The organism is Pseudomonas sp. Larv2_ips, assembly GCF_963879675.1.
In the GTDB taxonomy this organism is placed as follows: domain Bacteria; phylum Pseudomonadota; class Gammaproteobacteria; order Pseudomonadales; family Pseudomonadaceae; genus Aquipseudomonas.
Genome location: NZ_CAWOAW010000027.1, coordinates 356,077 through 412,522 on the forward strand (window position 1 = coordinate 356,077; position 56,446 = coordinate 412,522).

Genomic DNA, 56,446 nt, shown 5'->3' on the forward strand with positions numbered 1-56,446 from the left:
GATCTTCTCAGCACCGCCGACCGCCAGAGCACCCAGTTGGGCACGCAGCGCGTCTTTGACGCCGTTCAGTTCCTGTTCGATCTCGGCATGAGCCGAAGCCTTCACACGGTCAGCTTCGACGCGGGCTTTATCAACAGCCTCTTCGACGATCTGGTTACCGCGTTTCTTGGCTTGCTCAATGATTTCAGCTGCCTGTGCTTTAGCTTCGCGCAGTTGATGACCCGCTTTCTCTTGGGCCAACTCCAGGTCGCGAGCTGCACGGGTGGCAGCGTCCAAGCCGTCTGCGATCTTCTTCTGACGTTCGTGCAAAGCCGCGATGACCGGAGGCCACACGAACTTCATGCAAAACACTACAAAAATGAAGAACGCAACGGATTGGCCAATCAGGGTTGCATTAATGTTCACGCCAACACCTCGCTCATTCGTTGTCCATCACCCCAATCAACTCGAAAAATTCGAGTGATTAGCCAGCGAGTTGACCAACGAAAGGGTTCGCGAAGGTGAAGAACAGAGCGATACCAACGCCGATCATGGTCACGGCGTCGAGCAGGCCGGCGACGATGAACATTTTAACTTGCAGCATTGGAACCATTTCTGGCTGACGCGCTGCGCCTTCCAGGAATTTGCCGCCCAGCAGGCCGAAACCAATGGCAGTACCCAGGGCGCCCAGGCCGATCAACAGTGCAACAGCGATAGCGGTTAGACCAACTACAGTTTCCATCTTTCCTCCCGACTTTTACGTCGTATGGTTTAGGTTTTTTAGATTTTAAAGCGGTAAAACAAATCGTTTCATAGCCCGGTAGGGCCCACCTTCCCGTGTTACCGGGAAGGACATCAGACTAGTCGAGACTGGTCTTAATGGTTCTCTTCGTGCGCCATCGACAAGTAGACGATGGTCAGCATCATGAAGATGAAGGCCTGCAGGGTAATGATCAGGATGTGGAACACAGCCCACGCCCACTGCAGAACTACGCCCAGGCCGCTAAGCCAGAGCAGACCACTGCCGAACATCACAGCGATCAGAATGAACACCAGCTCGCCGGCATACATGTTGCCGAACAGTCGCAGGGCCAGGGAGATCGGCTTGGCGACCAGCGTTACGAACTCCAGCAGGAAGTTCACCGGGATCAGCAGGGCTTGAACAAAGATGTTCTTGCTGCCGAACGGGTGCAGGGTCAGTTCGCCGATGAAGCCGCCAATGCCCTTGACCTTGATGCTGTAGAAAATGATCAACGCAAACACCGACAGGGCCATGCCCAGGGTGGCGTTAGGGTCCGTGGTGGAAACCGCACGGAATGGAATGTGGTGATCGCCGGTGATCAGGATGGCCAGCTGAGGAATCCAGTCGACCGGAATCAGGTCGACGGCGTTCATAAGGAACACCCAGACGAAAATGGTCAGTGCCAGCGGTGCAATCACCGGGCTACGGCCATGGAAGCTGTCTTTCACGCTGCCATCGACGAATTCGACCAATACTTCAACGAAGTTCTGCAAAGCACCCGGCTGACCGGAAGTCGCCTTCTTTGCCGCCATGCGGAAAATCAGGACGAAGATCAGACCCAATGCGACAGACCAACCCAGAGTATCCAGGTGGAATGCCCAGAAGCCCATTTCTTTGGCTTCTGCTGCGGTGTGGGCGAAGCCCCAGCCGCCGTTGGGAAGCTGACCGAAGGTCAGGTTCTGCAAGTGGTGCTGGATATAGCCCGAAGCGGTTGTTTCTGCCATGGTTGCCTCAAACGCCCTAAGGTTTCGAAAGTCTTGTTTTCATTAGCAGGGGAGCGAACCAGCTGACCAGTTGGGTCAACACGAAGACGCCGAATACAGCCAGCGGCGCCAATGGCTTCACACCTGCAAAGGTCAGTGCAAACAGCACTGCCGTCAAAATCAGTTTCCCTGCTTCGCCGGCATAAAAAGACCGGACGATAGCCTGGGCTGCTCGGGCGCCGGAAAACCGAAAGGCCCTGTGAGCAAAATACATATTGGGCAGCAAGGCTATCAGGCCTCCGCAGAGTCCTGAATATCCGGCTACGACTCCATGCCAATACCAAAGCGCCAATGCGGCGATCAGCAAAATGACAAATTGAGCCAATAAAACCGGGAAAACGGCCAAGCGATGGAACGGCAACGTGTTTGGCGTGCGGGTTTCCATCACTCTTGCTCCTCAATGGTCGGCTGCCGAGAATCAATAACTTGGCATAATTTGTGCCGACAAAATGCGCGCAGAGTATAGGGGCGGTTCAGCCCCTATTCAACTGTCGGGTAGTGTTTTCCGATCGCGCGCTACATAAGCAAATGTTTCAGCGGATGTGGGCAAGGACGCCCTGAAGCTCATCGAGTGAGTTATACCCGATGACCAATTGCCCTTTGCCTTTCTTGCCATGCCGGATTTGCACCGCAGAGCCCAGCCGCTCGGCCAGGCGCTGCTCGAGGCGCGCAATATCCGGATCAGGTTTGGCCGTTTCGACCGGTGCAGGTTTACCGCTGAGCCACTGGCGAACCAACGCCTCAGTCTGACGAACGGTGAGGCCGCGTGCGACAACGTGTCGCGCCCCTTCAACCTGTTGATTTTCCGGCAAACCGAGCAAAGCACGGGCGTGACCCATTTCCAGGTCGCCGTGGGACAGCATGGTCTTGATGACTTCCGGCAGCGCAATCAGGCGCAACAAGTTGGACACGGTCACACGGGACTTGCCCACCGCATCCGCGACTTCCTGCTGCGTCAGTTTGAATTCCTGTTGCAAGCGCTGCAGGGCGATGGCTTCCTCGATGGGGTTGAGGTCTTCACGCTGGATGTTTTCGATCAACGCCATGGCGATCGCAGTTTCGTCCGGCACATCGCGCACCATCGCCGGGATGGTGTCCTTGCCCGCCTGTTGGCTGGCGCGCCAGCGGCGTTCACCCGCGATGATTTCAAAGCGACCGCCGCCAATCGGGCGCACCACGATCGGCTGCATCACGCCTTGGGCTTTGATCGAATTGGCCAGTTCCTCCAGCGCCTGTGGATCCATGTCCCGGCGCGGCTGGTATTTGCCGCGCTGGATCAGGTCCAGCGGCAGGTGCTGCAGCTCGCGCTCGTCGGCCTGCACCGCTTGTTCTTCAAGCGAAGTGACAGTCGGACCACTCAGCAGTGCATCCAGTCCACGTCCGAGACCTCGTTTCTTGACGGCCATGGGGATTCCTTAAGTTGGCTGGGCTGCAGCGGTGCGTGAGTTGCGGCGTTGACGGCGAACCATCTCGCCGGCCAGTGCCAGGTAGGCAATGGCGCCGCGGGATGACTTGTCGTACGCCAGCGCGGGCATGCCATAGCTTGGCGCTTCGGCCAAACGGATGTTACGTGGGATCACCGTGTCGTAAAGCTGATCGCCAAAGTGCTCTTTGAGCTGCGCCGACACATCATTCATCAGGCTCAGGCGCGGATCGTACATGGTCCGCAACAGGCCTTCGATTTGCAGGTTCGGGTTAAGCAACTCGGCAATACGCTTGATGTTATCCACAAGGTCGCTCAAGCCTTCGAGTGCGAAGTACTCGCACTGCATGGGGATAATCACCCCATCGGCTGCCACCAAGGCGTTCAACGTCAGCATCGACAGCGACGGTGGGCAGTCGATCAAAATGTAATCGTAGTTCTCGCGGATCGGCGCTAGAGCGCTGCGCAGACGGCTTTCTTTCATCTGCATTTCCAGCAGCACCACTTCGGCCGCGGTCAAATCGCGGTTGGCCGGCAGCAGTTGGTAACCACCGTGCTCGGAATAGTGCATGGCCTGGGCCAGGTCACACTCGCCAATCAGCAAGTCGTAGACCGAGTTTTCCAGGCCGTGTTTATCCACACCGCTACCCATGGTGGCGTTGCCCTGTGGATCGAGATCGATCAACAGCACCCGGCGCTTGGTAGCGACCAGGGATGCTGCGAGGTTGATGCAGGTGGTGGTTTTGCCCACGCCACCTTTCTGGTTCGCTATCGCGAATACCTTAGCCATTCTTGCTTGTGTTCCCAATCATGCCGTGCGGCGCAGTATCAGCAGATGGCGTTGGCCTTGGCAACCGGGTACGGCCAAGGCGTGTTCGCTATCGAGGTGGAAGTCTGCCGGCAATGCTAACAGCTCGTCGCTTGGATGAACGCCCTTCATTGCCAGCCAACGGGTGTCGCGGTCGCCTAAGTGGCGGGTCCAGTTGCTGAAGTTGTCCATGCTGCTGAATGCCCGGGAGACAATCCCGTTGAAAGGCTGTTCAGGCACGAAGGCTTCGACGCGACTGTGGATAACATTCAGGTTATCCAGCTTGAGTTCGAGTTTGACCTGGGTCAGGAAGCGGGTTTTCTTGCCGTTGCTGTCCAGGCACGTCACTTGTGACTCTGGAAACAGGATGGCCAGCGGAATGCCAGGCATGCCGCCGCCACTGCCAACGTCCAACCAACGGCCGTTTTCGATAAAAGGCATCACGCTCAGGCTGTCGAGCAGGTGACGCGAGACCATTTCGTCCGGGTCGCGCACCGCTGTGAGGTTGTAAGCCTTGTTCCATTTGATCAACAGGGCCAGATAGCCCAACAGCAAGTCGTGCTGTGCATCGGTCAGGTCCACGCCCAACTGGCGTGCACCTGTGGATAACTCTTCGGCGTGTTGCGAGGTGACCAACGAACTCAAGCGCTTTGCTCCAACTGACGGCCCGCGCCGCGTTTTTTCAAATGAATCATCAACAGCGAAATGGCTGCCGGCGTGACGCCAGGGATGCGTGAAGCCTGGCCGAGTGTTTCCGGACGAGTTATCCCCAGCTTGCTTTGGATTTCTTTCGACAGCCCGGAAATCCCGGTGTAGTCGATGTCCACAGGCAGCCTGGTGTCTTCACTGGCGCGCAAGCGAGCGATCTCGTCCTGTTGGCGGTCAATGTAACCGGCGTATTTGGTCTTGATTTCAACCTGCTCGGCGACCTGTGGGTCTTCGGCACCGTGACCGGTCACTTCGACCAGGCCAGCGTAGTCGATTTCCGGACGGGACAGCAGGTTCAGCAAGTTGTATTCGTGGGTCAGCGGCGTGCCGAATTTTTCGGCAATCGCGTCGCCTTGCTCGGTGCCGGGGCGAACCCAGGTACTTTTCAGGCGCTGCTCTTCCAGCGTGATGCTTTCGCGTTTTTTGCAGAAGGCGGCCCAGCGCGCGTCGTCGACCAAACCCAGTTCGCGACCTTTTTCGGTCAGGCGCAGGTCGGCGTTGTCTTCGCGCAGGATCAGGCGATATTCGGCCCGGGACGTAAACATCCGGTACGGTTCCTGAGTCCCGAGAGTAATCAGGTCGTCGACCAACACACCGATGTACGCCTCGTCGCGGCGCGGGCACCAGCTGTCTTTGCCTTGTGCACGCAGTGCCGCGTTGGTTCCGGCCAGCAAACCTTGGGCGCCGGCTTCTTCGTAACCGGTGGTGCCGTTGATTTGCCCGGCGAAGAACAGGCCGCCGATCACTTTGGTTTCGAGGCTGTATTTCAGGTCACGCGGGTCGAAGTAGTCGTACTCGATGGCGTAGCCCGGACGCACGATGTGTGCGTTTTCCATGCCGCGAATCGATTGCACGATCTGGATTTGCACGTCGAACGGCAACGACGTGGAAATCCCGTTCGGGTACAGCTCGTGAGTGGTCAAGCCTTCTGGCTCGATAAAGACCTGGTGGCTTTCCTTGTCGGCAAAGCGGTGAATCTTGTCTTCAATCGATGGGCAATAACGAGGGCCAATGCCTTCGATCACACCTGAATACATCGGCGAACGGTCGAGGTTTGCGGCAATGATTTCGTGGGTGCGGGCGTTGGTGTGGGTAATCCAGCAACTGACCTGTTTCGGGTGCTGTTCCTTGGAGCCCATGAACGACATCACCGGGATTGGTGTATCGCCGGCTTGTTCGGTCATCACCGAGAAATCCACAGAACGCCCGTCGATACGCGGCGGGGTCCCGGTTTTCAAGCGGCCGACACGCAACGGCAATTCACGCAGGCGTTTTGCCAGGGCAATCGACGGCGGATCACCGGCGCGACCGCCCGAATAATTCTGCATGCCAATGTGGATAAGTCCGCCGAGGAAAGTACCGGTGGTCAACACCACGGATTCTGCGAAGAAACGCAGACCCATTTGGGTGACAACACCGCGTACCTGGTCTTGTTCGACGATCAGGTCATCCGCTGCTTGCTGAAATATCCACAAGTTCGGCTGGTTTTCCAGGGTTTCACGTACCGCGGCCTTGTAGAGGATGCGGTCAGCTTGTGCCCGGGTAGCCCGAACGGCTGGGCCTTTGCGGCTGTTGAGCACGCGAAATTGAATGCCACCTTTGTCGGTAGCCATGGCCATCACACCGCCAAGGGCATCGATTTCCTTGACCAGATGGCTTTTGCCGATCCCACCAATGGCGGGGTTGCAACTCATGGCACCGAGGGTTTCCACGTTGTGCGTCAGCAACAGGGTTTTTACGCCCATGCGTGCTGAGGCCAGTGCTGCCTCGGTACCGGCATGACCGCCGCCGATGACGATCACTTCAAAACGGGAAGGGAAATCCACCACGCACCTCGTGCCTGCTTATGTAGGTAATCAGGAATTGATTGTTGAAAGAGTTTTAGAGCTTTGGCGGCAAGTATAGGGACTTAGCCCTTCCTAAAGAACCCTTTGCACAAAATTTAACCAGCTGTGGATGAATCACAGACAATAGAAATTAAAAGAGAGAAATTTATAAGATCTTTGTTTTTATGTTTATTTCTACTGAGCCTACTTTCTGTGGATAGATCTCTACAGGCCTTTATTTACTTTATGTACAGAGATTCAAAAGTCTGTGGTCATGTGCCAATGAGGCCATTGGATAAGTGCTTTAAGCCTGTGGATTAAACAGGTGGTTATCCACAAGGGGGTTTTTACTCAGGTTTCAAGCCCTGTTATCAACTGGGCACAGGGGCGGTTATTCACAGGGCTTAATCCACAGAAATCGCGTATTTCACCCACGGAGAAGCCACCGCTTTTTTTGAACCCAGTGAGGAATGCTGAAAAAAGAGAGCTATTGTGAGAAACAGACGGCGCAGTTAATAATAGCGATTATCATTAACCTGCCTTAACGCGCCCTATGCCACCTTCACACACGGCTGCAGTCCAGCACATCTATGAGCATCACCATTCGTGGCTGCAGGGATGGCTCAACGGTAAATTGCATAACGCTTGCGATGCGGCCGATGTGGCACACGATACTTTCGTGCGTATTTTGGGCGGGCGCAATGCGGCGCAGATCCTTGAACCCAGGCACTACCTGGCAACCATTGCCAGGGGCTTGGTTATTGATCGTTATCGCCGGCATGCAATTGAACGCGCTTATCAACAGTCGCTGGCCGATCACCCTGAAGCTGTCGCCATCAGTGAAGAAGACAAGGCCATCATCATTGAAACGCTGGTAGCTGTGGATAAAGCTCTGGCTGATCTGGGCGATCGGGCCCGGCGCATTTTCATGCTGTCGCAGATCGAAGGCCTGACTTATCAACAGATCGCCGACCAGTTGCAGGTGTCCCTGACCACTGTGAAGAAACACATGATCCGCGCGCTTACCGAGTGTTCACTGATCATGGCCAGCCTGTAATGGTTGCCCCGGATCGAAAGGTCTTCGAAGCCGCTGCCACTTGGTATGTGCAGTTTCAGTCACAGCCGCCAACGCCTGCTGAACACTGTGCCTGGCAACAATGGCTCAATGACGACCCGGCACACTTGGCAGCGTGGAAACAGATGGAACGGCTGCAACGCAGCCTGGGCACCCTGCCTCAGGATCTTACCCGTCGCGCCTTATCGGCCACGCAGCAACGACGGCAGGTACTCAAGTGGATGCTGGTGCTCGGCGGCACCGGCTACCTGGGCTGGAATGTTCAACACGCGCCTTCCCTGGGCAACGTGTGGGCGGACTACCGCACGCGCATCGGCGAACGGCGCCGGATCGAACTGGCCGATGGCACTCAAATAGACCTCAACACCGGCACCGCCATTGATGTGGAGTTTGACGGGCGCCAGCGTTTGATCCGCCTGCGCGAAGGCGAAGTGCTTATCCACACCGGAAAGCTGGGTGGGCAGACGCCCTTTTATGTTGAAACCCGCCAGGGCCGAGTTCAGGCATTGGGAACCTGGTTTACCGTGCGCCAACTGGCAGATTCGACGCGAGTTGGCGTACTGGAGGACCGGGTGAGCGTCTCGCCTGCCGACCAACCTGATCGCACTCGGCTGCTGGCGGCCGGCGAAAGCGTTGACTTCGACCGGGAAAATGTCGGCTCCAACCACGCCTATCCCCGAACTCAAGCGGCTTGGGTCGATGGCCAAGTGATCGTCCTGGATGCGCGACTTGGGGATCTGATCGACGACCTGGCACGCTATCGCTCAGGTGTTCTGCAGTGCGATCCCGCCTCGGCGCACCTGCGAGTTTCGGGCACGTTCCGCCTCGACGCTACCGATGCAGTACTGGCTAACCTGCAAGCTACGCTGCCGATCCAGGTGAAATATTTCACCCGCTATTGGGTTTCGGTGACGCGCGTTGCTTGAGCGCAAAAAATAATCCACAGGGGGGTTATCTTTTTTTTACCTGGCCCGGCCCTACAGGTAATCACGACGCTACCTTCAGGGCTTATCTACCTATGCGCCTTCCCACCAAACTCCGCCAGCAACTCTGTTACCACGGCATGAGCTACGGTTTATTGCTGTCTACGGCCGCCACCGCCGGTGCCTTTTTGTCCACAGGCGCCCTGGCAGCCAGTGCCACGCATTACACCATTGCCGCGGGGCCCCTCGATGCAGCGGTAAGCCAATTTGCCGCCAAGGCCAACGTGATCCTGTCCTTCTCACCCCAGCAGACTGCGCGCTTGAATACGCCGGGGCTGGAAGGTGACTATTCGGTGGATCAAGGCTTTGCGCTATTGCTGCAAAACTCGGGGTTACAAGCCGTAACGCAGGCGCCCGGAAGCTATGTACTTCAGGCCTCGCAAGATGGGCCATTGACGCTCGCCCCCACCACCGTCAGCACTTATCAACAGGCCGGTTTCAATCAGGACATTGCCGGTGATGTTGGCTATAAGGCGCAAAACAGCCGCGTCGGTACCAAAACCAGCACGGCACTGTCGGAAACCCCGCGCTCGGTATCGGTGGTCACAGGCCAACGCATCAAGGACCAGAAGTCGCAGACGCTGACGGAGGTGCTGGGGTATGTGCCGGGGATCTTCGCGCCACCGTTCGCCGCCGGCGATAGCCTCGCGGGCGACCTGTTTTTCATTCGTGGTTTCAACGCCACGGATTATGGCTACGGCCTGTTGCGCGATGGCCTTCGTGTGCAGGGCAATCGGTATGACACCACCAGTGAACCCTATGGCCTGGAGCGCGTAGAGATTTTCCGCGGCCCTTCTTCCCTGCTCTATGGGGAAAACGCGCCCGGCGGGTTGGTCAACCTGGTCAGCAAACACCCCACCGCCACGCCTCAAGGCGAAGTGCAATTGGGTTACGGCTCCAACAATCGGCGCCAGCTGGGTGTGGATATCTCGGGGCCACTCAATGACAGTGACAACGTCCTGGGCCGCGTGGTCATGTTGGGTCGAAAATCCGACACTCAGACCGACCACGTGCCCGATGATCGCCTGTACATCGCGCCATCGCTGACCTTGAACTTTGATGACTACAACACGCTGACGCTGCTGACCAACTATCAGAAGGACCACACCAATCTGGAACTGGGCCTGCCCGCGGCCGGCACTTTACTGACAAACCCTAACGGCAAGCTGTCCAAACACACCATGCTCGGCGACCCGGACTGGAACACGTTCGAACGCGAAGCCTGGAGCGCCGGTTACGAGTTCAGCCACAGTTTCAATGACGATTGGCAGTTCCGACAGAACTCGCGCTACATGCAGTCGCGCATCAACCGTCATGAAACCTGGCCCGGCGCGCTGAACAATCGCGGCTTTGGCACCCAGCTGAACATGACCGCCTACGACCGCTACAACAAGTCGATGGTGTATTCCCTGGATAACCAGCTCGAAGGCAAATTTCAGGTGGGTGACCTGGAAAATACCCTGCTGGTTGGCGCCAGCTACGACCGCACCTCGTTCAATCAGGACTGGGATGCGGGCTTCGCCGGCACCATCAATGTGTATAACCCGGTCTACCTGCGTGACCCGCTCACCCCAATCGCGGTACAGAACACCCTGCTCGAACAGCAGATGAAAGGCGTTTATGCACAGGTCCAAAGCAAATACGACCACTGGTTGTTCCTGCTCGGCGGTCGCCAGGATTGGGTCGACAGTGATTTTCGCGACAAGGTGAACAAAGCCAGCAACACAGGCTCCGACGACAAGAAGTTCACGTATCAGGGTGGAGTGATGTACCAGTTCGACAACGGCCTGACGCCGTATGTCAGCTATTCCACCGCCTTCGTCCCGGTGCAGCAGATTTCCAACGCGGGTTCACCGCTAAAGCCGATCACCAGCAGCCAGTACGAAGTGGGGGTGAAGTACGAGCCGATTGGCTGGGACACCGCCATGACGCTGTCGGTGTATGACCTGCGCAAGCAGGATGACACCTACCTCGATGCCACCACCAACAGCTATCGCCAAGTGGGCGAAAGCCGCGCCAAAGGTGCGGAGGTGGAAATCAACAGCAACCTTACGCCGAACTTGAACGTCACCGCGGCCTACACCTATACCGATGCAAGGATTACCAAGGATTCCGCGACTTCACTGGTCGAAGGGCGTCAGATGACCGGGGTGCCACGTAACCAGGCGTCCGTGTGGGGCAAGTACCGCTTTCTGGATGGCCAGCTCAAGGGCATGTCCCTGGGTGGCGGTGTGCGCTACTTCGATAGCACTTTTGCCTACACAGCGCCGACGCTGTACGGGAAATTGGATGCCGGAAGCGTGACGTTGGTGGATGCCGCGATTGGTTATCAGCTCGACAAACACTGGTCGGTGGATCTGAACGCGAAGAATCTGTTCGACAAGGAATATGTATCCGGTTGCAACGATGCAGGCCGCTGCTACTGGGGCGACAGTCGGACACTGCTTGGGACGGTTTCCTATAACTGGTAAAGGCGCACAGTAGCCCTGAAGAGCTCAGGCGTTCTTCAGGGCATTGTTGCCGGCAAGCCGGTTCCCATGGGATATGTGGATAACGGGGCTATTTGCCGATGCAGAAACTGGAAAAAATCCGTCCCAGCAGATCATCCGAACTGAATGCGCCAGTGATCTCGCCCAGCAGCTGCTGTGCCTGACGTAAATCCTCAGCCAGCAGCTCCCCTGCCCCCGCCAAGGTCAGCTGCGCCCGACCGTGCTCCAGCGCCGCGCTGGCATGGCGCAACGCCTCCAGATGCCTGCGACGTGCACTGAAGCTGCTTTCCGAGGTTTGCTCATAGCCCATGCAGGCTTTGAGGTGGTCGCGCAGCAGTTCCAGGCCATCGCCGGCCGACTTCGCACTCAAGCTGATGGTGACATGGCCATCCTCGCTGGTTTCCATGGCAATAGCTTCGCCGGTCAGGTCGGCCTTGTTGCGAATCAAGGTGACCTTGGCCGGGTCCGGCCGTTGCTCGAGAAATTCCGGCCACAAGGCAAAAGGATCCACAGCCTCTGGCGCGGTGGCATCCACCACCAGCAGCACTCGATCCGCTTCGCCGATGGCCTTGAGTGCGCGCTCTACGCCAATCTTTTCGACCTGGTCGTCGGTGTCGCGCAAACCTGCGGTGTCGACCACATGCAAGGGCATGCCATCAATGTGGATATGTTCGCGCAAGATATCCCGGGTGGTGCCGGCGATCTCGGTAACAATGGCCGCCTCGCGACCTGCCAGGGCATTGAGCAGGCTCGACTTGCCGGCATTCGGCCGTCCAGCGATCACCACGGTCATGCCATCGCGCAGTAGAGCCCCCTGCCCGGCTTCGCGCAGCACTGTGGATAACTCATCGCGGACCTTGTCGAGCATGGCCAGAACGTGCCCATCGGCGAGGAAGTCGATTTCTTCTTCCGGAAAATCAATTGCTGCCTCGACGTAGATGCGCAAGCTGATCAACTGCTCGGTCAGGTTATGCACACGCAGCGAAAAGGCGCCCTGCAACGAGCGCAATGCGTTGCGCGCGGCCTGTGCAGAACTCGCCTCGATCAAATCGGCAATGGCTTCAGCCTGGGCCAAATCAAGTTTGTCATTGAGGAAAGCCCGTTCGCTGAACTCCCCCGGACGCGCCAGGCGGCAACCCAATTGCAGGCAGCGCTGCAGCAGCATATCCAGCACGACTGGACCACCGTGCCCCTGCAATTCAAGCACGTCTTCGCCGGTGAACGAGTTGGGGCCGGGAAAATACAGCGCCAGGCCTTCATCCAGTACGGTTGCATCGGCGTCCAGAAAAGGGCCGTAGTGGGCGTAGCGCGGTTTCAACTCGCGGCCGCTGATGGCCTGGGCCGCATAACCGGCGAGCGGCCCGGAAATTCGAACGATACCGACGCCGCCGCGACCTTGAGCGGTAGCGACAGCAGCGATGGTTTCACGAGGAGCGCTCATCAGCAGGTTCCAGAACAAAAGTGACGGAAAGCAAAACGCCCCACTAGGGGGCGTCTTGAGTGGTTATCCACAGAGTAAATTACGCCGCAGCTTTTTTGGTAGCCGCTTCGATTTTACGTGTGATGTACCACTGTTGAGAGATCGACAGGCAGTTGTTGACGACCCAGTACAGCACCAGACCAGCAGGGAACCACAGGAAGAAGAAGGTGAAGATGATTGGCATCATTTTCATCACTTTGGCCTGCATCGGATCCGGCGGAGTCGGGTTCAAACGCTGCTGGATGAACATGGTCGCGCCCATGATGATCGGCAGGATAAAGAACGGGTCTTTGATCGACAGGTCAGTTATCCACAGCATGAACGGAGCCTGGCGCATTTCCACGCTTTCCAGGAGTACCCAGTAAAGCGACAGGAATACCGGCATCTGCACCAGAATCGGCAAGCAACCACCCAGCGGGTTGATCTTCTCTTTCTTGTACAGCTCCATCATTGCTTGCGACATTTTCTGCCGGTCATCGCCATGTTGCTCTTTCAGCGCGGCCAGTTTCGGGGCCACGGCACGCATACGTGCCATCGACTTGTAGCTGGCGGCCGACAGAGGGAAGAAGATCCCCTTGATCAGCATGGTCAGCAAGATGATCGAGAAACCCCAGTTACCGACGATGCTGTGGATATGTTGCAGCAGCCAGAAAATTGGCTGGGCAATGAACCACAAAATCCCGTAATCCACAGTCAGTTCCAGACCTGGGGACAACTCTTTCAGCACAGCCTGGCTTTTCGGGCCGGCGTACAGCGTGGCGCTGGTTTCAGCCTTGGCACCTGGTGCGACGGTCAACGCCGGGCCAGTAAAACCAATGATGTAGTTGCCTTGGCTGTCTTTGCGGGTTTGAACCAGGTTGGCTTCACCCTTGTTCGGGATCCATGCGGTCACGAAGTAGTGTTGCAACCAGGCAACCCAGCCGCCTTGTACAGTTTCTTTCAACGCGCCCTTGTCGATATCTTTCATCGACACTTTTTTGTACGGCTCGCTACTTGTCCACAGGGCAGCGCCCAGGTAAGTCGCGGTGCCGGTGGCAGTGCTGGAAGATGGATCGGCGCTGTTGTCACGCTTGAGCTGGGCAAACAGGTTGCCGCTCCATGGCTTGGCGCTTTCGTTGTCAATCAGATAAGTGACTTTCAGATCGTACAAACCGCGGGTAAAGCTGAAACGCTTGATGTAGTTGACGCCGTCCTGACTGAATTTCAGGTCAACGTTCAACTGGTTCTGGCCGTCAGCCAGTTGATAAGTCTTCTGTTCGGTCGAATAAACCGGACGACCGGTAGCACGAGCATCCGGACCGTCAGTGCCAGTCAGGCCGCTTTGTGCCAGATAAGTGCGTTCACCACCGTTGTCGAACAGTTGGAACGGCACATCTGGATGGTCTTGGCGACGTGGATACAGCGGCAGTTTCAACTGCGCGATATCACCACCTTGTGGGTCGATAGCCAGGTCGAGCACATCCGTTTTCACGTGGATGAGGTCTTTGTTGGTGACCACTGGTGTTTCTAGAGGGGCGCTTGTCTCGCCATTCGCGCTGGGAACATCGGCACTCGCGGACGCATTGTTACCCAACGGGGTGTCCGGAATAGCCGGCGCAGCCTGATTGGCAGCAACATTCTGAGTCGGCAGGGCAGCCTGGCCGTAGTCCTGGTTCCACTTAAGAACCATGACGTAGGACACGATTGCCAGGGCGACGATCAGGATCGTGCGTTTAATATCCATGATTACTCGGCCATCGAAGAAGAACGGGAGGTAGGGATAGGTGGAACCGGGTCAAAACCACCGGGATTCCACGGATGACAGCGGCCTAAACGACGAAAGGCCAGCCAGCCACCGCGCAGAAGACCATGATTTTCTATGGCCTCTAACGCGTAGCAGGAACAACTGGGGTAGAAACGACAGTGGTCGGCCATCAGAGGACTAATGGCATAACGGTAAAACTGGATCGGAACGAGGGCCAGTTTACGCATTGGTGCTGTCTACCCCTACAGTTTCGGTGCTGACTGCTGGTGCTGGCTTGTTGGTACGCGCCAAACGTTTCCAGAGCTTGCCGAAATGCTGAATCAATTCGGGGTTTTCTACGTCCCCCAAGCCTTTGCGCGCGACGATAACAATATCCCAACCAACCAGAGTTTCCTGGTGGAGGCGAAACGATTCGCGCATCAGACGCTTGAGGCGATTGCGCTCAACGGAGAGCTTTACGCTCTTCTTGCCGATCACCAACCCGAGGCGGGGGTGATCCAGATCGTTGTTACGCGCAAGGAGCAGGAGATTTTTCCCCGGAACCTTGCCGGTGGGGGAGTCAAAGACTGCCTTGAAATGCCGGGGGGTTAGCAGACGCTTTTCCCGACTGAAGTCCTGACTCACCACCAGTACCGGATTATCAAACTGCCAGACGCGCACGACCTTTGGCGCGGCGACGCGACAGGACAGCACGGCCGTTCTTGGTGGCCATGCGAGCACGGAAGCCGTGAGTACGGGCGCGTTTGATGGTGCTTGGTTGGAAAGTACGTTTCATGGCGTTGTTACCTGGTTCGTCCACAACGGGCCGGAATGGCCCCCGTTTTAAGAGACCGGCGATTCTAGAGAAAGCAAGCCTCTAGGTCAATTTCCAACCAGCTTTTCCTTTAATTAGATCTCTGCAGGCGATTGGGCCTTTTCGGCTCGCCCGGCTTTCATGAGCAATGCCATAGATATAAAAATAAAGAAGGAAGTTATTTAAAGCTTTTCTGTAAAGCTTATAAAAGCTAGGGAGGCGATCCTCTGTGGATAACTGCTCTGAGCCCATATTCCACCTGATGTACAGAGAATGACAACTAGGGGGAGAAACGGTGCTCTGCCTGTGCTGCGCTGTCGGATAACCTGTGCGTGGAATGGGTTGTTATCCACAGGCCAGTTACCCACAGACTTTCGACCCCACTTGTACAACGAGCTTAGGTGCGCTTATCCACAGAGCTTATGCACAGACCATTGGTCGGCTTTTTTGCGCTTAACGCATTGATTTTGGGTGCCCTGTGAGCAACCTACATGTGGATAAGTGGGCGGCTGGCCGCTACAATGGCGGCTGTTTTTGCCTCACCGGCTTTCAACTTAGGGGATATCCGTGTCAGTGGAACTTTGGCAGCAGTGCGTGGAGCTTTTGCGCGAAGAGCTGCCTGCCCAGCAATTCAACACCTGGATCCGTCCGCTACAGGTCGAAGCCGAAGGCGACGAGTTGCGCGTCTACGCGCCGAATCGTTTTGTTCTCGATTGGGTTAATGAGAAGTACCTGAGCCGCGTTCTCGAATTGCTCGACGAACACGGCAATGGCCTCGCGCCCGTACTCTCCCTGTTAATAGGCAGCAAACGTAGCTCTGCCCCGCGTGCCGCGCCGAATGCACCGTTGGCAGCGAGCGCCTCGCAGGCTCAGGCCGCGGCCGCGCCTGTTAATAACTCGCCAGCACCCGTCGCCCAGACGCCTTCCAAATCATCGGCGCAGAAAAACGCGCCTATAAATGAAGAACCGTCCCGCGACAGTTTCGACCCAATGGCCGGCGCCAGCTCGCAGCAAGCACCGGTACGCGCCGAACAGCGCACCGTGCAGGTCGAGGGTGCGCTCAAGCACACCAGCTACCTGAACCGTACGTTCACCTTTGAAAACTTCGTCGAAGGTAAATCCAACCAGTTGGCCCGCGCGGCCGCCTGGCAAGTCGCCGACAACCCCAAGCATGGTTACAACCCGCTCTTCCTTTATGGTGGCGTCGGCTTGGGTAAAACCCACTTGATGCACGCTGTGGGTAATCACCTATTAAAGAAGAACCCGAATGCCAAGGTTGTGTACCTGCACTCGGAGCGCTTCGTCGCTGATATGGTCAAGGCCTTGCAGCTCAACGCAATCAACGAGTTCAAGCGGTTCTACCGCTCGGTTGATGCGTTGCTGATCGATGACATTCAATTTTTCGCCCGTAAGGAACGTTCTCAGGAAGAGTTTTTCCACACCTTCAACGCCTTGCTCGAGGGCGGTCAGCAGGTCATCTTGACCAGCGACCGTTACCCGAAGGAAATCGAAGGCCTGGAAGAACGTTTGAAGTCACGCTTCGGCTGGGGCCTGACCGTTGCGGTAGAACCGCCGGAGCTGGAAACCCGCGTCGCGATCCTGATGAAAAAGGCAGACCAGGCGAAAGTTGATCTGCCACACGATGCAGCTTTCTTCATTGCTCAACGCATTCGTTCCAACGTGCGTGAGCTCGAAGGCGCGCTCAAGCGGGTCATTGCTCACTCGCACTTTATGGGCCGCGATATCACCATCGAGTTGATCCGCGAATCCCTCAAAGACTTGTTGGCCTTGCAAGATAAGCTGGTGAGTGTGGATAACATCCAGCGCACGGTGGCTGAGTACTACAAAATCAAGATTTCCGACCTGTTGTCCAAGCGCCGTTCGCGCTCGGTGGCACGTCCACGTCAGGTGGCGATGGCGCTCTCCAAAGAGCTGACCAACCACAGCCTGCCGGAAATCGGTGATGTGTTTGGCGGTCGCGACCACACCACGGTCTTGCACGCGTGCCGCAAGATCAACGAACTTAAGGAATCCGACGCGGATATTCGCGAGGACTACAAGAACCTGCTGCGAACACTGACTACGTGATGACACCAGCGCAGCTTATTAAGGCAAGGGACTAGACCATGCATTTCACCATTCAACGCGAAGCCCTGTTGAAACCCCTGCAACTGGTCGCAGGCGTCGTCGAGCGCCGACAGACCTTGCCGGTGCTTTCCAACGTATTGCTGGTTGTCGAAGGCCAGCAATTGTCTTTGACCGGTACCGACCTTGAGGTCGAGCTGGTTGGTCGCGTACAGCTGGAAGAGCCTGCAGAGCCGGGCGAGATCACCGTACCTGCGCGCAAGCTGATGGACATCTGCAAAAGCTTGCCAAACGAAGCGCTGATCGACATCAAGGTCGATGAGCAGAAGTTGGTGGTCAAGGCCGGCCGCAGTCGCTTTACGCTGTCCACCTTGCCAGCCAATGACTTCCCGACCGTCGAAGAAGGTCCGGGCTCGCTGACTTGCAGCCTGGAACAAAGCAAACTGCGCCGTTTGATCGAGCGCACCAGCTTCGCCATGGCCCAGCAGGACGTGCGCTACTACCTCAACGGTATGTTGCTGGAAGTCTCTGAAGGCATCATCCGCGCCGTGGCCACCGACGGTCACCGTCTGGCGATGTGCTCGATGCGCGCTGATATTGGTCAGCCAGATCGCCACCAAGTTATTGTCCCGCGTAAAGGTATCCTCGAATTGGCGCGTCTGCTCACCGAGCCGGACGGTAACGTCAGCATCGTCCTGGGCCAGCACCACATTCGCGCCACTACCAGCGAATTCACCTTCACCTCCAAGTTGGTCGACGGCAAGTTCCCGGATTACGAGCGCGTGCTGCCTAAAGGTGGCGACAAGCTGGTGATCGGCGATCGTCAGGCCTTGCGCGAAGCGTTCAGCCGTACCGCGATTCTGTCGAACGAAAAGTACCGCGGTATCCGTCTGCAACTGGCCAACGGTCAGCTGAAAATTCAGGCGAATAACCCCGAGCAGGAAGAAGCGGAAGAAGAAGTAGGCGTTGATTACAACGGCGGCTCGCTGGAGATCGGCTTCAACGTGAGCTATTTGTTGGACGTGCTGGGCGTGATGACCACCGAACAGGTTCGCCTGATTCTGTCCGACTCCAACAGCAGCGCCCTGGTGCAAGAATCTGATAACGACGACTCGGCTTACGTAGTTATGCCGATGCGCCTGTAATCATGCTCAGCAGAAGCTAGATGTCCCTTAGTCGCGTCTCGGTCACCGCGGTGCGCAATCTGCACCCGGTGACCTTCTCCCCCTCCCCCCGCATCAATATCCTCCACGGCGCCAACGGCAGTGGCAAAACCAGCGTGCTGGAAGCCATTCATTTGCTGGGGCTCGCCCGTTCTTTTCGCAGTGCACGCCTTTTGCCGGTAATTCAATACGAGCAGTTGGCATGCACGGTATTCGGCCAAGTTGAATTGGCTGAAGGCGGACACAGTAGCCTGGGCATATCCCGTGATCGCGGCGGGGAATTTCAAATTCGCATTGATGGGCAAAATGCGCGCAGCGCGGCGCAGTTGGCGGAAATCCTGCCTTTGCAGCTGATCAACCCCGACAGCTTCCGCCTGCTGGAAGGTGCACCGAAGATCCGCAGGCAGTTCCTCGATTGGGGAGTGTTCCACGTGGAACCGCGTTTCATGGCCACTTGGCAGCGCCTGCAGAAGGCCCTGCGGCAGCGGAACTCATGGCTGCGGCATGGTACACTTGACGCCGCTTCGCAAGCAGCCTGGGACCGGGAACTGTGCCTGGCCAGCGACGAAATAGATGAATACCGCCGCGCCTATATCAAAGCCTTGAAACCAGTCTTTGAGCAGACCTTGAGTGAGTTGTTGGATCTCGAAGGACTGACGCTGAGCTACTACCGTGGTTGGGATAAAGAACGTGAGCTGAGCGCAGTGCTCGCCACGTCCTTGCAACGGGATCAGCAAATTGGCCATACCCAGTCAGGCCCCCAACGGGCTGATCTGCGCCTTAGATTAGGCGCACATAATGCCGCGGATATCTTGTCCCGCGGTCAGCAGAAGTTGGTGGTGTGCGCACTGCGTATCGCCCAGGGGCATTTGGTAAGCCAAGCCCGACGCGGTCAGTGTATTTATCTGGTGGATGACTTGCCGTCCGAACTCGACGAGCAACACCGCCGCGCGTTATGCCGCTTGTTGGAAGACTTACGCTGCCAGGTATTTATTACCTGTGTAGACCACGAATTATTGAGGGAAGGCTGGCAGACGGAAACGCCAGTCGCTTTGTTCCACGTGGAACAAGGCCGTATCACCCAGACCCACGACCATCGGGAGTGAAGGCATGAGCGAAGAAAACACGTACGACTCGACCAGCATTAAAGTGCTGAAAGGTTTGGATGCCGTACGCAAACGTCCCGGTATGTACATTGGCGACACCGATGATGGTAGCGGTCTGCACCACATGGTCTTCGAGGTGGTCGACAACTCCATCGACGAAGCGTTGGCCGGTCACTGCGACGACATCAGCATCATCATCCATCCGGATGAGTCCATCACCGTGCGCGACAATGGTCGCGGCATTCCGGTAGACGTGCACAAAGAAGAAGGCGTTTCGGCGGCAGAGGTCATCATGACCGTGCTCCACGCCGGCGGTAAGTTCGACGACAACTCCTATAAAGTCTCCGGCGGTTTGCACGGTGTAGGTGTGTCGGTAGTGAACGCTTTGTCTGAAGAGCTGATTCTGACCGTTCGCCGTAGCGGCAAGATCTGGGAACAGACTTACGTGCACGGCGTGCCACAAGAGCCGATGAAAATCGTCGGTGACAGCGAATCCACCGGTACGCAGATCCACTTCAAACCATCGGCTGAAACCTTCAAGAATATCCACTTCAGCTGGGACATCCTGGCCAAGCGTATTCGTGAACTGTCCTTCCTCAATTCCGGTGTAGGCATCGTTCTCAAAGACGAGCGCAGCGGCAAGGAAGAGCTGTTCAAGTACGAAGGCGGCCTGCGCGCATTTGTTGAATACCTGAACACCAACAAGACTGCGGTCAACCAGGTGTTCCACTTCAATATCCAGCGTGAAGATGGCATCGGTGTAGAAATCGCCCTGCAGTGGAACGACAGCTTCAACGAGAACCTGTTGTGCTTCACCAACAACATTCCTCAGCGCGATGGCGGTACTCACTTGGTGGGTTTCCGTTCAGCGTTGACGCGTAACCTGAACACTTACATCGAAGCCGAAGGCTTGGCCAAGAAGCACAAGGTGGCCACCACCGGTGACGACGCACGTGAAGGCCTGACCGCGATTATCTCGGTAAAAGTGCCAGATCCTAAGTTCAGCTCCCAGACCAAAGACAAGCTGGTGTCTTCCGAAGTGAAGACCGCTGTGGAACAGGAGATGGGCAAATACTTCTCCGACTTCCTGCTGGAGAACCCGAACGAAGCCAAGCTGGTTGTCGGCAAAATGATCGACGCTGCACGTGCCCGTGAAGCCGCGCGTAAAGCCCGTGAGATGACCCGTCGTAAAGGCGCGCTGGATATCGCCGGCCTGCCGGGCAAACTGGCTGACTGCCAGGAGAAGGACCCTGCCCTCTCCGAGCTGTACCTGGTGGAAGGTGACTCTGCTGGCGGTTCCGCCAAGCAGGGTCGTAACCGTCGCACCCAGGCGATCCTGCCGTTGAAGGGTAAGATCCTCAACGTTGAGAAAGCCCGCTTCGACAAGATGATTTCCTCTCAGGAAGTCGGCACGTTGATCACAGCCCTGGGCTGCGGTATCGGTCGCGACGAGTACAACATCGACAAGTTGCGCTACCACAACATCATCATCATGACTGATGCTGACGTCGACGGTTCGCACATCCGTACCCTGCTGCTGACCTTCTTCTTCCGTCAGCTGCCTGAACTGATCGAGCGTGGCTATATCTACATCGCTCAGCCGCCGTTGTACAAAGTGAAAAAAGGCAAGCAAGAGCAATACATCAAAGACGACGACGCCATGGAAGAGTACATGACGCAGTCGGCCCTGGAAGATGCCAGCCTGCATTTGAACGACGAAGCCCCGGGTATCTCTGGTGAGGCGCTGGAGCGTCTGGTTAACGATTTCCGCATGGTCATGAAGACCCTCAAGCGTCTGTCGCGTCTGTACCCTCAGGAGCTGACCGAGCACTTCATCTACCTGCCGGCCGTCAGCCTGGAGCAGTTGGGCGATCACGCAGCGATGCAGGATTGGCTGGCCCAGTACGAAGTGCGCCTGCGTACCGTCGAGAAGTCTGGCTTGGTGTACAAAGCCAGCCTGCGTGAAGACCGTGAGCGTAATGTGTGGCTGCCAGAGGTCGAACTGATCTCCCACGGCCTGTCGAACTACGTCACCTTCAACCGCGACTTCTTCGGCAGTAACGACTACAAAACCGTCGTTACGCTGGGCGCGCAATTGAGCACCTTGCTGGACGATGGTGCTTACATTCAGCGTGGCGAACGCAAGAAGCAGGTCAAGGAATTCAAAGAAGCCCTTGATTGGCTGATGGCAGAAAGCACCAAGCGTCACACTATTCAGCGATACAAAGGTCTGGGCGAAATGAACCCTGATCAGCTGTGGGAAACCACCATGGACCCAGCTCAGCGTCGCATGTTGCGCGTGACCATCGAAGACGCCATTGGCGCAGACCAGATCTTCAACACCCTGATGGGTGATGCGGTCGAACCTCGCCGTGACTTCATCGAAAGCAATGCCCTGGCAGTGTCCAACCTGGACTTCTGATCAGATCAGCCTGCTAAAACAAAAAGGCCAACGCTCAGCGTTGGCCTTTTTTATTGGGTCGAAATAAGCCGTTTTCCCAATGCTCCACGTGGAACATCAAGCTTATTGGTTCGAGTTTACTGCCGCCACACTCTCCAACCGATAACCGTATCCATAGATGGTCAACAGTTGCCAGCCACGGTCGGCGGTTAGTCCCAGCTTGTTGCGCAGGCGATAGATATGAGTGTCCAGCGGCCGCGAAGAGACCATCTCCTCATGAGACCAGAACCGTTCATACAGGTATTCACGGGACAACGGACGCGCCAGATTGGCGAACAAGCAACTGGCCAAGCGGTATTCACGCTCAGTCAGGTTGATAGGTTTGCCCGCACGAGTGACGGTCAGTTCAGCATCGTCGAAGGTCAGATCGTTGAAGCTCTGCACTTCATGGGCGGTTGCTTTTTGCAGACCATGGCGACGCAGAACGGCTGTGATCCGGGCTTTCAGTTCATTGGGCCGGAAAGGTTTACTGACGTAATCATCCGCCCCACTGTTCAGCGCAGTGACGATATCGCTCTCGGCGTCCCGACTGGTGAGCATGATCACGGCGGGCGGTGATTCCATGTGCTCGCGGGTCCAGCGCAGCAACGCGATACCGGTGATGTCGGGCAGTTGCCAGTCGAGTATCAGCAAGTCAAAGGTCTCCCGGCGCAGCTGGCGCAGCAGGTCTTCACCACGCTCGAAGCAATGCACGGACCACGGCTGTTCCGCGGTGCTGGGAATCTGTCGCAGTGTCTGCTCAACCCGGCGCAACTCAGCGGGCTCGTCATCCAGTATTGCGACACGCATGGGTGGGTCCCTTCTACTAAAAAAACGGCGCAAATGCCGGCCATCGAATCTGAATAATTGTGGTCAGATTCAGCGGACCATGAATCTATCGATACGCTGATATCAAAGAGCCTTTAATCCGTTGGAAGACCTCGATACCTTGGAGGAAAGATACCCACTCCTGCCCGTAAGGAAAAGGTTCAGCATGAAGCGCTCAGGAAAGTCTAACAGTGAGACCGATATGAGCTTCACTGGGTTCAGTACACCGCTCATATCGAACAGGGAGAAGCCGGGGCATATGGCGCGTTCAACTATCCACTCTCGACACCTCTACACGCCTGCGACGGTGGCCCGGTGATGCTGTGGCGAAAATCCGAAAAACGCCAACCCACCCGAGCGCAACTGCTGTTCCACGGTTTGATACGTGAGTGGCTGTTGATTGGCCTGGTCCTGCTGCCCTTCACGGTTTACCTGTCTTTGAGCCCAGGTCTGGCCCTCAATAACCCGCTGTACGACAGCCTTCGTCGCCTGACGCCATTGCCGGTCGACCCGCGGATCCTGCTGGTGACTATTGATGACCAAAGCCTGAAAAAGCTAGGCCAGTGGCCCTGGCCACGCAGCGTGCATGCTGACCTGATTGACCGGCTCAGTGCTGCTCGACCGGCAGGCATATTGTTTGATGTGATCTTCAGCGAGCCCGGCGAAGCGGCGGATGACCAACGACTGGCCGACGCGGTGTGCAAGGCCGGCAATGTGTTGTTGCCCACGGCGAGTTCAGACGCGCCGGATGAGCAACTGTTGCCACTGCTCAAATGCGCCAAAGGCATGGGCCAGATCAATGTCGAAGCCGATAACGACGGTGTCGTACGCAGCCTGTATATGCGCGAGGGTCCGCCCGGTAACACGCTTGCGCAGCTGGCATGGCTCGCCTATACGTTGACTGGGCAAACATCACCCATGCCAGGGCTCGCCAGGGAACCTGACGGTCAGCATTGGCATCGTGAACACGCGGTTCGTGTCCCTTATACCGCGCAGGGCCACTTTCCCAGCGTGTCCTACGTCAGCGTATTACAGGGCGAGGTACCGCCTGACGTGTTGCGTGGCCGGTTGATATTGGTCGGTGCCACGGCCTATGGAATGGGTGATCGCTTTGTCACGCCCCTCTCTTCCACGGTGGGCTCTACGGCCGGAGTGGAGATCCAGGCCAACATCCTTAATGGATTGCTGCTGGGGCGCAGCATCGTCGATCTTCCAGGCTGGCTTGCCGCATTGATGGCCGCTTCGCTGGTGGCGTTGCTGCTGGGGCTGCTGTTGTATCGGCCGCGCTATGCGCTATGGATGACCCTGGCTTGCATGGTCACCGCACTGCTCGGCTCATGGGCCTTGCTGCGCCTGGGGCATTGGTGGTCACCCGCAGCGTGTCTGATCGGGCTGCTGCTCAGCTACCTGATCTGGAATTGGCGCCGCCTGAGCGTGATCCTTGCTTACTTCGGTTGGGAACTGGCACGCCTGGATAACGAACCCAAAGTGCTGCCCGAGCGCCGCCGTGCGCCCGCCAGCAAAGGTGACGTATTGCAGGGGCGGATCTTTGCGCTTGAGCAGGCGGTAAGCCGCACGCGCGACACGCGACGCTTTATGGCGGACGGGTTGGAGTGCCTGCCGGTGGCGACCCTGATTACCGATCCCCACGGCAGCATCCTGCTGGCCAACCGCGTCGCCCGTGAGGTGTTCGGCAACGATCTGGTGGCCACAAATCTATTGGAGCAACTCGCCGACCTCGGCTACCCGCCGCTGCACAATGGTGTTCGCCCTGCCCTGTCGGCGCTGCAGCTTATCGAGTTTCGTGATATCCACCAGCGCAGTCTGCGCATGGAGCTGGCACCTTTGCTGCCGGCCGAAGGTGATGTCGCCCTTGGCTGGCTGCTGAGCCTTACCGACTTGAGCAAGGAGCGTGAAGCCCAACAGCACCGCGAGACGATGTTGCGCTTCCTGTCCCATGACCTGCGTGCACCGCACTCGGCGATCCTGGCATTGCTGGATGTGCACAACGGCGATTCACCGATATTTGCCCAGATCGAACAACAGGTGAAACGCGCATTGAGCCTCACCGAATCCTTCGTGCAGTTGGCCAAAGCCGAAGCTGACGGCTACCACTTCCAGCCGACGCTATTTGCCATGCTGGTCATGGATGCCTTTGACCAGGTGGCAGTGATCGCGCAGCTCAAAGGCATTCACCTGGTGCACGATCTGGATGAGGCGGACGAGGGCATGGTCTCAGCCGATCAATCATTGCTGACACGGGCGCTGTTCAACGTGCTGGAAAACGCCATCAAGTACTCCCCGTCAGGCACCACCGTCACGCTGAGCCATGGCAGCACGCAAGGTTGGTTGGAATGCCGCATCAGCGATCAGGGGCCAGGCATCGCGCCCGGGGATTTGCCGGAGTTGTTCAGCCAGTACCGACGCTTCGATTCAGCCCAGGGCAGTGAAGGTTTGGGACTGGGGCTGACCATGGTCAAAGCCGTGATTGAGCGCCATGGCGGTCGTGTCCTGTGCGAGAGCGAGTTAGGCAAAGGATCGACCTTCAGCCTGAAACTGCCCCTGCTTGATACGTAAAAAACCTGGTTTTCTGCTGTGCATAAAAAACCGGCCAAAAGGACCGGTTTTTTAATGCGCAAAAAAACTTATGCACGTTTTTCGCGATTTTATTAGCTTCAGAAATATGTAAGTAAATCAGCTTCTTATGAACCAAAAACGTCGATTCGCCAACAAACCGTACACAGGTTATCCACAGACGCTCAAATCGCCGGCGTCTCTACCACCACAGGCTCGGGAGGCAATGAACCCATGGACCGTTGCTGCGCTTCATTCCACGCTGCGGCGCGGTCATTCAACGCTGCAATGGCACGTGGTCCTTCGCCTTCTGCGTACATCGGCTCGCCAATCACCACCGTGATGGTGCCTGCGCGTTTGGCCCAACCGGTCTTCGGCCAGAACTTGCCGGCGTTATGCGCAATCGGCAATACCGGCAGGTTGGCGTTGACCGCCAGGGCGGTGCCGCCCCGCGAGAATTTACCTACGGTGCCGTAAGGCACACGCGTGCCTTCCGGAAAGATCAGTACCCAGACGCCATCCTTGAGCAACTCATCGCCTTTTTTGGCGACGTGCTTGAGCGCGGCCTTGGGGTTGTCACGATCAATGGCGATCGGGCGCAACATGGCCATGGCCCAGCCGAAAAACGGCACATACAGCAGCTCGCGCTTGAGCACCTGGCTCAACGGCGAAAAGTACGCGGAGAGGAAGAACGTTTCCCAGGTGCTCTGGTGGTTCGACAGAATCACGCAGGGCTGCTCCGGGACATTTTCAGCGCCCTTCACTTCGAAACGGATGTTCAGGAACACCTTGGTCAGCCACAGCGCACAGCGGCACCAATAAACGTTGATAAAGCGATAGCGCGCCTTGAACGGCAGGAACGGCGCAATAAAAAAGCTCAGGGTGCACCAGAGAAACGAACTGGTGCCCAGCAGCAGGTAAAAGAAAAAGGTTCTGATGGCCTGCAAGATCGACATGGCGGCATTTACCGTTGCGGGACACGGCCCGCCTGTTAAAAGCGCACTCCCGAACAGTCCTTGGTCAGGAAGTCGAGGGCGGCTAGTTGTTGATAAGTTCTGCGGCAACTGCCGCCAGATCGTCAAAAATCAAAGTGCCTACCGGCAGGTCTTTCGCCTGGGTCTTTTCGCCTTTCCCGGTCTTAACCAAAACTGGCTGAGAGTCGACGGCTTTGGCCGCCTCCAGGTCACCGAGGCTGTCCCCGACGAACCATAGCCCAGCCAAGGGCACCTTGTAATGTTCTGCAATGGTTTTCAACATGCCAGGCTTGGGTTTGCGGCAATCGCAGCCCTCATCCGGCCCGTGGGGGCAGTACACCACCAGCCCCACCTCACCGCCCTGCTCGGCCACCAACGTGCGCAAGCGCGCGTGCATGGCGTCCAGGGTAGCGATGTCGTAATAACCACGGGCGATGCCGGACTGGTTGGTGGCGATGGCCACTGTCCAGCCGGCTTTGCTCAACTGCGCGATGGCCTCGATCGAGCCGGGCAGTGGAATCCACTCTGCCACCGACTTGATGTAAGCGTCGGAGTCGTAATTGATCACTCCGTCTCGATCGAGAATCAGCAGTTTCAACATGATCAGCCCAGTACGGAAATGTCAGCGATGTTGATGAACAAACCACGCAGACGCGCCAGCATGGCGTAGCGGTTTTTCCGCACGCCGGCATCGTCGGCATTGATCATCACGGCTTCGAAAAACGCATCCACCGGCTCACGCAAGGTGGCCAGGCGCGCCAGTGCTTCGGCGTAGTTGCGTTCAGCCAGCAGCGGCTTCACTGCGTTTTCGGCCTTGGCGATGGCCGAGTTCAACGAGAACTCCTTGGCATCGGCAAACAGGCCCGGGTCGACTTCGGTATTGCCGAGGTTGTCGGCCTTGCTCAGCAGGTTCGAGACGCGCTTGTTCACGGCAGCCAGTGCATCGGCTTCCGGCAGCTTGCGGAAGGCCTGTACGGCCTGCACTCGCTGATCGAAGTCCAGCGCCGAGCCGGGTTGCAGGGCACGGACCGACAGGTACACCGAAACATCCACGCCTTCGTCTTCGTAACGCGCACGCAGGCGGTCGAACACGAACTCCAGGACTTGCTCGGCCAAACCGGCTTGCTTGACCTTGCCACCGAACTGGCCGACCGCAAACACCACGGCCTGGGTCAGGTCGAGGTCGAGCTTTTTGTCGATCAGGATACGCAGCACGCCCAAGGCAGCACGGCGCAGGGCGTACGGGTCTTTGCTGCCGGTGGGCAACATGCCGATACCGAAGATACCGACGAGAGTGTCCAGCTTGTCGGCGATGGCCACGGCCGCACCGGTCAAGGTGGTTGGCAGCTCAGCACCGGCACCGCGCGGCATGTACTGCTCGTTCAGCGCCAGGGCTACATCGTCTGGCTCGCCGTCGTTGAGGGCGTAGTAGTAACCGGCAACGCCTTGCATCTCCGGGAACTCGCCGACCATTTCGGTGGCCAGGTCACATTTGGACAGCAGGCCAGCGCGGGCAGCCCAGGCAGCGTCACCGCCAATGCGCGGCGCAATGTAGGCTGCCAGCTTGGAAACGCGCACGGCTTTGTCGTAGACGCTGCCGAGTTTTTCCTGGAACACCACGTTCTGCAGGCGCAGGTTGAAGTCTTCGAGCTTCTGCTTCTTGTCTTGCTTGAAGAAGAACTCGGCGTCGGTCAGGCGCGGACGAACGACTTTCTCGTTACCGGCGATGATCTGCTGCGGGTCCTTGCTTTCGATGTTGGCCACGGTGATGAAGCGCGGCAGCAACTTGCCGTCCACGTCCAGCAGGCAGAAATACTTCTGGTTGTCCTGCATGGTGGTGATCAGCGCTTCTTGTGGCACGTCGAGGAAACGCTCTTCGAACGAGCACACCAGCGGCACTGGCCACTCAACCAAAGCGGTCACTTCATCGAGCAGGCTTGGCGGCACGATGGCGGTGCCTTCCTGCAGGCGGGCCAGCTCTTCGGTGCGCTTGCTGATCAGCTCGCGACGCTCGTTGGCATCAGCCAGCACGTAGGCGGCGCGCAGGTCGGCGGCATAGTTGGCGGGCGACGTGATGCGCACGGCTTCTGGGTGGTGGAAGCGATGACCACGCGAGTCACGGCCCGCCTGCTGAGCGAGGATCGTGCAGTCGATCACCTGATCACCTAGCAGCATCACCAGCCATTGGGTTGGGCGTACGAATTCTTCTTTGCGAGCACCCCAGCGCATGCGCTTGGGGATCGGCAGGTCGTTGAGGGAATCTTCAACGATGGTCGGCAACAGGCTCGCCGTCGGCTTGCCGGTGATGACCTGGCTGAAACGCAGTTTCGGGCCGCTCTGGTCGATCTCGCTCAGCTCGACGCCGCACTTCTTGGCAAAGCCCAGGGCTGCTTGAGTCGGGTTGCCTTCCGCATCGAAAGCGGCCTGGCGCGGCGGGCCGTCGAGGTTGATGCTGCGGTCCGGCTGCTGGGTTTCCAGCGCGGTCAGCAACACAGCCAGACGACGTGGCGCGGCGTAGACTTTTTTCGCCGCGAATTTCAGGCCAGCGCTGTGCAGGCCTTTCTCAATACCGGCCAGGAACGCGTCGGCCAGGGTGTTGAGTGCCTTGGGTGGCAGCTCTTCGGTGCCCAGTTCAACCAAAAAATCTTGAGCACTCATTGTGCAGCCTCCAGCTTAGCCAACACTTCATCACGCAGGTCCGGGGTTGCCATCGGGAAGCCCAGCTTGGCGCGCGCCAGCAGGTAGGCTTGGGCGACGGAACGCGCCAGGGTGCGCACACGCAGGATGTATTGCTGGCGCGCGGTGACCGAGATGGCACGGCGGGCATCCAGCAGGTTGAAGGTATGGGAGGCCTTCAACACCATTTCATAACTTGGCAACGGCAGCGGCTGGTCGAGTTCGATCAGGCGCTTGGCTTCGCTTTCATAGAAGTCGAACAGCTCGAACAGCTTGTCGACGTTGGCATGTTCGAAGTTGTAAGTGGACTGCTCCACTTCGTTCTGACGGAACACATCGCCATAGGTGACCTTGCCGAACGGGCCGTCAGCCCACACCAGGTCGTAGACCGAGTCCACGCCTTGCAGGTACATGGCCAGGCGCTCCAGGCCGTAGGTGATCTCGCCGGTCACCGGGTAGCACTCGATGCCGCCCGCTTGCTGGAAGTACGTGAACTGCGTCACTTCCATGCCGTTGAGCCAGACTTCCCAGCCCAGGCCCCAGGCACCCAGGGTTGGCGATTCCCAGTTGTCTTCGACGAAACGGATGTCGTGCACCAGTGGGTCCAGGCCGACATGTTTCAACGAGCCCAGGTACAGCTCCTGGAAGTTGTCCGGGTTGGGCTTGAGTACCACCTGGAACTGGTAGTAGTGCTGCAGGCGGTTCGGGTTTTCGCCGTAGCGGCCGTCAGTCGGGCGACGACTGGGCTGCACATAAGCGGCGTTCCAGGTTTCCGGGCCAATGGCCCGCAGGAATGTAGCGGTGTGGAAAGTGCCGGCGCCTACTTCCATATCGTAGGGCTGAAGTACCACACAACCTTGCTCGGCCCAGTATTGCTGGAGGGCGAGGATCAAGTCTTGGAAGGTACGCACGGCTGGCGTAGGCTGGCTCACGAAATTCACCTGTTACTTGGGCTGCGATTTAAAGAGCGGGAGTATACCCGATTCGGCCGCGCCACCATCCCCTGGAGCCTTATGCCACGCTGCTTTTGGTGTTCTGAAGATCCGCTGTACATGGCTTATCACGATCAGGAGTGGGGAACGCCGCTGCGCGATGCGCAGGGTCTGTTCGAGTTGCTTTTGCTCGAAGGGTTCCAGGCGGGCCTGTCCTGGATCACCGTTTTACGCAAACGCGAGCATTATCGAAAGGTCCTGTTCGGCTTTGATGCACAGCGTCTGGCGCGCCTCAGCGATGCCGAGATCGAGGCGCTGATGCTCGACCCTGGCATCGTGCGCAATCGCCTGAAGCTCAACGCCACCCGCCGCAATGCCGCGGCCTGGCTGGCGCTGGAAGACCCAGTGGGTTTGCTCTGGTCGTTCGTGGGCGGCGTGCCCAAGGTCAATCACTTCAAGGACCGCAGCGAGGTCCCGGCGATTACGCCCGAGGCTGAAGCCATGAGTCGCGCCTTGAAAAAAGCCGGCTTCACCTTCGTCGGCCCGACCATTTGCTACGCCTTCATGCAGGCCAGCGGGATGGTCATGGACCACACTCAAGACTGCGACCGTTACGCGGACTTGGCCAACGCCGGTTAGAATGCCGGCTTTGCGCACCACACACGATCAGGAGTGACCTGTGGAAAAGTTTAAAGGCGCCTTGCTGGTAGGCGCTCTTCGGTTGTTTGCCTTGTTGCCTTGGCGCGCTGTTCAGGCCGTGGGCACGGCAATTGGCTGGATCATGTGGAAAACCCCCAACCGCTCCCGCGAAACAGTGCGGATCAATCTCTCCAAATGCTTCCCGGACATGGACCCCGCCGCCCGCGAGCGCCTGGTCGGCCAAAGCTTGATGGACATCGGCAAGTCCCTGACGGAAAGCGCCTGCGCCTGGATCTGGCCGGCCCAGCGTTCCATCGACCTGGTGCGCGAAGTCGAAGGCCTCGAAGTGCTGCACGAAGCCCTGGCCTCGGGCAAAGGCGTGGTGGGCATCACCAGCCACCTGGGCAACTGGGAAGTGCTCAATCACTTTTATTGCAACCAGTGCAAACCGATCATTTTCTACCGCCCGCCCAAGCTCAAGGCGGTGGATGAACTGCTGCAAAAACAGCGCGTGCAATTGGGCAACCGCGTGGCGGCGTCCACCAAGGAAGGCATTCTCAGCGTGATCAAGGAAGTGCGCAAAGGCGGCCAGGTGGGCATTCCCGCCGACCCGGAGCCGGCGGAATCGGCCGGGATCTTCGTGCCGTTCTTCGCCACCCAGGCGCTGACCAGCAAGTTTGTACCGAACATGCTTGCGGGCCATAAGGCGGTGGGCGTATTCCTGCATGCGCTGCGGCTGCCGGACGGTTCAGGTTACAAAGTGATTCTGGAAGCGGCGCCGGAAGACATGTACAGCACCGACACCGCCACATCCTGCGCGGCGATGAGCAAGGTGGTGGAGCGCTATGTCGGCGCCTACCCGAGCCAATACATGTGGAGCATGAAACGCTTCAAGAAACGCCCGCCGGGTGAGGCGCGGTGGTATTGATACTCGACTGACTCAAGGTCGATGCAAAAACAATGTGGGAGCGGGCTTGCTCGCGAAGGCGGTGTATCAGCTACACATTCAGTGACTGACACTCCGCCTGCGCGGGCAAGCCCGCTCCCACATGTGTGATCGCCATTCAGGCCTGGCGGTCGAGCTTTTTCAGGAACACTGTCATCTCTTTTTCGGCCTGCTTGTCGCCATGGGCCTGGGCCGTTTCAATGCCCTTCTCCCACGCCAGCCGCGCCGCCGCACTATCGCCCAAGCCCGCCTGCGCCTTGCCCAACAACTTCCACGCCGCCGAATACTTCGGATCAAACTCGACACACTTGTGCAAATGCTCGGCCGCCTTGGCGTTGTCCTTCGCGTCCAGATAACCCTTGCCCAAGCCAAAGCGCAGCAATGAATTATCCACACCCTTGGCGAGCATTTTTTCCAGGGATTCGAGCATGGTGGCGTGTCCTTTCAGCTGGGTAAGGTTTTCAATCGCGTCATCGCGGGCAAGCCCGCTTGCGCGCTAAAAACGCGATCACCTGTGGGAGCGGGCTTGCCCGCGATGACGACGGCAGGCTCACCTGAATGTTTTGATCAGAAAAAGCTCAAGCCCACGTGGAACAACTTCTCCACATCGCGGATATGTTTCTTGTCCACCAGAAACAGAATCACATGGTCGCCCGTGACGATCACCGTATCGTCGTGGGCGATGAGCACCTCTTCGTCACGAATGATCGCGCCAATGGTGGTGCCCGGCGGCAAGCCGATATCGCGGATGGCCTTGCCGATCACCTTGCTCGACTTTGAGTCGCCATGGGCAATCGCCTCAATGGCTTCCGCCGCGCCCCGGCGCAGTGAGTGCACGCTGACGATATCGCCACGGCGCACATGAGCCAGCAAGGTGCCAATGGTGGCCAGCTGCGGGCTGATGGCGATGTCGATATCGCCACCCTGGATCAAGTCGACGTAGGCCGGGTTGTTGATGATGGTCATCACCTTCTTCGCCCCCAGCCGCTTGGCCAACAGCGAGGACATGATATTGGCCTCGTCATCGTTGGTCAGTGCCAGGAAAATATCGGCGTCGGCGATGTTCTCTTCCATCAGCAGGTCGCGGTCCGAGGCGCTGCCTTGCAGTACGACGGTGCTGTCGAGGGTGTCGGACAAATGCCGGCAGCGCGCCGGGTTCATCTCGATGATCTTCACCTGGTAGCGGCTTTCGATGGCTTCGGCCAAGCGCTCGCCGATCTGCCCACCGCCGGCGATGACGATGCGTTTGTAGGTCTCGTCCAGCCGGCGCATTTCGCTCATGACCGCGCGAATATTCGCTTTGGCGGCGATGAAAAACACTTCGTCGTCGGCCTCGATCACGGTATCGCCCTGGGGCAGGATCGGCCGGTCGCGCCGGAAAATCGCCGCCACGCGGGTTTCTACATTCGGCATGTGCTCGCGCAACTGGCGCAATTGCTGGCCCACCAGCGGACCGCCGTAATAGGCTTTAACGGCGACCAATTGCGCCTTGCCCTCGGCAAAGTCGATCACCTGCAAGGCGCCCGGAATTTCGATCAGGCGCTTGATGTAGTGAGTCACCACTTGTTCGGGGCTGATCAGCACGTCCACTGGAATCGCGTCGTTGTCGAAAAGCCCTGCACGGGTCAGGTAAGCCGCCTCACGGACGCGGGCGATTTTGGTGGGCGTGTGAAACAGGGTGTGGGCGACCTGGCAGGCGACCATATTGGTCTCGTCACTGTTGGTGACGGCCACCAGCATGTCGGCATCGTCGGCACCGGCTTGGCGCAGCACCGTCGGGAATGACGCGCGGCCTTGCACGGTGCGGATGTCGAGACGGTCGCCGAGGTTGCGCAGGCGCTCGGCATCGGTGTCGACCACCGTGATGTCGTTGGCTTCGCTGGCCAAATGCTCGGCCAGCGTGCCGCCGACCTGCCCTGCCCCAAGGATGATGATTTTCATCCGGTCACTCCCTTAAACCCATTAGCCGCGCGCGGCGGCAATCTTGATCAGTTTGGCGTAGTAGAAGCCATCGTGTCCGCCTTCTTGCGCGAGCAGCTGACGGCCGTGAGGCTGCTTGATGCCGGCTGCCGTGGCGAGGTCCAGCTCGCGCGCGCCGCTGGTGCGGGCGAGGAAGGCTTCGATTACTTCGGTGTTCTCGGTGGGCAAGGTCGAGCAGGTGGCGTAGAGCAGAATGCCGCCGACTTCCAGGGTTGGCCACAGGGCGTCGAGCAGTTCGCCTTGCAGCCCGGCCAGGGCGGCGATGTCGTCGGGTTGGCGGGTCAGCTTGATGTCCGGGTGGCGGCGAATCACGCCGGTGGCGGAGCACGGCGCGTCCAGCAGGATGCGCTGGAAGGGTTTGCCGTCCCACCAAGTGGCGGTGTCGCGGCCGTCAGCGGCGATCAGCTCGGCGCTCAGGCCCAGGCGGGCGAGGTTTTCACGCACGCGCACCAGGCGCTTGGCTTCCAGGTCGACGGCGACGACAGCGGCGAGGTCTTTTTCGACTTCCAGAATGTGACAGGTCTTACCGCCCGGCGCGCAGCAGGCGTCGAGCACGCGTTGGCCGGGCGCCAGGTCGAGCAGGTCGGCGGCCAGTTGGGCGGCTTCGTCCTGCACGCTGATCCAGCCTTCGGCAAAACCAGGCAGGCTGCGTACGTCGGTGGCCGCTTCCAGCACGATGCCGTCGACGCTGTACACGCACGGCGTGGCGTTGATGCCGGCGTCGGTGAGCAATTGCAGGTAGGCGTCGCGGCTGTGATGGCGACGGTTGACCCGAAGAATCATTGGCGGGTGCGCATTGTTGGCCGCGCAGATGGCTTCCCATTGCTCAGGCCAGAAGGCTTTCAGGGACTTTTGCAGCCAGCGCGGGTGTGCGGTGCGCACCACCGGGTCGTGTTCCAGCTCGGCCAGCAGCGCCTCGCTCTCACGCTGGGCGCGGCGCAGCACGGCGTTGAGCAGCGCCTTGGCCCAAGGTTTTTTCAGCTTGTCGGCGCACCCAACGGTTTCACCGATGGCGGCGTGGGCCGGCACGCGGGTGTAGAGCAATTGATAGAGGCCGACCAGCAGCAGCGCTTCCACATCCGCATCCGCCGCTTTGAACGGCTTTTGCAGCAGCTTGGCCGCCAGCGCCGACAAGCGTGGCTGCCAGCGCGCGGTGCCAAAGGCCAGGTCCTGGGTGAAACCGCGATCACGGTCTTCAACCTTATCCAGCTGCGTAGGCAGCGAACTGTTCAGTGAAGCCTTGCCATTCAGTACGGCGGCGAGGGCCTTGGCGGCGGCCAGACGCGGGTTCATTGAGCGACCGCCCCGAGAACCGTGCCCAGAGCAAATTTCTCACGACGGCTGTTGAACAAATCGCTGAAATTAAGCGCCTTACCGCCGGGCAATTGCAGACGGGTCAGGCACAGCGCCTGTTCACCGCAGGCGACCAACAGGCCTTCTTTGCTGGCGCCGATGATTTCGCCGGGGGTGCCCTTGCCCTCAGCCAGGGTGGCGGCCAGCACTTTCAGGGCTTCGCCACTGAGTGTGCTGTGGCAGATCGGCCATGGGTTGAAGGCGCGCACCAGGCGCTCCAGCTCTACGGCCGGGCGGCTCCAGTCGATGCGCGCTTCGTCTTTATTCAGTTTGTGGGCGTAGGTGGCCAGGCTGTCGTCCTGCACTTCGCCTTCGAGGGTGCCGGCAGCCAGGCCGGCGATGGCCTGGACCACAGCGGGCGGGCCCAGCTCGGCTAGACGGTCATGCAGGCTGCCGCCGGTGTCTTGGGCGGTGATCGGGGTGGTGACTTTCAGCAGCATCGGGCCGGTGTCCAGGCCCGCCTCCATGCGCATCACGGTCACACCGCTTTCACGGTCGCCGGCTTCCACGGCGCGCTGGATCGGCGCCGCACCGCGCCAGCGTGGCAACAGCGAAGCGTGGCTGTTGATGCAGCCCAGGCGCGGGATATCCAGCACCGCCTGAGGCAGGATCAAGCCATAGGCCACGACCACCAGCAGGTCTGGCTTCAACGCCGCCAGCTCCGTCTGGGCCTCGGCGTTGCGCAGGGTTGGCGGTTGCAGCACAGGGATGTTGTGTTCCAGCGCCAGCTGCTTGACCGGGCTCGGCATCAGTTTTTGCCCGCGACCGGCCGGGCGGTCCGGCTGGGTGTACACCGCGACAATGTCATAAGGGCTGGCAAGCAGCGCCTTGAGGTGTTCGGCAGCGAATTCGGGAGTGCCGGCAAAAACAATGCGCAGTGGCTCGGTCATGGGAGGTCTCGGTTAAAAACAGTCACAAAAGAAAAAGGCTTGCCGCAGCAAGCCTTTGGAAGAAGGGCATCAAGCTTGCTGGCGATGCTTTTTTTCCAGCTTCTTCTTGATCCGGTCGCGTTTAAGCGTGGACAGGTAATCGACAAACAGCTTGCCGTTGAGGTGGTCGCACTCGTGCTGGATGCACACGGCCAGCAGGCCATCGGCGATCAGCTCGTAGGGCTTGCCGTCACGGTCCAGCGCCTTGATCTTCACGCGCAGCGGGCGTTCGACGTTCTCGTAGAACTCCGGCACCGAGAGGCAGCCTTCCTGGTATTCGCCCATCTCTTCGGTCAGCGGTTCGAACTCGGGGTTGATAAACACCCGCGGTTCGCTGCGATCTTCCGACAGGTCCATGACCACGACGCGCTGATGCACGTTGACCTGGGTGGCGGCGAGGCCGATGCCCGGGGCTTCATACATTGTTTCAAACATGTCATCGACCAACTGACGAACCTTGTCGTCCACTACGGCCACCGGTTTGGCGATCGTGCGCAGGCGCGAGTCGGGAAATTCGAGGATGTTCAAAATAGCCATAAGCGTAATTGCTGCACATGTGAGGTAGAGGCAAATCGGCGGTGGGATGGACCCAGGCAGCCGGTGTGAAAGGTGCGAAAGCCGCGAAGGCTATGGCATTTCACGCGAACGCACATAATAAAGGAGATTGACCCCATGAGGAAATCGCTACTCGTCTTGCTGCTGTGGACGCCGCTCACGATGGCCTTGATCCCACCGTCCGGCCAGCGCCTGGAGCCGGCGACGCAGCAGGCCATCCAGTACTTTTTACTGCACAACCGCATACTCGACACGGCCCACGACCTGGACAACGCGCCTTACATTGTCGCGGCCGACGCGGGCCGGGTGCTGGGTGCCAACGGCGACCGTGTGTATGCAAGGGGCGCCCTGGACCCCACACAGCCCAATTACGGGATTTTTCGCCGCGCCAAGGCCTACACCGACCCCGACACTCAGGAATTGCTGGGCATCAACGCCGACAACATCGGCACCGCGCGCTTCGTAATGGCCGGCGATCTCACTACGCTGGCGGTGCAGCGAGTCACCCAGGAAGTACGTCCCGGCGATCGGCTGCTGCGCGCCGAACCTCCGGTTGACCCGGCCCCGGTGAAGCGTGCGTCCTTTGTTAAGGGGCACATCATCGACATTCCCAAAGGCGTCACCCAGATTGGCGTACTGGACGCCGTTACCCTGAACAAAGGCCGACGCGACGGGCTGGTTGAAGGCCAATTGCTGACCGTGATCAAAGCCGGCGAGACGATCCGCGACAACCTCACCGGCGCGGCAACCCAACTCCCCGATGAACGCGCCGGCACGCTGCTGGTGTTTCGCACCTATGAAAAGCTCAGCTATGGCCTGGTTCTCAGCGCCTCACGCTCGCTGGCAGTCATGGACCGATTCGAGACTGCCCAACAAACACAATAAATAGCCTGCTAAATAAGTTACCAACAGAGTTATCCACAGCTTGTTCCGGTCAAGGATGATCAAATGTATCCGATAAACAGCAGCGAAATTTCCCCGTCAGAACTGGAAGCTCGACTACGCTTGCACAGGCTGCCAGAACTGGGTTCCAAGCGTTTTCGTGTGTTGCTCGAAGCCTTCGGCTCTGCCTCAAAAGCCATCAGCGCCCCTGCCAGTGCATGGCGTTCCCTCGGGTTGCCGGCCGTGAGCGCCGATGCCCGCCGCAGCCCTGAAATACGCGACGGTGCCAGTGAAGCATTGGCGTGGTTGGAGCAGCCGGCCCAGCATTTGCTGATGTGGGACCAACCTGAGTACCCGGCACTCCTCGCCCAGATCGACGATGCCCCGCCGCTATTGTTCGTCGCCGGTGACCCCAAAATCCTGGAAAAACCGCAGTTGGCCATGGTCGGCAGTCGCCGTGCGTCGCGACCCGGCATGGACACCGCAGCGGCCTTTTCCCGCAGCTTGGCGAGCGCCGGTTTTGTCATCACCAGTGGTCTTGCGTTGGGCATAGACGGCGCGGCTCACCAGGCAGCGCTGGATGTCGGCGGCCAGACAATCGGCGTGCTCGGCACCGGGCTTGAAAACTTTTATCCACAGCGCCACCGGCAGCTCGCAGCCACGATGATTGCCCAGGGCAGCGCGGTGGTTTCCGAGTTTCCGTTGGACGCCTCGCCACAGGCTGGCAACTTCCCCCGGCGCAACCGGATCATCAGTGGCCTGTCGCTGGGCGTGCTGGTGGTGGAAGCCAGCATGGCCAGTGGCTCGCTGATCACCGCGCGGCTGGCGGCCGAGCAAGGGCGCGAGGTGTATGCGATCCCGGGTTCCATCCATCACCCCGGTGCCAAAGGCTGCCACCAATTGATCCGCGATGGCGCGACGCTGGTGGAATCCATCGAGCACATTCTGGAAGGGTTACGTGGCTGGCAGGCGCTGTCCCGGCCGGCGCCCGTGCCGGTCACGCATCCGCTGGTGGCGCTGCTGCATGCCGCGCCTCACACCAGCGAGGGCTTGGCCCTTGCCAGCGGGCGGCCGTTGTCCCAGGTGCTGGCTACTCTCACTGAGCTTGAGCTCGAAGGCCAGGTGATCTGCGAAAGCGGGCGCTGGCTTGCGCGCTGCTAGGTTTTGTAAAGAAGATCGGTAAACTGCGCAGAGCTTTAGTCCGGAGAGTGAGTAATGGTCAACAGGTGGCGTGTGCTGGAAACCGCACGGGAAATTCGCGCAGGCGCGGTGATTGCCTACCCGACCGAAGCGGTCTGGGGCCTTGGCTGCGATCCGTGGAACGAAGAAGCGGTGGACCGGCTGCTGGCGATCAAGAATCGGTCGGTGGACAAGGGCCTGATCCTGGTGGCGGACAATATTCGCCAGTTCGATTTTCTCTTTGAAGACTTCCCGGACACCTGGATCGAGCGCATGGCCAGCACCTGGCCTGGGCCCAATACCTGGCTGGTGCCCCATCAGGACTTGCTGCCTGAGTGGGTAACGGGTGTGCATGACACGGTGGCGTTGCGGGTGACTGATCATCCGCTGGTGCGGGATTTGTGCTCGCTGGTCGGGCCGCTGATTTCCACCTCGGCGAACCCGCAAGGGCGCCCGGCTGCGCGCACGCGGCTTCGCGTGGAGCAATACTTCCGTGGTCAGGTAGATCGGGTATTGGGCGGCGCTCTGGGTGGGCGCAAGAACCCGAGCCTGATTCGCGATTTGGCGACGGGTGAGGTGGTGCGGCCTTCCTGAGACCGAGGTCGGCCATCGCGGGCAAGCCCGCTCCCACATTCGGTCGCGTTCCTTCAGTTGGAATGCGATCAAAGTGTGGGAGCCGGGCTTGCCCGCGATGAGGCCATTACTGACCCCAGCGATCTATCGCCTCACGGCAACAAAATGGTCGACCCAGTAGTCCGCCGCCCCGACAGCTCAGTCTGCGCCTTCGCCGCGTCCGCCAGCGAAAACCGCTGGTTGATGTCAATGCGCACCTTGCCGCTCTTGATCATCGAGAACAAATCATCCGCCATCGCCTGCAAGTCTTTCGGGTTGCTGGCGTAAGTCGCCAAGGTCGGCCGGGTGACATACAGCGAGCCCTTGGCCGCCAGAATGCCCAGGTTCACCCCATCCACCGCGCCCGACGCATTACCAAAACTCACCACCAGCCCACGTGGCGCCACGCTGTCCAGCGAGGTCAGCCAGGTGTCCTTGCCGACGCCGTCGTACACCACCGGGACTTTTTTGCCGTCGGTCAATTCCAGTACGCGTTGTGCGACGTTTTCCTTGCTGTAGTCGATCGTTTCCCAGGCGCCGAGGGATTTGGCCAAGGCGGCTTTTTCCGGCGAGCTCACCGTACCGATGAGCTTCACGCCCAGGGCTTTGGCCCATTGGCAGGCCAGCGAGCCCACACCACCGGCGGCGGCGTGGAACAGAATGGTTTCGCCGCCCTTCAATTCGTAGGTTTGACGCAGCAGGTACTGCACGGTCAGGCCTTTGAGCATCGCACCGGCAGCCTGTTCGAAGCTGATGCCGTCCGGCAGGTGCACCAGGTTGGCGGCGGGCAGTACGTGCAATTCGCTGTAGGCGCCCAGCGGGCCGCTGCCGTAGGCCACGCGGTCGCCGACTTTGAATTGCGTAACCTCGCTGCCCACGGCATCGACCACACCGGCGCCCTCTGCGCCCAGGCCCGAGGGCAGGGCCGGCGGCGCGTAAAGGCCGCTGCGGAAGTAGGTGTCGATGAAGTTCAGGCCGATGGCCTCGTTGCGCACACGAACCTGCTGCGGGCCAGGTTCTGCCGGCGTGTAGTCCACATACTCAAGCACTTCGGGGCCGCCATGGGCGCTGAACTGGATACGTTTGGCCATCTGCACTTCTCCTGAGGTCGAATTCGCGTAGCCCTCTATCCCACTCCTATGCTTGATCTTCGTCAACTGCGGCGCACCTAAGTGCAGTGCCACGTAATCGCAGTGGTATCCTGTGCGCCCATTTGCCGCCGACGCCGCATGGCCTCGCGTAGCTTTGCCCGATTCAAGGTGATGCCATGACTACCCGCACCGAGGCTGTTAAAGCCTACCTGCTCGACCTGCAAGACCGCATTTGCAGCGCCCTGGAAACCTTCGAGACGGACACTCGCTTTATCGAAGACGCCTGGACCCGGCCCGCCGGTGGCGGCGGTCGCACCCGAGTGATCGAAAACGGTACGGTCATCGAAAAAGGCGGCGTTAACTTTTCCCACGTGTTCGGCAGCGGTCTCCCACCGTCCGCCAGCGCGCATCGCCCCGAGCTGGCCGGTCGCGGCTTTGAAGCCTTGGGCGTGTCGTTGGTGATCCACCCGCACAACCCGCATGTGCCGACGTCCCACGCCAATGTGCGCTTTTTCATCGCCGAAAAAGAAGGCGAAGAACCGGTGTGGTGGTTCGGGGGCGGCTTCGACCTCACGCCCTACTACGGCAACGAGGAAGACTGCATCCACTGGCACCGCGTTGCCGAGCAGGCCTGTGCGCGGTTCGGGCCGGACGTGTACTCGCGCTACAAAGCCTGGTGCGATACGTATTTCCATATCAAGCACCGCAACGAACCGCGCGGCATCGGCGGCCTGTTCTTCGACGATTTGAACGAGTGGGACTTCGACACCTGCTTCGCCTTCATCCGCGCCATCGGCAATGCGTACATCGACGCCTACCTGCCGATCGTGCAGCGCCGCAAGGCCATGGCTTACACCGAACAGCAGCGCCAGTTCCAGGAGTTCCGCCGAGGACGCTACGTCGAATTCAACCTGGTCTACGACCGTGGCACCCTGTTCGGCCTGCAGTCGGGCGGGCGCACCGAGTCGATCCTGATGTCGCTGCCACCGCAAGTGCGCTGGAGCTATGACTGGAAGGCCGAGGCCGGTAGCGAAGAGGCGCGTCTCACCGATTACTTCCTGCAAGACCGCGACTGGCTCGGCCTCGCCGCGCCCAAGGCGGCTGTCTGATGGACCGTTATGTGGTGTTCGGCAACCCTATCGGCCACAGCAAGTCGCCGTTGATTCATCGCATGTTCGCCGAGCAGACCGGCGAGCAACTGGACTACAGCACCTTGCTCGCGCCTTTGGAGGATCTCACCGGCTGTGCCCGTGAGTTTTTTCAGCAAGGCCGTGGCGCCAATGTCACGGTGCCATTCAAGGAAGACGCCTACCGCTTGGCCAACAGCCTGACTGAGCGTGCCCAGCGCGCCGGCGCGGTGAACACCCTGAGCAAGCTGGCCGACGGCACCCTGCTGGGTGACAACACCGACGGCGCCGGCCTGGTGCGCGACCTGAAGGTGAATGCCGGGTTGAACCTGCAAGGCAAACGCATCCTGTTGCTCGGTGCTGGCGGCGCGGTGCGTGGGGCGTTGGAGCCCCTGCTGGCCGAGCAGCCTGCCGCGCTGATCATCGCCAACCGCACGGTGGAAAAGGCCGAGTTGCTCGCCGAGCTGTTTGACGATCTGGGCCCTGTGTCGGCCAGCGGTTTCGACTGGCTGCGTGAGCCGGTGGACCTGATCATCAATGCCACGTCCGCGAGCCTGTCAGGCGATGTACCGCCGATTGCCAGCAGCCTGATCGAGCCGGGCAAGACCTTTTGCTACGACATGATGTACGCCAAGGAACCCACCGCGTTCTGCCGTTGGGCGACAGAGCATGGCGCAGCAGTGGCGATGGATGGCCTGGGCATGCTCGTGGAGCAGGCGGCGGAAGCGTTCTTCCTGTGGCGCGGTGTGCGCCCGGATTCGGCGCCGGTCTTGGCTGAGTTGCGCCGCCAGTTGGCTGCGGCATAAATCTAAAAGTGAACACGGTCTAATGTGGGAGCTGGCTTGCCTGCGATGGCGGTGTAACAGATACAGAGGTGCTGGCTGATCCACCGCTATCGCAGGCAAGCCAGCTCCCACATTGTTTAACCGCATTCAGTCTTCGAAATGGATGGGGCAGTTGTCGGCCCCTTCGAGTTTTTTCAGCTCTTCCACCACCTGCGGCCTGGCCTTGCGCAACGTCAGGCTACGCCTCAACCCCTTCAATCGACGCGCCTCCTGGTGCAGCATCTCCACCCCGGAATAGTCGATAAAGTTGATCTGCTGCGCTTCGATCACCACCCGCTCACCCTGCAAGCCCTGCAGGCGCACTTGCAAGTAATGGCTGGCGCCGAAAAAGATCGAGCCCCCCACCCGCAATACATCCTCATCACCGTCGCGCCACTGCTGAACACGCGGTTGCGAGGTGCGTTTGAGGTAGAAGAACAGCGACGCCAGTACCCCGGCGTAAATCGCCGTTTGCAGCTCCAGCAGCAAGGTGGCAACGCACGTCAGGCTCATCACCACAAATTCTGCGCGGCTCACGCGAAACAGCGCGCGGATGCCGCGATGATCCACCAGGCCCCAGCAAATCAGCAGGATGCTCGCGGCCATGCTGGGGATTGGTATGTGCGCGATCAATGCCGCCCCAAATACGGCAAACAACGCCACCCAGCCGGCGGAAAACACGCCTGCCAAGGGTGAGCAAGCGCCCGCCTCGTAACTGAGGCCGGAGCGTGTAAAGGAACCGGCCGACAAGTAGCCAGAGAAAAACCCGCCGACGATATTGGATAAGCCCTGCGCGCGGACTTCCTGATTGGCGTCGAGCAATTGCTGCGAACGTGCCGACAGCGAGCGCGCAATCGACAAACTGGTCACCAGCCCGAGCATGCCCACCGCCACCGCGCTCGGCAGCAGGCGCAGGAGCATGTCCAGGTCCATCGGCAATGGGCTGAACGGCGGCAGTGTGCCCACAAACGAACTGACCCGCGCCACATGCCCGAACATCGACGGCCACAACCACGCCGCCAGGCTGCCCAAGGCCAGGGCGATCAACAGTGTTGGCCAGCGTGGTACCCGGTATTTGAGCAGCGCGCCCACCAGCAAAGTGCCCAGGCCCAAGGCGAGGGAGGCGTGGTCCCATTCGCCGGCGTGATCGATGAGCGCCAGCAAACTCTTGATCGCTGTGGCTTGGCTGGGCAGGTCCAACCCCAGCAGGTTGGGCAACTGCCCCAAGGCGATCACTACGGCAGCGCCGAGGGTGAAGCCCAGCACCACCGAATGAGAGACAAAATTGACCAGCGCGCCGAAGCGCAGCAGACCCAGCAGCCACTGGAAAACGCCGGCGAGGACGGTCAGCAGCAGGATCAGCGTGATGTAGTCCTTCGACCCTGGCACGGCCAAGGGGCTGACGCTGGCGTAGAGCACGATGGAGATGGCAGCGGTAGGCCCACAGATCAGGTGCCAGGAGGAACCCCACAGGCAGGCGATCAGTACCGGGACGATGGCGGCGTACAAGCCGTATTCGGGTGGGAGACCGGCGATCAGCGCGTAGGCAATCGACTGCGGCAGCGCGAGCACGGCACCGCTTAAGCCAACCATCGCGTCCCGGCCGACGCTGGCGCGGGTTTGGCGCGGGAGCCAGGCGAGGAAGGGCAAGAGAGTGTGTCGGTTGGGCCGGGGCATGAAAGGCTCGGTTCGAAAGGTTTGCATCAGGGTATCAGCACACACAGCCCCCCGTGGGAGCTGGCTTGCCCGCGATAGCATCACCTCTGTCTAACTGACAGACCGAGTTGTCTGCATCGCGGGCAAGCCAGCTCCCACAAAAGCCAGTTCCCAAAAGGATCGATGTCGGGGGGTTAGAGCTTGGCTTTGACTGCCGCCAACGCATCCTGGCCGTCCACGGTTTTTACGCCATCGAGCCACTTATCCAGCACCGCCGGATTGGCCTTGATCCAGGCCTTCGCCGCATCAGCGTTGCTGACTTTTTTATTCACCACCTCCGCCATGATGCTGTTCTCCATTTCCTGGGTGAAACTCAGGTTGGTCAGCAGTTTTCCGACATTCGGGCAGGCTTGTGCATAGCCCTTGCGGGTCAAGGTATAAACGCTGCCGGTGTCACCGAAGTACTTCTCGCCACCCTTGAGGTAATGCATTTTCAACTGCACGTTCATCGGGTGCGGCGTCCAGCCGAGGAAGGTCACGAATTTCTGTTTTTTAACCGCCCGCGACACTTCGGCCAGCATCGCCTGCTCACTCGACTCGATCAGCTTCCACTGGCCGAGGTCGAAGTCGTTCTTCTTGATGATGTCCTGCAGCGAGATATTGGCCGGCGCGCCGGAGCCGATGCCGTAGAGCTTCTTGTCGAACTTGTCGGCAAACTTGTTCAGGTCGGCAAAGTCATGCACCCCGGCGTCCCACACGTAGTCCGGCACCGCGAGGGTGAACTCGGTGCCGTCGAGGTTTTTCGCCAGTTGCACCACATCGCCATTGGCCACGAACTTGTCATAGAAGCCCTGCTGCGCCGGCATCCAATTGCCCAGGAACACATCCACCTGGCCGTCCTTGAGCCCGCCAAAGGTGATCGGCACCGCCAGGGTGTCGACCTTGGCCTTGTAGCCCATGCCGTTCAACAGAAAACCGGTGATGGCATTGGTGGCGGCGATATCGCTCCAGCCTGGATCGGCTATCTTCACCGTGTCGCAGCCAGTGTCCGCGTACGCATTGGCGCTACTGAGCACCAACATGCCCAGCACTACAGTCAACTTTTGCATGGCCTTCCCTCTGTCTATTTATGGGTGTTGGCAGGGTTGTGGGTAACGTGCCTTGCGCTCCAGGTCGTCGAGGTCGATATGGTTGCGCATGTATTGCTGACTGGCGTCCACCAGTGGCTGGTGATCCCAGCTCTTCAGCTTGCCTTGGGTCAGCGCCTCAAACACCAGGCGGCGACGGCGTTGGCTGGCGAGCACCTGCTGGTGGATCGCCGGGATGTCCCATTTGGCCCGCGCCTCACTCAAAAACGCCTCGAACAGTGGCCGGTGTTCCGGTGACTGGCTGAGGTTTTCCCGCTCGTGCGGGTCGTTGTGCACATCGAACAGTAGACAAGGATCGTCCTCGCTGTAGATGAACTTGTACGCGCCACGGCGAATCATCATCAGCGGGCTGATAGTGCCTTCGGCCATGTATTCGCCAAACACTTCGTCGTGCCCGCCCTGCCCCTGCAAGTGCGGGACCAGCGAGCGTCCGTCCAGCGGCAAGCGTGGGTCCGGCTCGCCGCCGGCCAGCTCCACCAATGTCGGCAACAGGTCGGCCGTGGAAACCGCTTTGGTTACGCGGCCCGCCGCAAACTGCCCCGGCGCACTGACCAGCAGCGGCACGCGGGCGGCCATTTCAAACCAGTGCATTTTGTACCAGAGGCCGCGCTCGCCGAGCATGTCGCCGTGGTCGCCGGAGAAGATGATGATCGTGTCATCGGCAAGGCCGGTGTCTTCCAGGGTTTGCAGGAGTTTGCCGACGTTGCTGTCGATGTAGCTGCACGCGCCAAAATAGGCGCGGCGCGCATCACGGATCTTGTTCAGCGGCAGCGGCTTGTCCCACAGGTCGTAGACCTTGAGCAGGCGCTGCGAATGCGGGTCGAGGTCGGCCTGGGCCGGCGTCGTAGGCAATGGGATGTCGGCATCGTCGTACAGGTCCCAAAACGGCTTGGGAATGGTGTACGGGTCGTGTGGGTGAGTCATCGACACGGTCAGGCAGAACGGCTGGTCACCCTCATTGCGGATATGGTCGAACAGGTACTGCTGGGCCTTGAACACCACCTCTTCGTCGAAATCCAGCTGGTTGGTGCGCACGCACGGGCCGGCTTGCAGCACCGATGCCATGTTGTGATACCAGGTGGGGCGCACGTCCGGCTCATCCCAGTTCACCGCCCAGCCATAGTCGGCGGGGTAAATGTCGCTGGTCAGGCGTTCTTCATAGCCGTGCAACTGGTCAGGGCCGCAGAAGTGCATCTTGCCCGACAGCGCGGTGCGGTAGCCGAGGCGGCGCAGGTAGTGGGCATAGGTCGGCACATCGCCAGGGAAATCTGCCGCGTTGTCGTAGGCGCCGATCTTGCTCGGCAACTGGCCGCTGACCAGCGTGAACCGCGATGGCGCGCACAGCGGGCTGTTGCAATAGGCGGCGTCGAACACCACGCCCTGTTCGGCGAGGCGGCTCAGGTTTGGCAGTTTGATCGGGGAAGGTCCGTAGAACGGAAGCAGCGGCGCGGCCATTTGATCGGCCATGATGAAAAGAATGTTCTTGCGCTTCATGAGTCTTCGGCATTCCATAGGCGGTGTTTATGCGAATGAGCATGCGGCCCATGGAAAATGGGGTAAAGCCCATGAAAAGCAATGTCTAGGATAAGCACAGCTTATGTATGAAGCCCTTGGCGATGTATCCCTCGACCTGCTGCGCGCGTTCGAGGCGGCGGCGCGCCATCGCAGCTTCACTGCTGCGGCCATGGAGCTGGGCACTACCCAGCCTGCCATTAGCCAGCAGATCAAGCGCCTCGAAGAACAGCTGGCGATTCGTCTGTTTGATCGCATTTACCGTGGCATTGAACTGACCGATGCCGGCGCCCTGCTGTTCGAGCATGTGCAAGGCGGGTTGCAGACCATCAACCAAGGCCTGAGCGCGATCACCCAGCAGGACCAGCATGAAGTGCTGCAAGTGGCCACCGACTTCGCCTTCGCCGCCTACTGGCTGATGCCGCGCTTGCACCGTTTTCATCAGGCCAACCCGCAGGTCGACGTCAGCCTGGTCACCAGCGAGCGCAACCACGCCACCTTGCGCAGCGATATCGACGTGGCGGTATTGTTCGGCGATGGACGTTTCAAACAAGGCGACAGCCTCTGGCTGTTCAACGAGGAAGTGTTCCCGGTGTGCAGCCCGCAATGGCTCAAGGACCAGACCACGCCGCTGACCGTGCAGACGCTGCAGGACTGTCCGCTGCTGCACCTGCGCCAGGAAAACAATAGCCAATGGTTCGACTGGAGCGGCGTGTTTCGCGAGCTGGGCATTACCACCGCGCCCACACCCGGCCAACTGCGCTTCGACAACTACACCCTGTTGATCCAGGCCGCGATTGCCGGCCAGGGCGTGGCCATTGGTTGGCGCCACTTGGTGGATAACCTGCTGGAGCAGAACTGGCTGTGTCGGCCGATCAGCGACACGGTGATCTCACGCTTCGGTTATTACGTGGTCCAGCCCCAGCGCAAACGCCGGGGGCAGTTGGTCGAACGCTTTGTCGACTGGCTGGTGGCCGAGCAAGCCCGCAGCGCACAGTCGCTGACCGGGCTGGCCCTGCCGTCGATTGCGGTCTAGGATCGGCGCATATTGGATCCGGATTTCGCCATGCAACGTATCAAGGGCTACCACGCTCATATCTACTTCGACGCCAGCACCATCGACCAGGCGCGCCAGCTCTGCGAGGACGCGGCCAAGCTGTTTCCGTTGCGCATGGGCCGCGTGCATGAACGCCCGGTGGGCCCGCACCCGGACTGGAGTTGCCAGCTGGCGTTCGAGCCGGAATACATCGGTGTGGTGTTGCCATGGCTGGCTTTGCATCGCGAGGGGCTGGTGGTGTTCCTGCACCCTGATACCGGCGATGACCTGAAGGATCACACCGATTACGCGATCTGGATGGGCGCGATGCGCGAGCTGGACCTGTCTATTTTTTAACCAGTGCGTATAAAAATCCCATCCCCTTGGGCAGAGGCGGTGGGATTTTTTATGATTTAGCCCACTATATGGGACTGTTATTTATATATTGAGATATCGCCAGTCATAGGTTTATATTCGCCCATCTGCTTTTTTCAGCACCCACTCATTTCAGGTGAAGCGATGCAGGCGCAATTGATCGCGCTCGACTGGGGGACCAGCTCCCTTCGTGCTTATAAACTCGGCCCGGCCGGCAAGGTGCTCGACCAGCGCGCACTGGCGTTCGGCATCATGCACCTGCCCAGCGAACCCCGGGACATTGCCGGCGTGTGTTGCAGTGATGGCTTCGAGTTGGCGTTTGACGCGGCCTGCGGCGACTGGCTCGACGCCCAGCCCGACTTGCCGGTGATCGCCTGCGGCATGGTCGGCAGTGCCCAGGGCTGGAGTGAAGCGGCGTATCGCAACACGCCGGTCGATGTCGCGAGCCTCGGCCAGGCGCTGCACAGCGTGCGCAGCCTGCGCGGGGTGACGGTGCATATCGTGCCCGGCGTGATCGAACAGGTGGGCTTGCCCAATGTGATGCGCGGCGAAGAAACCCAGGTGCTGGGCGTGCTGCAAGGCCTCGCGGCTGAGGTATTGATCGGCCTGCCGGGCAGCCATTCCAAATGGGTCGAGGTGGTGGATGGCTGCATCACGCACTTTGACACCTTCATGACCGGCGAACTGTTTGCCGTGCTGAGCCAGCACAGCATTCTCGGCCGTACGCAAAAAACTTCCGACCACTTCCAGGCCGAGGCCTTTGATCGCGGCGTGCAGGTGGCACTCTCCAACGACGGCCAGCGTGGCGTGCTCTCGACATTGTTCAGCGCCCGCACACTCGGGCTGACCGCCGAATTGGCTCCCGACCAGCAACCGGATTACCTGTCCGGCCTGCTGATCGGGCATGAACTTGCCGGTTTGCCGGCCCCTGCAAAACACAAGCCCATCGTCCTGGTCGGCACCGCAGCGCTCTGCGCCCGTTACCAGCGCGCCCTCGCCCTCTGCGGCTTCGCCCACGTCAGCCTGGCGCAAGCCGCCACCGAACGCGGCCTGTGGCAATTGGCCGTGGCGGCCGGGCTCACTCAACCGGCCCTGGAGGCCTGACATGCTCAAGCAAGCACTCGCACACAACGGTTTGATCGCAATCCTGCGCGGTGTACGGCCGGACGAAGCTGAAGCAATCGGCCAAGTGCTCTATCAGGCCGGCTTTCGCGTGATCGAAGTTCCGCTCAATTCGCCGGACCCTTACACCAGCATCCGCACGCTGCGCGACAGCCTGCCCGCCGATTGCCTGATCGGCGCGGGCACCGTGTTGACGCCCGAGCAGGTCGAGCACGTCAAAGCCGCCGGTGGCCAAGTGATCGTCATGCCCCACAGCGATGCCAAGGTGCTACGCGCCGCGAAAGCGGCGGGCTTGTACCTGTCGCCGGGTGTGGCCACGCCCACCGAAGCCTTCGCTGCGTTGGCCGAGGGCGCCGACGTGCTGAAGCTGTTCCCGGCCGAGCAAATGGGCCCGGCAGTGATCAAGGCGTGGCTGGCGGTATTGCCGGCCGGCACATTGCTGCTGCCGGTCGGCGGCGTGACCCCGGACAACATGCAGGTGTATTTCGACGCAGGCGCCAAGGGCTTCGGCCTGGGGTCCGGGTTGTTCAAGCCGGGCATGTCTGTGGGTCAAGTGGCGAGCAGTGCCCAGGCGTATGTCGCCGCCTGGAATGCGCTGAATTGATGCCCTGAAAAGAACGCACGTTTTGCGCCCTCGGCGCTGCATCGACAAGAGAGATAAGAAGATGAAAATCACCAAACTGACCACCTTCATCGTCCCGCCGCGCTGGTGCTTCCTAAAGGTCGAAACCGACCAGGGCGTGACCGGCTGGGGTGAACCTGTGGTCGAGGGCCGCGCGCACACTGTGGCGGCGGCTGTCGAAGAACTTTCCGACTACCTGATCGGCAAAGACCCACGCAATATCGAAGACATCTGGACGGTGCTCTATCGCGGCGGCTTCTACCGAGGCGGTGCCGTGCACATGAGCGCTCTCGCCGGTATCGACCAGGCGCTGTGGGACATTAAGGGCAAGGCGCTCGGCGTGTCGGTCAGCGATCTGTTGGGCGGCCAGGTGCGCGACAAGATTCGCGTGTATTCATGGATCGGCGGCGACCGCCCCGCCGATACCGCGCGTGCCGCCAAAGAGGCCGTGGCCCGTGGCTTCACTGCCGTGAAAATGAACGGCACCGAGGAGCTGCAGTTTGTCGACAGTTTCGAAAAAGTCGACCTGGCCCTGGCTAACGTTGCCGCCGTGCGCGATGCGGTGGGCCCGAACGTCGGCATTGGCGTCGACTTCCATGGTCGCGTGCACAAGCCTATGGCCAAGGTGCTGATGAAAGAACTCGACCCTTACAAACTGATGTTTATCGAAGAGCCGGTGCTCAGCGAAAACTACGAAGCGCTCAAAGAACTGGCGCCGCTGACCAGCACGCCGATTGCCTTGGGCGAGCGCCTGTTCTCGCGCTGGGACTTCAAGCGCGTGCTCAGCGAAGGTTACGTCGACATCATCCAGCCGGACGCCTCCCACGCCGGCGGCATCACCGAAACCCGCAAGATCGCCAACATGGCCGAAGCCTACGACGTGGCCCTGGCCCTGCACTGCCCGCTCGGCCCGATCGCCCTGGCGGCCTGCCTGCAATTGGACGCGGTTTGCTACAACGCGTTTATCCAGGAACAAAGCCTGGGCATCCACTACAACGAGAGCAACGACCTGCTCGACTATGTGCGTGACCCGGGCGTGTTCGACTATGACAAAGGCTTTGTGAAAATCCCCAACGGGCCAGGCCTGGGCATCGAGATCAACGAGGAATACGTGATCGAGCGCGCGGCTATCGGCCACCGCTGGCGCAACCCGATCTGGCGGCATGCCGACGGCAGCTTTGCCGAGTGGTAATCAGCCCCTGACGAAATCGGACACAAAATGTGCGAGGGGGCTTGCCCCCGATGGCGGTGTATCAGTTGATGCATTCGGTGACTGGCACTCCTCATCAGGGGCAAGCCCCCTCCCACATCCCGGTTTACTCAGTAAGACCTGTCCTCAATAAACATAAGAAGAGGCAACCCCCCATGCACCCTGAATCCGTCACCGGGCAGGCTTCTCTTGTCACGCCCAGCAGAAAGCGTTTCTTCATCATGGTGCTGCTGTTTATCACCGTGGTGATCAACTACCTCGACCGCAGCAACCTGTCGATTGCCGCCCCGGCGCTGACCAGCGAGCTGGGCATCGACCCGGTGCATGTCGGGCTGATCTTCTCGGCGTTCGGCTGGACCTACGCCGCCATGCAGATCCCCGGCGGCTGGCTGGTGGACCGGGTGCCGCCCCGCATTCTCTACACCGTGGCCTTGCTGCTGTGGTCGATTGCCACCGTGATGCTCGGTTTTGCCGCCAGCTTTATCGCGCTGTTTGTGCTGCGCATGGCGGTCGGCGCGCTGGAAGCGCCGGCCTATCCGATCAACAGTCGCGTGGTCACCACCTGGTTTCCCGAACGCGAGCGTGCCACGGCCATTGGCGTTTACACCTCTGGCCAGTTTGTCGGGCTGGCGTTTCTCACGCCGTTACTGGCCTGGCTGCAACACGCGTTCGGCTGGCACATGGTGTTTGTCGCCACCGGTGGCGTGGGCATTGTGTGGGCGCTGATCTGGTACGCGGTGTACCGCGAGCCGAAGGACTTCAGAGGCGCCAATGCGGCTGAAATCGAGCTGATCCGCGAAGGCGGCGGGCTCGTGGATATGCAGGCCAAGGCGGTCAAGGCGCCTTTCAGTTGGGTCGATCTTGGGATCGTACTGAGCAAGCGCAAACTGTGGGGCATCTACCTGGGGCAGTTCTGCCTGAACTCCACGTTGTGGTTTTTTCTGACGTGGTTCCCGACCTACCTGGTGAAATATCGCGGCATGGACTTCATCAAGTCGGGCTTGCTGGCGTCGCTGCCCTTTCTGGCGGCGTTTGTGGGTGTGCTGTGTTCGGGGCTGTTTTCTGACTGGCTGATTCGCCGCGGCACGTCGGTAGGCTTTGCGCGCAAGTTGCCGATTATTGGTGGGCTGTTGATTTCCACGGCGATCATTGGCGCCAACTATGTGGATTCGACGGCGTGGGTGATTGCGTTTCTGGCGGTGGCGTTCTTTGGGAATGGTTTGGCGTCGATTACCTGGTCGCTGGTGTCGACCTTGGCGCCGGCGCGGCTGCTGGGGTTGACCGGTGGAGTGTTTAACTTCATCGGTAACTTGTCGGCGATTACTACGCCGATTGTGATTGGCTTTTTGGCCAGTGGTGATTCGTTTGCGCCTGCGATTACCTACATCGCGGTGCTGGCATTGTTGGGCGCGCTGTCCTATGTGTTGCTTGTAGGCAAAGTCGAACGTATAGAACTGAAGGAATAAACTGTCGCGAGCGGGGCTTGCTGTGGCGAGCGGGCTTGCCCCGCGTTGGGCTGCGCAGCAGCCCCATCAAGGCTGCTGCGGTTTTTCAGCGACACCGCGTTATCCGGTTCCGGGGGCGCTTCGCACCCCAACGCGGGGCAAGCCCGCTCACCACGCCAAGCGCCTTCGCCACGACAAGCCCGCTCACCACAGGTAGTGCGAGGGGTTAGTTGAGTACGCCGTCCAGAATCTCGTAGACGATGCCCGTGCCGACAGCGATCAAGACCACGTCCGGGCCGGAACGGCGCCATTCATAACCCTGGTAAACCGGCAGGCGTGCCAGGGCGCGGTTGTCCAGGCGTTCGCCGTAGTAGCCGCGTGGCAGTGGCTGGCCGCGGACCAGGCGTACATTCGGTGGCGGCGGTGCGCCACGGGCGAACTGGCCGTGGTTGTCGTGGATGATCTGCCGTACCGGGCCGAAGTCCTGAGGCGGGCCGCGACGGTTGTCCTGCGGGCCACGGTGATCATCGCCGCGTTGCTCGTGCTGGCCTTGCGGACCGCCACGGCCAGGGCCATTGTCATCGCCCCGTTGGTCGGGCGGCGCGGCCTGCACCAAGGCACTCGCGCCGAGCATCAGCACGCCGAGACCAGCGATCAAGCGTTTAGGCATTTTCATGGGGTGTTTCCTCAGTACTGCACGAACAAAAAAGGGATTTCGAACCGGGTTCGAAATCCCTTGGTCTTGTCAGTTTAGGTACTGATTCGACAGTATGATTCCTCTGTATCAGGAACTTTACCTACTGCTACACGGCGTTTACTTACGGGCGTTGCGAACGCCTTCCGACAACGCCGCGCACAAGGTCAACACGCCATCAATTGCCTGCTGATCATTTTTGGCAGTGGCGATGTGATCGATCAACGCCGAACCCACCACCACACCGTCTGCCAGGCGCGCGATAGCGGCGGCCTGTTCCGGCGTGCGGATACCAAAGCCAATGCTGATCGGCAGATCGGTATGCCGACGCAGGCGAGTCACGGCTTCTTCAACGTGCTCCAGGGTGGCCGCACCGGCACCGGTCACACCGGCCACCGACACGTAGTACACAAAGCCGGAGCTGCCATTGAGCACGGTCGGCAGACGCACGTCATCGGTGGTCGGCGTGGTCAGGCGGATAAAGTCGATGCCTGCTGCCTGGGCCGGGTCGCACAGCTCGCCGTTATGCTCAGGCGGCATGTCGACCACGATCAGGCCGTCTACGCCGGCTTCCTTGGCGTCGCTGATGAACTGCGGCACGCCATATTTGTGGATCGGGTTGAAGTAGCCCATCAGCACCAGCGGCGTGTCGTTGTTGTCTTTGCGGAACTCGCGAACCATCTGCAGGGTTTTCGCCAGGTTCTGCTTGGCTTCCAGCGCGCGGATGTTGGCCAGCTGAATCGCCGGGCCGTCGGCCATCGGGTCGGTGAAGGGCATGCCCAGCTCGATCACGTCGGCACCAGCTGCCGGCAGGCCTTTGAGGATCGCCAGCGAGGTGTCATAACCCGGGTCGCCGGCGGTGACGAAAGTCACCAGGGCGGCGCGATTTTGTTCTTTGAGTTGCGCAAAACGTGTTTGCAGGCGGCTCATCAGTGTTTCTCCTGCTTCGACTGTTCCATATGGTGCATCACGGTTTGCATGTCTTTGTCGCCACGGCCGGAGAGGTTGAGCACCATCAGGTGATCTTTCGGCAGGTTCGGTGCGCGTTTGAACACTTCAGCCAGGGCGTGGGCGCTTTCCAGTGCAGGAATAATCCCTTCCAGGCGGCAGCATTTGTGGAACGCCTCGAGGGCTTCGTCGTCGGTCACCGAGGTGTACTGGACGCGGCCGATGTCATGCAACCAGGCGTGTTCAGGGCCGATGCCCGGGTAGTCGAGGCCGGCGGAAATCGAGTGGGCGTCAATGATCTGGCCGTCGTCATCCTGCAGCAGGAAGGTGCGGTTGCCGTGCAGCACGCCAGGTACGCCACCGTTTAGGCTGGCGGCGTGCTTGCCGGTTTCGATGCCGTGGCCGGCCGCTTCAACGCCGATGATCTCGACGCTGGTGTCATCCAGGAACGGGTGGAACAGGCCCATGGCATTGGAACCGCCGCCGATGCACGCCACCAGGCTGTCCGGCAGGCGGCCTTCCTGGGCTTGCAGTTGGTCGCGGGTTTCTTTGCCGATCACGGCCTGGAAGTCGCGCACCATCGCCGGGTAGGGGTGTGGGCCGGCTACGGTGCCGATCAGGTAGAAGGTATCGTCGACGTTGGTTACCCAGTCACGCAGGGCTTCGTTCATCGCGTCTTTGAGGGTGCCGGTGCCGGCGACCACCGGGATCACTTCGGCGCCCAGCAGCTTCATGCGGAACACGTTGGCCTGCTGGCGCTCGATGTCGGTGGTGCCCATGTAAATCACACAGTCGAGGCCAAAACGCGCAGCCACGGTGGCGGTGGCCACGCCGTGCATGCCGGCGCCGGTCTCGGCGATGATGCGTTTCTTGCCCATGCGCCGCGCCAGCAGGATCTGGCCGATGCAGTTGTTGATCTTGTGCGCGCCGGTGTGGTTGAGCTCTTCGCGCTTGAGGTAAATCTTGGCGCCGCCGCAGAATTCAGTCAGACGCTCAGCGAAATACAACGGGCTTGGACGTCCGACGTAGTCGCGCTGGAAGTAGGCCAATTCTTCGTTGAATGCCGGATCGATCTTGGCCGCTTCGTATTCGCGGGCCAGGTCGAGGATTAACGGCATCAGGGTTTCAGCGACGTAGCGGCCGCCGAACGCGCCAAACAAGCCGTTGGCGTCTGGGCCGTTGCGTAGATCGGTCTGGGACTGAGTCATGGGGCGCTCCAGTAAAGAATGTGAGGAGAGGCAATGAGCGCCACTCTACCCCTGACGCGCTACGCTGAAAACCGATAAGATCGCCGCAACCTGTCAGGAAAACTCACAGATGAGCCGAGACCTTCCACCCCTCAATGCCTTGCGTGCATTTGAAGCCACAGCCCGGCTCAACAGCGTTAGTCAGGCTGCCGAGCAACTCCATGTGACCCACGGCGCCGTAAGCCGCCAGTTGAAGGTGCTGGAGGAGCATTTGGGTGTCAGCCTGTTCGCCAAGGATGGACGCGGCCTTAAACTCACAGATGCCGGTGTTCGGCTACGCGATGCCAGCGCAGAGGCGTTCGAACGTTTGAGGGATGTCTGCGCCGAGCTGACCCAGGCCAGCGCCGACGCGCCGTTCGTGCTGGGCTGTTCAGGCAGTTTGTTGGCGCGTTGGTTGATCCCGCGCCTGGGCCGCTTGAACGCCGACCTGCCGGACTTGCGCTTGCACCTGTCAGCAGGTGACGGCGATCTCGACCCCAGGCGTCCCGGCCTCGACGCCCTGCTGGTGTTCGCTGAGCCGCCGTGGCCGGCGGACATGCAAGTGTACGAGTTGGCCAGTGAGCGCATCGGCCCGGTGATGAGCCCGCGCTTCGCCGGTTACGAGCGTTTGCGCCAAGCCCCGGCGCACGCCCTGTGCGGCGAAGCCTTGTTGCACACCACCTCGCGCCCGCAAGCCTGGCCCAGTTGGGCGCAGCAATACGGCATCGCACCCGGCGCGTTGAAACACGGCCAGGGGTTTGAGCATTTGTATTATTTACTGGAGGCGGCAGTGGCAGGGCTTGGGGTGGCAATTGCGCCAGAACCGCTGGTGGCAGAGGACCTGCGTGCGGGTCGCCTGGTGGCGCCGTGGGGTTTCAGCGAAACCCCGGCGCACCTGGCGCTATGGCTACCCAAGCGCGCCGCAGACGGGCGCGCGGGTCAACTGGCGCAGTGGCTCAAGGCAGAGCTGTTGCGCCAGCCGGTGTAGCCGATATTTCAGTCGCCGCGTTTGCACAGCAGGTAAGCCGCCAGCAGACCCAGCGCGCCAACGGCGACGCCGGCGGTAGTCCATGGGTGCTCTTGTGCGTAGTCCCGGGTTGCAACACCGGTTTCGCGGATTTTGACTTTGCTTTCTTCGTAGGCATCGCTGATCAGATGACGGGAATGCTTGAGGGCATTCTCGGCATTGCTTTTCAGGGCCTTCAGCGTTTTGCGCGACTCGTCGGACGCATCGTCCTTAAGGCTCTCAAGGGACTTGAGAAGGCTCGAAATCTCGGCTTCCATGCTTTCCAGCGACGCTTTGCGTAAAGAAGTGTTGGCCATGTGGACTCTCCTGAAGTGATTGAGTGGCATGTGTAGATACCGACTCCAGCGTTTTCAGAAAGTGCAGTAAATCTGAACTTTTGAGTGGGAATAGTCGCCAGAAGCAGTACGAACATTGACTGCTACGCTCACTAAAGACCT

Annotated in this window: 53 protein-coding genes (1 of these 53 cut by a window edge); 22 read left to right on the forward strand and 31 right to left on the reverse strand. The window is 59.7% G+C overall.

The genetic code is table 11. From position 1 onward, the window contains the following. The 8 genes from AACV02_RS18540 to mnmG all read right to left on the reverse strand — a co-directional run. On the reverse strand, positions 1–405 hold the 5' portion of the coding sequence (locus AACV02_RS18540) for a F0F1 ATP synthase subunit B (RefSeq protein ID WP_016970692.1). 66 nt of this gene lie to the left of the window's left edge; the window shows 405 of its 471 coding nt (coding positions 1–405); its start codon is at positions 403–405; its stop codon lies off the left edge, out of view. Positions 406–463: 58 nt separating this feature from the next. Then, positions 464–721, reverse strand: coding sequence for a F0F1 ATP synthase subunit C (gene atpE / locus AACV02_RS18545; RefSeq protein WP_002555987.1), 258 nt, complete (start codon positions 719–721; stop codon positions 464–466). A gap of 134 nt (positions 722–855) precedes the next feature. Beyond that, positions 856–1,725 (reverse strand): F0F1 ATP synthase subunit A, encoded by an 870-nt coding sequence (gene atpB, locus AACV02_RS18550; RefSeq protein ID WP_017848936.1) that lies wholly within the window; start codon positions 1,723–1,725, stop codon positions 856–858. Between the two features lie 16 nt (positions 1,726–1,741). Continuing rightward, entirely contained in the window at positions 1,742–2,149 is a 408-nt protein-coding gene (locus tag AACV02_RS18555; RefSeq protein ID WP_010565865.1) for a F0F1 ATP synthase subunit I, read from the reverse strand. Positions 2,150–2,297: 148 nt separating this feature from the next. Continuing rightward, positions 2,298–3,170, reverse strand: coding sequence for a ParB/RepB/Spo0J family partition protein (locus AACV02_RS18560; RefSeq protein WP_094949087.1), 873 nt, complete (start codon positions 3,168–3,170; stop codon positions 2,298–2,300). A 9-nt stretch (positions 3,171–3,179) separates the two neighbouring features. Next, positions 3,180–3,977, reverse strand: a complete 798-nt coding sequence (locus AACV02_RS18565) for a ParA family protein (protein WP_017477894.1) — start codon at positions 3,975–3,977, stop codon at positions 3,180–3,182. A gap of 18 nt (positions 3,978–3,995) precedes the next feature. After that, complete coding sequence (rsmG, locus tag AACV02_RS18570; protein WP_119741246.1) at positions 3,996–4,640, reverse strand: 16S rRNA (guanine(527)-N(7))-methyltransferase RsmG; 645 nt, start codon at positions 4,638–4,640, stop codon at positions 3,996–3,998. Next, a complete protein-coding gene (gene mnmG / locus AACV02_RS18575) occupies positions 4,637–6,529 on the reverse strand; it encodes a tRNA uridine-5-carboxymethylaminomethyl(34) synthesis enzyme MnmG (RefSeq protein ID WP_106576078.1) in 1,893 nt (630 codons plus the stop codon). The genes rsmG and mnmG overlap by 4 nt, the downstream gene beginning before the upstream one ends. A gap of 553 nt (positions 6,530–7,082) precedes the next feature. Here mnmG and AACV02_RS18580 point away from each other — a divergent pair. The 3 genes from AACV02_RS18580 (at position 7,083) to AACV02_RS18590 (ending at position 11,058) form a co-directional block, all read left to right on the forward strand. After that, a complete protein-coding gene (locus AACV02_RS18580; protein ID WP_119741248.1) occupies positions 7,083–7,586 on the forward strand; it encodes a sigma-70 family RNA polymerase sigma factor in 504 nt (167 codons plus the stop codon). Then, the gene (locus AACV02_RS18585; RefSeq protein ID WP_119741250.1) at positions 7,586–8,530 is read left to right on the forward strand and encodes a FecR domain-containing protein; all 945 of its coding nucleotides are present in this window, start codon (positions 7,586–7,588) and stop codon (positions 8,528–8,530) included. The genes AACV02_RS18580 and AACV02_RS18585 overlap by 1 nt, the downstream gene beginning before the upstream one ends. A gap of 92 nt (positions 8,531–8,622) precedes the next feature. Further along, a complete protein-coding gene (locus AACV02_RS18590) occupies positions 8,623–11,058 on the forward strand; it encodes a TonB-dependent siderophore receptor (RefSeq protein ID WP_119741252.1) in 2,436 nt (811 codons plus the stop codon). An 88-nt stretch (positions 11,059–11,146) separates the two neighbouring features. On the opposite strand, the gene mnmE is transcribed toward AACV02_RS18590, so the two are convergent. From mnmE to rpmH, 5 genes are all read right to left on the reverse strand, one after another. Beyond that, positions 11,147–12,517 carry a tRNA uridine-5-carboxymethylaminomethyl(34) synthesis GTPase MnmE gene (mnmE, locus tag AACV02_RS18595; protein WP_106575971.1) on the reverse strand — a complete coding sequence of 457 codons (1,371 nt, stop codon included), beginning with the start codon at positions 12,515–12,517 and terminating at the stop codon, positions 11,147–11,149. A 79-nt stretch (positions 12,518–12,596) separates the two neighbouring features. Continuing rightward, positions 12,597–14,279 (reverse strand): membrane protein insertase YidC, encoded by a 1,683-nt coding sequence (gene yidC / locus AACV02_RS18600; RefSeq protein ID WP_106575972.1) that lies wholly within the window; start codon positions 14,277–14,279, stop codon positions 12,597–12,599. Between the two features lie 2 nt (positions 14,280–14,281). After that, positions 14,282–14,527, reverse strand: a complete 246-nt coding sequence (gene yidD / locus AACV02_RS18605; protein WP_073636650.1) for a membrane protein insertion efficiency factor YidD — start codon at positions 14,525–14,527, stop codon at positions 14,282–14,284. Next, positions 14,520–14,924, reverse strand: a complete 405-nt coding sequence (gene rnpA / locus AACV02_RS18610) for a ribonuclease P protein component (RefSeq protein WP_197629997.1) — start codon at positions 14,922–14,924, stop codon at positions 14,520–14,522. Before rnpA ends, yidD begins: the two co-directional genes overlap by 8 nt. Positions 14,925–14,940: 16 nt before the next feature. Further along, positions 14,941–15,075: a 50S ribosomal protein L34 gene (gene rpmH, locus AACV02_RS18615; protein ID WP_003213577.1), complete on the reverse strand. Its 135-nt coding sequence runs from the start codon at positions 15,073–15,075 to the stop codon at positions 14,941–14,943. A gap of 585 nt (positions 15,076–15,660) precedes the next feature. Here rpmH and dnaA point away from each other — a divergent pair. The 4 genes from dnaA to gyrB are packed head-to-tail and all read left to right on the forward strand — an operon-like array spanning position 15,661 to position 21,869. After that, positions 15,661–17,181, forward strand: a complete 1,521-nt coding sequence (dnaA, locus tag AACV02_RS18620; RefSeq protein WP_119741254.1) for a chromosomal replication initiator protein DnaA — start codon at positions 15,661–15,663, stop codon at positions 17,179–17,181. A 38-nt stretch (positions 17,182–17,219) separates the two neighbouring features. Beyond that, positions 17,220–18,323 carry a DNA polymerase III subunit beta gene (gene dnaN, locus AACV02_RS18625; protein ID WP_083355987.1) on the forward strand — a complete coding sequence of 368 codons (1,104 nt, stop codon included), beginning with the start codon at positions 17,220–17,222 and terminating at the stop codon, positions 18,321–18,323. 20 nt (positions 18,324–18,343) lie between these two features. Continuing rightward, complete coding sequence (gene recF, locus AACV02_RS18630; protein WP_119741256.1) at positions 18,344–19,447, forward strand: DNA replication/repair protein RecF; 1,104 nt, start codon at positions 18,344–18,346, stop codon at positions 19,445–19,447. Between the two features lie 4 nt (positions 19,448–19,451). Next, on the forward strand, positions 19,452–21,869 hold the full coding sequence (gene gyrB, locus AACV02_RS18635; RefSeq protein WP_106575975.1) for a DNA topoisomerase (ATP-hydrolyzing) subunit B: 2,418 nt from the start codon (positions 19,452–19,454) through the stop codon (positions 21,867–21,869). A gap of 102 nt (positions 21,870–21,971) precedes the next feature. On the opposite strand, the gene AACV02_RS18640 is transcribed toward gyrB, so the two are convergent. Then, a complete protein-coding gene (locus AACV02_RS18640; RefSeq protein WP_106575976.1) occupies positions 21,972–22,697 on the reverse strand; it encodes a response regulator transcription factor in 726 nt (241 codons plus the stop codon). A 333-nt stretch (positions 22,698–23,030) separates the two neighbouring features. Here AACV02_RS18640 and AACV02_RS18645 point away from each other — a divergent pair, with 333 nt between their 5' ends. Then, positions 23,031–25,292, forward strand: coding sequence for a CHASE2 domain-containing protein (locus AACV02_RS18645; RefSeq protein WP_119741258.1), 2,262 nt, complete (start codon positions 23,031–23,033; stop codon positions 25,290–25,292). A 182-nt stretch (positions 25,293–25,474) separates the two neighbouring features. Here AACV02_RS18645 and AACV02_RS18650 read toward each other — a convergent pair whose 3' ends face one another. From AACV02_RS18650 to glyQ, 4 genes are all read right to left on the reverse strand, one after another. Beyond that, positions 25,475–26,245: a lysophospholipid acyltransferase family protein gene (locus tag AACV02_RS18650; RefSeq protein WP_119741260.1), complete on the reverse strand. Its 771-nt coding sequence runs from the start codon at positions 26,243–26,245 to the stop codon at positions 25,475–25,477. Between the two features lie 82 nt (positions 26,246–26,327). Beyond that, positions 26,328–26,867 (reverse strand): D-glycero-beta-D-manno-heptose 1,7-bisphosphate 7-phosphatase, encoded by a 540-nt coding sequence (gene gmhB / locus AACV02_RS18655; RefSeq protein ID WP_177410061.1) that lies wholly within the window; start codon positions 26,865–26,867, stop codon positions 26,328–26,330. Then, positions 26,867–28,921: a glycine--tRNA ligase subunit beta gene (glyS, locus tag AACV02_RS18660; RefSeq protein WP_106575979.1), complete on the reverse strand. Its 2,055-nt coding sequence runs from the start codon at positions 28,919–28,921 to the stop codon at positions 26,867–26,869. The genes gmhB and glyS overlap by 1 nt, the downstream gene beginning before the upstream one ends. After that, on the reverse strand, positions 28,918–29,871 hold the full coding sequence (glyQ, locus tag AACV02_RS18665; RefSeq protein WP_119741262.1) for a glycine--tRNA ligase subunit alpha: 954 nt from the start codon (positions 29,869–29,871) through the stop codon (positions 28,918–28,920). The genes glyS and glyQ overlap by 4 nt, the downstream gene beginning before the upstream one ends. An 81-nt stretch (positions 29,872–29,952) precedes the next feature. On the opposite strand from glyQ, the gene AACV02_RS18670 reads away from it, so the two are divergent. Next, positions 29,953–30,510: a DNA-3-methyladenine glycosylase I gene (locus tag AACV02_RS18670; protein ID WP_106575980.1), complete on the forward strand. Its 558-nt coding sequence runs from the start codon at positions 29,953–29,955 to the stop codon at positions 30,508–30,510. A gap of 40 nt (positions 30,511–30,550) precedes the next feature. Continuing rightward, on the forward strand, positions 30,551–31,438 hold the full coding sequence (locus AACV02_RS18675) for a lysophospholipid acyltransferase (protein WP_106575981.1): 888 nt from the start codon (positions 30,551–30,553) through the stop codon (positions 31,436–31,438). Positions 31,439–31,574: 136 nt separating this feature from the next. Here the strand turns inward: AACV02_RS18675 and AACV02_RS18680 are convergent, their stop codons facing one another. The 5 genes from AACV02_RS18680 to def form a co-directional block, all read right to left on the reverse strand. Beyond that, a complete protein-coding gene (locus AACV02_RS18680; RefSeq protein WP_119741264.1) occupies positions 31,575–31,886 on the reverse strand; it encodes a hypothetical protein in 312 nt (103 codons plus the stop codon). 137 nt (positions 31,887–32,023) lie between these two features. Next, positions 32,024–33,397, reverse strand: coding sequence for a Trk system potassium transporter TrkA (gene trkA / locus AACV02_RS18685; protein WP_106575983.1), 1,374 nt, complete (start codon positions 33,395–33,397; stop codon positions 32,024–32,026). Between the two features lie 21 nt (positions 33,398–33,418). Continuing rightward, positions 33,419–34,729, reverse strand: coding sequence for a 16S rRNA (cytosine(967)-C(5))-methyltransferase RsmB (gene rsmB / locus AACV02_RS18690; protein WP_106575984.1), 1,311 nt, complete (start codon positions 34,727–34,729; stop codon positions 33,419–33,421). Beyond that, a complete protein-coding gene (fmt, locus tag AACV02_RS18695; protein ID WP_119741266.1) occupies positions 34,726–35,679 on the reverse strand; it encodes a methionyl-tRNA formyltransferase in 954 nt (317 codons plus the stop codon). Before fmt ends, rsmB begins: the two co-directional genes overlap by 4 nt. Before the next feature lie 69 nt (positions 35,680–35,748). Next, positions 35,749–36,255, reverse strand: a complete 507-nt coding sequence (gene def / locus AACV02_RS18700) for a peptide deformylase (protein WP_016970668.1) — start codon at positions 36,253–36,255, stop codon at positions 35,749–35,751. A gap of 135 nt (positions 36,256–36,390) precedes the next feature. Between def and AACV02_RS18705 the strand changes: the two genes are divergently transcribed. From AACV02_RS18705 to AACV02_RS18715, 3 genes are all read left to right on the forward strand, one after another. Further along, positions 36,391–37,158: a peptidoglycan-binding protein gene (locus tag AACV02_RS18705; RefSeq protein WP_119741268.1), complete on the forward strand. Its 768-nt coding sequence runs from the start codon at positions 36,391–36,393 to the stop codon at positions 37,156–37,158. 63 nt (positions 37,159–37,221) lie between these two features. After that, entirely contained in the window at positions 37,222–38,316 is a 1,095-nt protein-coding gene (gene dprA / locus AACV02_RS18710) for a DNA-processing protein DprA (protein WP_119741270.1), read from the forward strand. A 54-nt stretch (positions 38,317–38,370) separates the two neighbouring features. After that, positions 38,371–38,928: an L-threonylcarbamoyladenylate synthase gene (locus tag AACV02_RS18715; protein WP_106575988.1), complete on the forward strand. Its 558-nt coding sequence runs from the start codon at positions 38,371–38,373 to the stop codon at positions 38,926–38,928. A 131-nt stretch (positions 38,929–39,059) separates the two neighbouring features. On the opposite strand, the gene AACV02_RS18720 is transcribed toward AACV02_RS18715, so the two are convergent. After that, positions 39,060–40,037 carry an NADPH:quinone reductase gene (locus AACV02_RS18720; RefSeq protein ID WP_106575989.1) on the reverse strand — a complete coding sequence of 326 codons (978 nt, stop codon included), beginning with the start codon at positions 40,035–40,037 and terminating at the stop codon, positions 39,060–39,062. A gap of 176 nt (positions 40,038–40,213) precedes the next feature. Between AACV02_RS18720 and hemF the strand changes: the two genes are divergently transcribed. After that, positions 40,214–41,146 carry an oxygen-dependent coproporphyrinogen oxidase gene (gene hemF / locus AACV02_RS18725; protein ID WP_119741272.1) on the forward strand — a complete coding sequence of 311 codons (933 nt, stop codon included), beginning with the start codon at positions 40,214–40,216 and terminating at the stop codon, positions 41,144–41,146. Further along, a complete protein-coding gene (gene aroE, locus AACV02_RS18730) occupies positions 41,146–41,970 on the forward strand; it encodes a shikimate dehydrogenase (protein ID WP_119741274.1) in 825 nt (274 codons plus the stop codon). Before hemF ends, aroE begins: the two co-directional genes overlap by 1 nt. A 126-nt stretch (positions 41,971–42,096) precedes the next feature. Here aroE and AACV02_RS18735 read toward each other — a convergent pair whose 3' ends face one another. The 3 genes from AACV02_RS18735 to betC all read right to left on the reverse strand — a co-directional run bounded on the left by AACV02_RS18735 (position 42,097) and on the right by betC (position 46,286). Beyond that, on the reverse strand, positions 42,097–43,665 hold the full coding sequence (locus AACV02_RS18735) for a SulP family inorganic anion transporter (RefSeq protein WP_119742778.1): 1,569 nt from the start codon (positions 43,663–43,665) through the stop codon (positions 42,097–42,099). A 173-nt stretch (positions 43,666–43,838) separates the two neighbouring features. Further along, positions 43,839–44,753 carry a choline ABC transporter substrate-binding protein gene (gene choX / locus AACV02_RS18740; protein WP_119741276.1) on the reverse strand — a complete coding sequence of 305 codons (915 nt, stop codon included), beginning with the start codon at positions 44,751–44,753 and terminating at the stop codon, positions 43,839–43,841. 18 nt (positions 44,754–44,771) lie between these two features. Continuing rightward, positions 44,772–46,286, reverse strand: coding sequence for a choline-sulfatase (gene betC / locus AACV02_RS18745; RefSeq protein WP_119741278.1), 1,515 nt, complete (start codon positions 46,284–46,286; stop codon positions 44,772–44,774). A gap of 103 nt (positions 46,287–46,389) precedes the next feature. Between betC and AACV02_RS18750 the strand changes: the two genes are divergently transcribed. The 6 genes from AACV02_RS18750 to AACV02_RS18775 all read left to right on the forward strand — a co-directional run bounded on the left by AACV02_RS18750 (position 46,390) and on the right by AACV02_RS18775 (position 52,135). Then, on the forward strand, positions 46,390–47,340 hold the full coding sequence (locus AACV02_RS18750; RefSeq protein ID WP_119741280.1) for a choline sulfate utilization transcriptional regulator: 951 nt from the start codon (positions 46,390–46,392) through the stop codon (positions 47,338–47,340). A 30-nt stretch (positions 47,341–47,370) separates the two neighbouring features. Next, a complete protein-coding gene (locus AACV02_RS18755) occupies positions 47,371–47,697 on the forward strand; it encodes a DOPA 4,5-dioxygenase family protein (RefSeq protein ID WP_106575995.1) in 327 nt (108 codons plus the stop codon). A gap of 162 nt (positions 47,698–47,859) precedes the next feature. Next, the gene (locus AACV02_RS18760; protein ID WP_119741282.1) at positions 47,860–48,819 is read left to right on the forward strand and encodes a 2-dehydro-3-deoxygalactonokinase; all 960 of its coding nucleotides are present in this window, start codon (positions 47,860–47,862) and stop codon (positions 48,817–48,819) included. A 1-nt stretch (position 48,820) separates the two neighbouring features. After that, positions 48,821–49,441, forward strand: coding sequence for a 2-dehydro-3-deoxy-6-phosphogalactonate aldolase (locus tag AACV02_RS18765; RefSeq protein ID WP_106575997.1), 621 nt, complete (start codon positions 48,821–48,823; stop codon positions 49,439–49,441). A 61-nt stretch (positions 49,442–49,502) separates the two neighbouring features. Beyond that, positions 49,503–50,651: a galactonate dehydratase gene (gene dgoD, locus AACV02_RS18770; protein WP_017137927.1), complete on the forward strand. Its 1,149-nt coding sequence runs from the start codon at positions 49,503–49,505 to the stop codon at positions 50,649–50,651. Positions 50,652–50,824: 173 nt separating this feature from the next. Then, positions 50,825–52,135 (forward strand): MFS transporter, encoded by a 1,311-nt coding sequence (locus tag AACV02_RS18775; protein ID WP_119741284.1) that lies wholly within the window; start codon positions 50,825–50,827, stop codon positions 52,133–52,135. A 205-nt stretch (positions 52,136–52,340) separates the two neighbouring features. Here AACV02_RS18775 and AACV02_RS18780 read toward each other — a convergent pair whose 3' ends face one another. The 3 genes from AACV02_RS18780 to trpB all read right to left on the reverse strand — a co-directional run bounded on the left by AACV02_RS18780 (position 52,341) and on the right by trpB (position 54,964). Further along, positions 52,341–52,790 carry an anti-virulence regulator CigR family protein gene (locus tag AACV02_RS18780; RefSeq protein ID WP_106575999.1) on the reverse strand — a complete coding sequence of 150 codons (450 nt, stop codon included), beginning with the start codon at positions 52,788–52,790 and terminating at the stop codon, positions 52,341–52,343. Positions 52,791–52,928: 138 nt separating this feature from the next. Beyond that, positions 52,929–53,738, reverse strand: a complete 810-nt coding sequence (gene trpA / locus AACV02_RS18785; protein ID WP_119741286.1) for a tryptophan synthase subunit alpha — start codon at positions 53,736–53,738, stop codon at positions 52,929–52,931. Then, positions 53,738–54,964 (reverse strand): tryptophan synthase subunit beta, encoded by a 1,227-nt coding sequence (gene trpB / locus AACV02_RS18790; protein ID WP_106576001.1) that lies wholly within the window; start codon positions 54,962–54,964, stop codon positions 53,738–53,740. Before trpB ends, trpA begins: the two co-directional genes overlap by 1 nt. 109 nt (positions 54,965–55,073) lie before the next feature. On the opposite strand from trpB, the gene AACV02_RS18795 reads away from it, so the two are divergent. Further along, positions 55,074–55,970, forward strand: coding sequence for a LysR family transcriptional regulator (locus tag AACV02_RS18795; protein ID WP_119741288.1), 897 nt, complete (start codon positions 55,074–55,076; stop codon positions 55,968–55,970). Positions 55,971–55,978: 8 nt separating this feature from the next. On the opposite strand, the gene AACV02_RS18800 is transcribed toward AACV02_RS18795, so the two are convergent. Then, positions 55,979–56,305: a DUF883 family protein gene (locus tag AACV02_RS18800; RefSeq protein WP_003170746.1), complete on the reverse strand. Its 327-nt coding sequence runs from the start codon at positions 56,303–56,305 to the stop codon at positions 55,979–55,981. Positions 56,306–56,446: the final 141 nt, after the last annotated feature.

Excerpts from the sequence above, each read along its gene's own strand:
- yidD (WP_073636650.1), bottom strand. The coding sequence starts at position 14,527 with ATGCGTAAACTGGCCCTCGTTCCGATCCAGTTTTACCGTTATGCCATT.
- AACV02_RS18720 (WP_106575989.1), bottom strand. The coding sequence starts at position 40,037 with ATGGCCAAACGTATCCAGTTCAGCGCCCATGGCGGCCCCGAAGTGCTT.
- dnaN (WP_083355987.1), top strand. The coding sequence starts at position 17,220 with ATGCATTTCACCATTCAACGCGAAGCCCTGTTGAAACCCCTGCAACTG.
- AACV02_RS18750 (WP_119741280.1), top strand. The coding sequence starts at position 46,390 with ATGTATGAAGCCCTTGGCGATGTATCCCTCGACCTGCTGCGCGCGTTC.
- AACV02_RS18670 (WP_106575980.1), top strand. The coding sequence starts at position 29,953 with ATGCCACGCTGCTTTTGGTGTTCTGAAGATCCGCTGTACATGGCTTAT.
- atpB (WP_017848936.1), bottom strand. The coding sequence starts at position 1,725 with ATGGCAGAAACAACCGCTTCGGGCTATATCCAGCACCACTTGCAGAAC.
- atpE (WP_002555987.1), bottom strand. The coding sequence starts at position 721 with ATGGAAACTGTAGTTGGTCTAACCGCTATCGCTGTTGCACTGTTGATC.
- AACV02_RS18580 (WP_119741248.1), top strand. The coding sequence starts at position 7,083 with ATGCCACCTTCACACACGGCTGCAGTCCAGCACATCTATGAGCATCAC.
- gyrB (WP_106575975.1), top strand. The coding sequence starts at position 19,452 with ATGAGCGAAGAAAACACGTACGACTCGACCAGCATTAAAGTGCTGAAA.
- AACV02_RS18715 (WP_106575988.1), top strand. The coding sequence starts at position 38,371 with ATGGTCAACAGGTGGCGTGTGCTGGAAACCGCACGGGAAATTCGCGCA.
- trpB (WP_106576001.1), bottom strand. The coding sequence starts at position 54,964 with ATGACTCAGTCCCAGACCGATCTACGCAACGGCCCAGACGCCAACGGC.
- AACV02_RS18555 (WP_010565865.1), bottom strand. The coding sequence starts at position 2,149 with ATGGAAACCCGCACGCCAAACACGTTGCCGTTCCATCGCTTGGCCGTT.
- AACV02_RS18780 (WP_106575999.1), bottom strand. The coding sequence starts at position 52,790 with ATGAAAATGCCTAAACGCTTGATCGCTGGTCTCGGCGTGCTGATGCTC.
- AACV02_RS18775 (WP_119741284.1), top strand. The coding sequence starts at position 50,825 with ATGCACCCTGAATCCGTCACCGGGCAGGCTTCTCTTGTCACGCCCAGC.
- AACV02_RS18680 (WP_119741264.1), bottom strand. The coding sequence starts at position 31,886 with ATGCTCGAATCCCTGGAAAAAATGCTCGCCAAGGGTGTGGATAATTCA.
- AACV02_RS18800 (WP_003170746.1), bottom strand. The coding sequence starts at position 56,305 with ATGGCCAACACTTCTTTACGCAAAGCGTCGCTGGAAAGCATGGAAGCC.
- AACV02_RS18765 (WP_106575997.1), top strand. The coding sequence starts at position 48,821 with ATGCTCAAGCAAGCACTCGCACACAACGGTTTGATCGCAATCCTGCGC.
- AACV02_RS18640 (WP_106575976.1), bottom strand. The coding sequence starts at position 22,697 with ATGCGTGTCGCAATACTGGATGACGAGCCCGCTGAGTTGCGCCGGGTT.
- AACV02_RS18650 (WP_119741260.1), bottom strand. The coding sequence starts at position 26,245 with ATGTCGATCTTGCAGGCCATCAGAACCTTTTTCTTTTACCTGCTGCTG.
- AACV02_RS18735 (WP_119742778.1), bottom strand. The coding sequence starts at position 43,665 with ATGCCCCGGCCCAACCGACACACTCTCTTGCCCTTCCTCGCCTGGCTC.
- def (WP_016970668.1), bottom strand. The coding sequence starts at position 36,255 with ATGGCTATTTTGAACATCCTCGAATTTCCCGACTCGCGCCTGCGCACG.
- mnmE (WP_106575971.1), bottom strand. The coding sequence starts at position 12,517 with ATGAGCGCTCCTCGTGAAACCATCGCTGCTGTCGCTACCGCTCAAGGT.
- AACV02_RS18760 (WP_119741282.1), top strand. The coding sequence starts at position 47,860 with ATGCAGGCGCAATTGATCGCGCTCGACTGGGGGACCAGCTCCCTTCGT.
- dprA (WP_119741270.1), top strand. The coding sequence starts at position 37,222 with ATGTATCCGATAAACAGCAGCGAAATTTCCCCGTCAGAACTGGAAGCT.
- fmt (WP_119741266.1), bottom strand. The coding sequence starts at position 35,679 with ATGACCGAGCCACTGCGCATTGTTTTTGCCGGCACTCCCGAATTCGCT.
- AACV02_RS18585 (WP_119741250.1), top strand. The coding sequence starts at position 7,586 with ATGGTTGCCCCGGATCGAAAGGTCTTCGAAGCCGCTGCCACTTGGTAT.
- dgoD (WP_017137927.1), top strand. The coding sequence starts at position 49,503 with ATGAAAATCACCAAACTGACCACCTTCATCGTCCCGCCGCGCTGGTGC.
- trpA (WP_119741286.1), bottom strand. The coding sequence starts at position 53,738 with ATGAGCCGCCTGCAAACACGTTTTGCGCAACTCAAAGAACAAAATCGC.
- AACV02_RS18705 (WP_119741268.1), top strand. The coding sequence starts at position 36,391 with ATGAGGAAATCGCTACTCGTCTTGCTGCTGTGGACGCCGCTCACGATG.
- AACV02_RS18565 (WP_017477894.1), bottom strand. The coding sequence starts at position 3,977 with ATGGCTAAGGTATTCGCGATAGCGAACCAGAAAGGTGGCGTGGGCAAA.
- recF (WP_119741256.1), top strand. The coding sequence starts at position 18,344 with ATGTCCCTTAGTCGCGTCTCGGTCACCGCGGTGCGCAATCTGCACCCG.
- aroE (WP_119741274.1), top strand. The coding sequence starts at position 41,146 with ATGGACCGTTATGTGGTGTTCGGCAACCCTATCGGCCACAGCAAGTCG.
- AACV02_RS18590 (WP_119741252.1), top strand. The coding sequence starts at position 8,623 with ATGCGCCTTCCCACCAAACTCCGCCAGCAACTCTGTTACCACGGCATG.
- trkA (WP_106575983.1), bottom strand. The coding sequence starts at position 33,397 with ATGAAAATCATCATCCTTGGGGCAGGGCAGGTCGGCGGCACGCTGGCC.
- AACV02_RS18755 (WP_106575995.1), top strand. The coding sequence starts at position 47,371 with ATGCAACGTATCAAGGGCTACCACGCTCATATCTACTTCGACGCCAGC.
- rpmH (WP_003213577.1), bottom strand. The coding sequence starts at position 15,075 with ATGAAACGTACTTTCCAACCAAGCACCATCAAACGCGCCCGTACTCAC.
- betC (WP_119741278.1), bottom strand. The coding sequence starts at position 46,286 with ATGAAGCGCAAGAACATTCTTTTCATCATGGCCGATCAAATGGCCGCG.
- glyS (WP_106575979.1), bottom strand. The coding sequence starts at position 28,921 with ATGAGTGCTCAAGATTTTTTGGTTGAACTGGGCACCGAAGAGCTGCCA.
- AACV02_RS18795 (WP_119741288.1), top strand. The coding sequence starts at position 55,074 with ATGAGCCGAGACCTTCCACCCCTCAATGCCTTGCGTGCATTTGAAGCC.
- choX (WP_119741276.1), bottom strand. The coding sequence starts at position 44,753 with ATGCAAAAGTTGACTGTAGTGCTGGGCATGTTGGTGCTCAGTAGCGCC.
- yidC (WP_106575972.1), bottom strand. The coding sequence starts at position 14,279 with ATGGATATTAAACGCACGATCCTGATCGTCGCCCTGGCAATCGTGTCC.
- hemF (WP_119741272.1), top strand. The coding sequence starts at position 40,214 with ATGACTACCCGCACCGAGGCTGTTAAAGCCTACCTGCTCGACCTGCAA.
- AACV02_RS18560 (WP_094949087.1), bottom strand. The coding sequence starts at position 3,170 with ATGGCCGTCAAGAAACGAGGTCTCGGACGTGGACTGGATGCACTGCTG.
- rsmB (WP_106575984.1), bottom strand. The coding sequence starts at position 34,729 with ATGAACCCGCGTCTGGCCGCCGCCAAGGCCCTCGCCGCCGTACTGAAT.